This is a genomic window from Cobetia sp. UIB-001 (genome assembly GCF_044789135.1).
Lineage (GTDB): Bacteria > Pseudomonadota > Gammaproteobacteria > Pseudomonadales > Halomonadaceae > Cobetia > Cobetia amphilecti.
Genome location: NZ_CP058244.1, coordinates 3,395,157 through 3,452,827 on the forward strand (window position 1 = coordinate 3,395,157; position 57,671 = coordinate 3,452,827).

The 57,671-nt window shown below is 64.5% G+C and carries 45 protein-coding genes and 1 pseudogene (2 of these 46 cut by a window edge); 20 read left to right on the forward strand and 26 right to left on the reverse strand.

The features are described 5' to 3' along the window. Together HA399_RS14105 and HA399_RS14110 are read right to left on the reverse strand one after the other, a co-directional pair. A protein-coding gene (locus HA399_RS14105) for an ATP-binding protein (protein ID WP_404325324.1) crosses the window boundary here: on the reverse strand, positions 1-2,250 show its 5' portion. It extends 477 nt beyond the left edge of the window; the window shows 2,250 of its 2,727 coding nt (coding positions 1-2,250); its start codon is at positions 2,248-2,250; its stop codon lies off the left edge, out of view. 51 nt (positions 2,251-2,301) lie between these two features. Further along, positions 2,302-2,982 carry an oxidoreductase gene (locus HA399_RS14110; protein ID WP_240548627.1) on the reverse strand — a complete coding sequence of 227 codons (681 nt, stop codon included), beginning with the start codon at positions 2,980-2,982 and terminating at the stop codon, positions 2,302-2,304. 260 nt (positions 2,983-3,242) lie between these two features. Here HA399_RS14110 and HA399_RS14115 point away from each other — a divergent pair, with 260 nt between their 5' ends. Both HA399_RS14115 and HA399_RS14120 read left to right on the forward strand, forming a co-directional pair. Further along, a complete protein-coding gene (locus HA399_RS14115; RefSeq protein WP_404325325.1) occupies positions 3,243-5,408 on the forward strand; it encodes an alkaline phosphatase D family protein in 2,166 nt (721 codons plus the stop codon). After that, positions 5,392-6,366 (forward strand): histone deacetylase, encoded by a 975-nt coding sequence (locus tag HA399_RS14120; RefSeq protein WP_404325326.1) that lies wholly within the window; start codon positions 5,392-5,394, stop codon positions 6,364-6,366. The genes HA399_RS14115 and HA399_RS14120 overlap by 17 nt, the downstream gene beginning before the upstream one ends. A gap of 146 nt (positions 6,367-6,512) precedes the next feature. On the opposite strand, the gene HA399_RS14125 is transcribed toward HA399_RS14120, so the two are convergent. From HA399_RS14125 to modA, 4 genes are all read right to left on the reverse strand, one after another. After that, positions 6,513-7,328: an MOSC domain-containing protein gene (locus HA399_RS14125; RefSeq protein WP_404325327.1), complete on the reverse strand. Its 816-nt coding sequence runs from the start codon at positions 7,326-7,328 to the stop codon at positions 6,513-6,515. A 63-nt stretch (positions 7,329-7,391) separates the two neighbouring features. After that, entirely contained in the window at positions 7,392-8,630 is a 1,239-nt protein-coding gene (modC, locus tag HA399_RS14130; protein WP_404325328.1) for a molybdenum ABC transporter ATP-binding protein, read from the reverse strand. Beyond that, positions 8,623-9,315 carry a molybdate ABC transporter permease subunit gene (gene modB, locus HA399_RS14135; RefSeq protein WP_043334370.1) on the reverse strand — a complete coding sequence of 231 codons (693 nt, stop codon included), beginning with the start codon at positions 9,313-9,315 and terminating at the stop codon, positions 8,623-8,625. Before modB ends, modC begins: the two co-directional genes overlap by 8 nt. 172 nt (positions 9,316-9,487) lie before the next feature. After that, complete coding sequence (gene modA / locus HA399_RS14140; RefSeq protein ID WP_404325329.1) at positions 9,488-10,429, reverse strand: molybdate ABC transporter substrate-binding protein; 942 nt, start codon at positions 10,427-10,429, stop codon at positions 9,488-9,490. A gap of 446 nt (positions 10,430-10,875) precedes the next feature. On the opposite strand from modA, the gene HA399_RS14145 reads away from it, so the two are divergent. Then, the gene (locus tag HA399_RS14145; protein WP_248380913.1) at positions 10,876-11,790 is read left to right on the forward strand and encodes a LysR family transcriptional regulator; all 915 of its coding nucleotides are present in this window, start codon (positions 10,876-10,878) and stop codon (positions 11,788-11,790) included. Between the two features lie 106 nt (positions 11,791-11,896). On the opposite strand, the gene HA399_RS14150 is transcribed toward HA399_RS14145, so the two are convergent. Both HA399_RS14150 and HA399_RS14155 read right to left on the reverse strand, forming a co-directional pair. After that, the gene (locus HA399_RS14150; RefSeq protein WP_404325330.1) at positions 11,897-12,586 is read right to left on the reverse strand and encodes a glutathione S-transferase C-terminal domain-containing protein; all 690 of its coding nucleotides are present in this window, start codon (positions 12,584-12,586) and stop codon (positions 11,897-11,899) included. Between the two features lie 166 nt (positions 12,587-12,752). Continuing rightward, positions 12,753-13,472, reverse strand: a complete 720-nt coding sequence (locus HA399_RS14155; RefSeq protein ID WP_404325331.1) for a glutathione S-transferase N-terminal domain-containing protein — start codon at positions 13,470-13,472, stop codon at positions 12,753-12,755. A 388-nt stretch (positions 13,473-13,860) separates the two neighbouring features. Between HA399_RS14155 and HA399_RS14160 the strand changes: the two genes are divergently transcribed. Further along, complete coding sequence (locus tag HA399_RS14160) at positions 13,861-15,420, forward strand: carbon-nitrogen hydrolase family protein (protein WP_043334381.1); 1,560 nt, start codon at positions 13,861-13,863, stop codon at positions 15,418-15,420. Between the two features lie 4 nt (positions 15,421-15,424). Then, positions 15,425-16,270, forward strand: coding sequence for a zinc-dependent peptidase (locus HA399_RS14165; RefSeq protein WP_404325332.1), 846 nt, complete (start codon positions 15,425-15,427; stop codon positions 16,268-16,270). 248 nt (positions 16,271-16,518) lie between these two features. Here the strand turns inward: HA399_RS14165 and HA399_RS14170 are convergent, their stop codons facing one another. After that, positions 16,519-17,442, reverse strand: coding sequence for a LysR family transcriptional regulator (locus HA399_RS14170; RefSeq protein WP_054555681.1), 924 nt, complete (start codon positions 17,440-17,442; stop codon positions 16,519-16,521). Between the two features lie 225 nt (positions 17,443-17,667). Between HA399_RS14170 and HA399_RS14175 the strand changes: the two genes are divergently transcribed. The 13 genes from HA399_RS14175 (at position 17,668) to HA399_RS14235 (ending at position 33,414) form a co-directional block, all read left to right on the forward strand. Next, positions 17,668-18,900 carry a TauD/TfdA family dioxygenase gene (locus HA399_RS14175; protein ID WP_404325333.1) on the forward strand — a complete coding sequence of 411 codons (1,233 nt, stop codon included), beginning with the start codon at positions 17,668-17,670 and terminating at the stop codon, positions 18,898-18,900. A 131-nt stretch (positions 18,901-19,031) separates the two neighbouring features. After that, positions 19,032-20,234, forward strand: a complete 1,203-nt coding sequence (locus HA399_RS14180; RefSeq protein WP_404325334.1) for a diguanylate cyclase — start codon at positions 19,032-19,034, stop codon at positions 20,232-20,234. Positions 20,235-20,419: 185 nt separating this feature from the next. Next, positions 20,420-20,977 (forward strand): lipocalin family protein, encoded by a 558-nt coding sequence (locus tag HA399_RS14185; protein WP_404325335.1) that lies wholly within the window; start codon positions 20,420-20,422, stop codon positions 20,975-20,977. Between the two features lie 274 nt (positions 20,978-21,251). After that, positions 21,252-22,070 carry a DUF1338 domain-containing protein gene (locus HA399_RS14190; protein ID WP_404325337.1) on the forward strand — a complete coding sequence of 273 codons (819 nt, stop codon included), beginning with the start codon at positions 21,252-21,254 and terminating at the stop codon, positions 22,068-22,070. Continuing rightward, positions 22,067-23,089 (forward strand): succinylglutamate desuccinylase, encoded by a 1,023-nt coding sequence (locus HA399_RS14195; protein WP_192837393.1) that lies wholly within the window; start codon positions 22,067-22,069, stop codon positions 23,087-23,089. The genes HA399_RS14190 and HA399_RS14195 overlap by 4 nt, the downstream gene beginning before the upstream one ends. A 588-nt stretch (positions 23,090-23,677) precedes the next feature. Then, the gene (locus HA399_RS14200; protein ID WP_172978744.1) at positions 23,678-24,472 is read left to right on the forward strand and encodes an ABC transporter ATP-binding protein; all 795 of its coding nucleotides are present in this window, start codon (positions 23,678-23,680) and stop codon (positions 24,470-24,472) included. 188 nt (positions 24,473-24,660) lie between these two features. Next, positions 24,661-25,485: a transporter substrate-binding domain-containing protein gene (locus HA399_RS14205; protein WP_404325338.1), complete on the forward strand. Its 825-nt coding sequence runs from the start codon at positions 24,661-24,663 to the stop codon at positions 25,483-25,485. Between the two features lie 41 nt (positions 25,486-25,526). Next, positions 25,527-26,243: an ABC transporter permease gene (locus tag HA399_RS14210; RefSeq protein WP_043334396.1), complete on the forward strand. Its 717-nt coding sequence runs from the start codon at positions 25,527-25,529 to the stop codon at positions 26,241-26,243. 41 nt (positions 26,244-26,284) lie between these two features. Beyond that, complete coding sequence (locus HA399_RS14215; RefSeq protein ID WP_404326989.1) at positions 26,285-27,037, forward strand: ABC transporter permease; 753 nt, start codon at positions 26,285-26,287, stop codon at positions 27,035-27,037. Between the two features lie 249 nt (positions 27,038-27,286). Beyond that, positions 27,287-28,051 (forward strand): transporter substrate-binding domain-containing protein, encoded by a 765-nt coding sequence (locus HA399_RS14220; protein ID WP_404325339.1) that lies wholly within the window; start codon positions 27,287-27,289, stop codon positions 28,049-28,051. 284 nt (positions 28,052-28,335) lie between these two features. Further along, on the forward strand, positions 28,336-29,622 hold the full coding sequence (locus HA399_RS14225; RefSeq protein WP_404325340.1) for an efflux RND transporter periplasmic adaptor subunit: 1,287 nt from the start codon (positions 28,336-28,338) through the stop codon (positions 29,620-29,622). Then, entirely contained in the window at positions 29,619-32,813 is a 3,195-nt protein-coding gene (locus tag HA399_RS14230) for an efflux RND transporter permease subunit (RefSeq protein ID WP_404325341.1), read from the forward strand. The genes HA399_RS14225 and HA399_RS14230 overlap by 4 nt, the downstream gene beginning before the upstream one ends. A 190-nt stretch (positions 32,814-33,003) precedes the next feature. Continuing rightward, complete coding sequence (locus HA399_RS14235; RefSeq protein ID WP_054555691.1) at positions 33,004-33,414, forward strand: hypothetical protein; 411 nt, start codon at positions 33,004-33,006, stop codon at positions 33,412-33,414. Between the two features lie 111 nt (positions 33,415-33,525). On the opposite strand, the gene HA399_RS14240 is transcribed toward HA399_RS14235, so the two are convergent. From HA399_RS14240 to HA399_RS14260, 5 genes and pseudogenes are all read right to left on the reverse strand, one after another. Then, positions 33,526-34,140 carry an NTP transferase domain-containing protein gene (locus HA399_RS14240; protein WP_404325343.1) on the reverse strand — a complete coding sequence of 205 codons (615 nt, stop codon included), beginning with the start codon at positions 34,138-34,140 and terminating at the stop codon, positions 33,526-33,528. A 32-nt stretch (positions 34,141-34,172) separates the two neighbouring features. Continuing rightward, on the reverse strand, positions 34,173-35,198 hold the full coding sequence (locus HA399_RS14245; RefSeq protein WP_404325344.1) for an XdhC family protein: 1,026 nt from the start codon (positions 35,196-35,198) through the stop codon (positions 34,173-34,175). A 103-nt stretch (positions 35,199-35,301) separates the two neighbouring features. Next, positions 35,302-37,686 carry a molybdopterin cofactor-binding domain-containing protein gene (locus HA399_RS14250; RefSeq protein ID WP_404325345.1) on the reverse strand — a complete coding sequence of 795 codons (2,385 nt, stop codon included), beginning with the start codon at positions 37,684-37,686 and terminating at the stop codon, positions 35,302-35,304. Positions 37,687-37,819: 133 nt separating this feature from the next. After that, positions 37,820-38,266, reverse strand: a pseudogene (locus tag HA399_RS14255) ((2Fe-2S)-binding protein); the annotation flags it as partial. 460 nt (positions 38,267-38,726) lie between these two features. Then, positions 38,727-39,431, reverse strand: a complete 705-nt coding sequence (locus HA399_RS14260) for a GMP synthase (protein ID WP_404325346.1) — start codon at positions 39,429-39,431, stop codon at positions 38,727-38,729. Between the two features lie 229 nt (positions 39,432-39,660). Here HA399_RS14260 and HA399_RS14265 point away from each other — a divergent pair, with 229 nt between their 5' ends. Further along, positions 39,661-40,851: an MFS transporter gene (locus tag HA399_RS14265; protein WP_404325347.1), complete on the forward strand. Its 1,191-nt coding sequence runs from the start codon at positions 39,661-39,663 to the stop codon at positions 40,849-40,851. A gap of 132 nt (positions 40,852-40,983) precedes the next feature. Here the strand turns inward: HA399_RS14265 and astB are convergent, their stop codons facing one another. The 7 genes from astB to fabV form a co-directional block, all read right to left on the reverse strand. After that, the gene (gene astB, locus HA399_RS14270) at positions 40,984-42,330 is read right to left on the reverse strand and encodes an N-succinylarginine dihydrolase (RefSeq protein ID WP_404325348.1); all 1,347 of its coding nucleotides are present in this window, start codon (positions 42,328-42,330) and stop codon (positions 40,984-40,986) included. Between the two features lie 100 nt (positions 42,331-42,430). Then, complete coding sequence (gene astD / locus HA399_RS14275; RefSeq protein ID WP_404325349.1) at positions 42,431-43,930, reverse strand: succinylglutamate-semialdehyde dehydrogenase; 1,500 nt, start codon at positions 43,928-43,930, stop codon at positions 42,431-42,433. A 150-nt stretch (positions 43,931-44,080) separates the two neighbouring features. Further along, on the reverse strand, positions 44,081-45,112 hold the full coding sequence (astA, locus tag HA399_RS14280) for an arginine N-succinyltransferase (RefSeq protein WP_043334418.1): 1,032 nt from the start codon (positions 45,110-45,112) through the stop codon (positions 44,081-44,083). Continuing rightward, on the reverse strand, positions 45,112-46,173 hold the full coding sequence (locus HA399_RS14285; RefSeq protein ID WP_404326990.1) for an arginine N-succinyltransferase: 1,062 nt from the start codon (positions 46,171-46,173) through the stop codon (positions 45,112-45,114). Before HA399_RS14285 ends, astA begins: the two co-directional genes overlap by 1 nt. A gap of 23 nt (positions 46,174-46,196) precedes the next feature. Next, a complete protein-coding gene (locus tag HA399_RS14290; RefSeq protein WP_404325350.1) occupies positions 46,197-47,417 on the reverse strand; it encodes an aspartate aminotransferase family protein in 1,221 nt (406 codons plus the stop codon). Between the two features lie 156 nt (positions 47,418-47,573). After that, positions 47,574-48,575 (reverse strand): GlxA family transcriptional regulator, encoded by a 1,002-nt coding sequence (locus tag HA399_RS14295; protein ID WP_404325351.1) that lies wholly within the window; start codon positions 48,573-48,575, stop codon positions 47,574-47,576. Between the two features lie 238 nt (positions 48,576-48,813). Beyond that, positions 48,814-50,016, reverse strand: coding sequence for an enoyl-ACP reductase FabV (gene fabV, locus HA399_RS14300; RefSeq protein ID WP_043334421.1), 1,203 nt, complete (start codon positions 50,014-50,016; stop codon positions 48,814-48,816). A 350-nt stretch (positions 50,017-50,366) separates the two neighbouring features. Here fabV and HA399_RS14305 point away from each other — a divergent pair, with 350 nt between their 5' ends. Continuing rightward, positions 50,367-50,780, forward strand: coding sequence for a hypothetical protein (locus HA399_RS14305; protein ID WP_107336043.1), 414 nt, complete (start codon positions 50,367-50,369; stop codon positions 50,778-50,780). 173 nt (positions 50,781-50,953) lie between these two features. Here HA399_RS14305 and HA399_RS14310 read toward each other — a convergent pair whose 3' ends face one another. The 5 genes from HA399_RS14310 to HA399_RS14330 form a co-directional block, all read right to left on the reverse strand. After that, the gene (locus tag HA399_RS14310) at positions 50,954-51,622 is read right to left on the reverse strand and encodes a transglutaminase-like cysteine peptidase (RefSeq protein WP_131432691.1); all 669 of its coding nucleotides are present in this window, start codon (positions 51,620-51,622) and stop codon (positions 50,954-50,956) included. 22 nt (positions 51,623-51,644) lie between these two features. After that, a complete protein-coding gene (locus HA399_RS14315) occupies positions 51,645-53,594 on the reverse strand; it encodes an EAL domain-containing protein (RefSeq protein WP_404325352.1) in 1,950 nt (649 codons plus the stop codon). A gap of 66 nt (positions 53,595-53,660) precedes the next feature. Beyond that, entirely contained in the window at positions 53,661-54,968 is a 1,308-nt protein-coding gene (locus tag HA399_RS14320) for a TolC family outer membrane protein (RefSeq protein ID WP_082388386.1), read from the reverse strand. A gap of 33 nt (positions 54,969-55,001) precedes the next feature. Continuing rightward, positions 55,002-56,384: an HlyD family type I secretion periplasmic adaptor subunit gene (locus tag HA399_RS14325; protein ID WP_153636505.1), complete on the reverse strand. Its 1,383-nt coding sequence runs from the start codon at positions 56,382-56,384 to the stop codon at positions 55,002-55,004. After that, positions 56,377-57,671: the 3' portion of a type I secretion system permease/ATPase gene (locus HA399_RS14330; protein ID WP_348472091.1), read on the reverse strand. 880 nt of this gene lie beyond the right edge of the window; 1,295 of the gene's 2,175 nt are visible here — the last part of the coding sequence; the start codon falls outside the window, past its right edge; the stop codon is at positions 56,377-56,379. Before HA399_RS14330 ends, HA399_RS14325 begins: the two co-directional genes overlap by 8 nt.

Below are 57,671 nucleotides of genomic sequence, written 5' to 3' on the forward strand. Positions count from 1 at the left end.
CTCACTGACCTTGTCTGCTTCAGCTTCAGCCTCGGCCTCAGTGGCACGCGCCTGAGCCTCATGGATCATGCGACGCCGCGCAGCGGGGGAATCGAGTGATGCCACCAGTGACGCCGCACGCGCGAGTGCCTCACCGGTTTCCGGCGGTGCCTCGAAGCGGGGCGGTCGCTCGGTGGTAGGGGAATAGTTGATCGGGTCGAAGGGCTGGGTGCTAGCGAGGGCATTGACGCGCCATTCGCCGAGGTCCTGGCTGCCCGACTGCCAGCGCGCCAGCATGCTGGCGAGCTGCTGACGCCGGATCGGCTTGGACAGGAAGTCGTTCATGCCCGCCGAGAGACAGCGCGCACGCTCCCCCGCCGCCACATTGGCCGTCATCGCGACGATAAGGCTCGGCGCACGCCTGTCACTGTGCTCCATGGCGCGCCAACGCCGCGCCACCGCAAAGCCATCCAGTCCCGGCATGCGCAGGTCGAGCAGCACCAGCACCGTATCGCGCTGGCGCGCATACCACGCCAGCGCCGCCTCGCCACTGTCGACCGTCGTCACCGTGTAGCCCAGGCCACTGAGCATGGAGTGGGCGACTTCGCGATTGATGTGATTGTCGTCGACCACCAGGACATGCTCACCACGGCTGAGCGGCAGAGGCGCGGAGGTGAAGGCTGGTCGCTTGAGCGCCGCGGCGCGTGGCAGCGGCAGCTCGAACCAGAAGCAGGCACCCTTGCCCGGGCGTTGCTTGAGGCCCAGTCGCCCGCCCATCAATTCGACCAGCCGCCGCGAGATCGAAAGCCCGAGTCCGGTACCGCCGAAGCGACGCGCAGTGGAGGCATCACCCTGGGTAAAGGGCTCGAACAGCTGGGCGGCCTGTTCTTCACTGACCCCGATGCCGGTGTCATCGACCTCGAAGCGCACGCGCCCCGCCGGCAATGCCTCGACCAGCAGACAGACACGCCCCTGCTCGGTGAACTTGAAGGCATTGGAGAGCAGATTGAGCAGCACCTGACGCAGACGCACCGAATCGCCCATGACCTGCTCGGGCAGCTGGGCGGAACGGCGGTCATCGAAGACGATGCGCGTGCTGTCCATCTGCGGCAGCAGCAGGTCGATCACGCCATCGATGGCCGTGTGCAGTTCGAAGGGACGTCGCTCGACGCTGAGCTTGCCGGCCTCGATCTTGGAGAAGTCGAGGACATCATCCACCAGCCCCATCAGCACTTCGCCGCTGTCGCGCAGACTGCTGGCATAGCGATGCGCACTGCTCTGCAGCGGTTCGGCCAGCAACAGCTCGCTCATGCCGATCACGCCATTGAGCGGAGTACGAATCTCGTGGCTCATGGTGGCCAGAAACTCGGACTTGGCGCGACTGGCCTGTTCGGCCCGCGCCGCCTCGTGCTTGAGGGCCGACGACATCGCCAGCATCTGCAGGCGGGCCTGTTCACGTCCGCGGGCCTGCAGCCAGACCTGACGGCAGACCATCAAGGTGGCCAGCAGCATCAGCGCCAGCAACAGCAACATCAGCTGCACCAGGCTGTCGCGGCTCTGACGCTCGTGGGCCAGCTCCTCGGCCAGACGTGCACGTACCCGCAACAACAGCGTCTGGGTGGTATCGGCCAGCGCATCGCTCAGCTGCTGAAACTCCGCAGCCTCGCGACCCTCGGGCCCCAGTACCTGGGAGCGCTGTGCAGCGTCAATGTCTGCGGAAGCGTCGTCAGCCTGGGCGCCCTGCACCGGGCCCGTGCCCTCGAACACCGGGCCATGCCGCCACTTTTCCAGCCGCAGATCGAGATACTCGATCTGGCTCATCAACTCATCGGCCAGCAGCGGCACGGCCGGCAGGGTCATCAGATGGCGCTGGAAATCCCCCCGCCGGAAGATATAAGTGCGGCTGTAGAGCAGCTCGTAATTCTGCAGCACCTCATTCCAGATGCTGGCACGATCGGCTGGCCCGGCGACGCGATAGCGCGCTATCGATGAGGAAAGGCTGACCGCCTCGCGATCCAGCTTGTAGATCGACCAGACGGCGTCGTCGCGGGTGCGGTCTTCCAGGCTGACCTGGTTGTGCAGGATGGTGCCACCGATGCCGATGGAGGCCAGCAGACACAGGATGCTGATCGCCATGCCCAGCCACAGCGGCCAGCGCGCGGGGGAATTGCCGCTTCCGGTCACACCCGACGCGGCAATGCCCTGATCAGCAAGGGACTGATCAGCAGCGGTGCCTGAAAGCGGGGATCTTTCATCCGGCGACTGATTCACTGCATGATTCCATGTCATCTTGCGCCTGAGGGGTCAGGCGCCAGCCCTCGCTCACTCCAGCGTCAGCCCGGTGACCTGCCAGACACTGCGAAAGCGTACCTGCTCATTGAGCAATTCCGGATGAGCATCGAAGGGATACAGCACGAACAAGGGCCCGAGGTCACGAACCGGCATGCGCTCGCCGTCACGTCGCGTGGCCAGCAGGACATCGAAGTCCTCGATGTCGCTGAGGGGAATCTCGGCCACGAAGTCATTCAGGGCCCGCACCTTGAGCCCCCTGGCATCTTCAGACACCCGCGCCACCAGCTCGCGCAGCAGCGGGCCGGAGAAACTGACACGTCCCTGGGTCCAGGGGGTGTGGGTGGCCACCACGCGCGACGGCATGGCTTCGAGCATCGCCAGATCGAAACGCGCCCGCGGTGCCTGCAGGGAACCGGCATTGCCACAGCTGACAGCGCCCTCGACCGTCAACACCACCGGCCCGCTGGGTGCAGGCAGGCAGTCATTGGCCGCCAGCACGTGGCGCTCGCCTGTCGCCAGCGGCGCCTCGGCGGCCAGGGCCGCAGGGCTGAAGAGGCTCGCTGACAGGCTTGTTGCCAAGGTCGCGGCCAGGCTCGCTGTCACACTTGCGGCCAGCGCGATCTTGCGCCAGATGGAGCTGCGCGAGCCGTGCCCGCGGTTGACTGGCCTGGACAGCGGACTCACGAGGCGCTTCGCCGATGGATCATTCATGCCGGTTTCCCATGCTATTGTGCGAACGCCATGTGCATTCAAGGGCCCAACTTTACGCTAGCTCGCGCATGCTTTGCGAGCCTGCGAACCTCGCGCCACGACGAGTTGTCACACTCAACGCACGGAGCCACTCACACGCCCAGGCCCACGCCTGCGCCCATGGCTGGCGTTCGTCGCCTGTTCCGCTATCGCCTGTTAAGCGTCAGCTGATGATAGTCAGCTGACCGCTATCCGTCTCCACCTGCCATCGAGCCTGCTTCATGTCTGCCACTTCGTCCGCTTCGCTGCCTGCCAACGGCTCTCCCACACCGACTGCTGCCCTGCCCCGCGTGCTGGCAGGCCCGATATTGCGCCGTGTCACCGCCGCGGGCGTGATGCTGTGGCTGGTGACCTCTCGCCCACAGCAGGCACGAGTGTGGCTGCTGCCGGAGCAGGACGCGACGCCTCCCACGCGAGGTGAGGATGGCCTGCCGACGACATCAAGCTGTCGGCTGACGGAGCATCTGGCGATGCCGCTGGGGGAGCACGCCTGGCTGCTGTTGATCGAAGCGCATCCCGACACGCCCTTGCCTGCCGACTGCGCCATCGCCTACGAGCTGGGCCTGGCGGAGCCGTCTGCGACAACGGCAGCGTCATCGGCAACGGAAGCGTCAGCAGCATCGACAGACACGCCCGCATGGCAGGGCATCGCCGACTGGGCGCCACAGATCTGCTACCCCGGTGAAAGCCTGCCGCGCTTTCGACTGCCGTCGCGCCTGACGCGTGTCGCGCATGGCAGTTGCCGCAAGCCGCATCACGGCTTGAGTGACGACGAGCAGCAGGCGCAGCAGAGTGCAGAAGACGCTGCGTCGACCGATCGCCTTGAGACGCCGCCGCCCAAGGGCCCGGGCGGCGATGGACTGGTGGCGCTGGATCGCTGGTTGAGCGAGCGACGTGAGAGCGTCGCCGAGTGGCCGGAGGTGATGCTGTTCACCGGCGATCAGATCTACGCCGACGATGTCGCGGGGCCGATGCTGGGCGCGATCGATCAGCTGATCGCGGGGCTGGGGTTGCCGGAGGAGACGCTGATGGAGGCCGAGGTCTCCGACACTCGCGAGCTGCGCCAGCACCCCTCGCACCTCTACCACCGCCCGCAGCTGCTGCCGGACATGCCGGCCAACGAAGGCGTGGCCGCCAGCTTCTTCGGTGCCAAGCGCAAGCCCATCTTCACCTCCACCGGTGCCGACAACCACCTGATCGGCCTGTCGGAAGTCATCGCCATGTACCTGCTGGTGTGGTCTGACGTGCCGTGGGAGGCGCTGGGCATCACGCTGGAAGATCCCTCGGCGCTCGAGGGCCATGACGACGCCACCCGCGAGCGCCATGCCACCGAAGCCCGCCATCTGCGGCGCTTCTGTGGCGGACTCGGTCAGGTACGTCGCCTGCTGGCCAATGTGCCCAGCCTGATGATCTTCGATGACCACGATGTCACCGATGACTGGAACCTCAGCGCCGCCTGGGAGGAAGCCGCCTATGGCCACCCCTTCTCGCGCCGCATCATCGGCAATGCGCTGACCGGCTATCTGCTGTGTCAGGCCGCCGGCAACGGGCCGGAGCCACTGGCGGAGCTGCTGGAGGAGACACGGGCGCTGTTCACTCATGCCCTGACTGGCACTGACACGGCCGCAGACGGCCATTTCGATGTCGAGCGTCAGGAGGCGTTGATCGCCCACCTGCATCGCTGCGAGAGCTGGGATTATCAGCTCGACACCACGCCGCCGCTGATCGTGGCCGATACGCGCACCCGCCGCTGGCGCAGCGAGCGCAAGCTCTCGCATCCCTCGGGGCTGATGGACTGGGAGGCGCTGAGCGAGCTTCAGCAACGCCTGGTCGGCCATCCGGCCGTGGTGCTGGTGTCCCCGGCGCCGATGTTCGGCGTCAAGCTGATCGAGAGCATCCAGAAGCTGTTCACGCTGGCGGGCAAGCCGTTGATGGTCGATGCCGAGAACTGGATGGCGCATCGCGGCGCGGCCAGCGTGATGCTCAACATCTTCCGCCACTCGCGCACGCCACAGAACTTCGTGATCCTGTCCGGCGATGTGCACTACTCCTTCGCCTACGATGTGCGCCTCAAGCATCGCCGCTCGAGCCCGAGCATCTGGCAGATCACCAGCAGCGGCATCCGCAATCGCTTCCCGGTCGGCCTGCTGGATGTGCTCGACCGTCTCAATCGCTGGCTGTACGCCCCGCGCTCGCCGCTCAATCTGCTGACACGCCGGCGCAACATGCGTGTCACGCCGCGCCGTCACGACGCGGCCAGTCAGGGCGAACGCCTGCTGAACGCCTGCGGCATCGGGCTGGTCGACCTGGACAGCGATGGCCGCCCCACCGCCATCCGCCAGCTGACCACCGACGGGCAGGAGGTGCACTTTGTGCCCCGTCGCTGATGCCCACTGCCCGCCGCTGGCGCTGATTCACCATCCCGGCTATCGGATCGCGCTGCCCGAGAAGCATCCCTTCCCGATGGACAAGTTCAGCGTGCTCAAGCGTCTGCTCGACCGCCAGCTGGCCGACTGCGCCTCGGCCGTCGACTGGGTGACGCCCGAACCCGCCGAGGAGGATGACCTGCTCAGCGTGCATACCCGCCGCTATGTGCATGAATTTCTCACTGGCAGCCTGAGCGCGCAGGCCCAGCGGCGCAGCGGTTTCGTGTGGAGCGAGGCACTGCGCGAGCGCAGCGTGCTGGCCGTGGGCGGCACCATGACCACCGTACGCGAAGCGCTCAAACGCGGGCTGGCCTGCAATACCGCGGGCGGCACCCATCACGCCCACCCGGAGGCCGCCAGCGGCTATTGTCTGCTCAACGACATCGGCGTGGCGGCGCATCAGGCGCTGGAGGACGGCGTGAAGCGCGCGCTGATCGTCGATCTCGATGTGCATCAGGGCGATGGCACGGCGTTGATCTTCGCCGACGAGCCGCGGGTCTTCACGCTGTCACTGCATGCCGAGAGCAACTTCCCGGCGCGCAAGCAGCAAAGTGATCTGGACGTGCCCTTGCCCAGGGGCATGGGCGACGCGGACTATCTGGCGGTGCTGGAGCGTACGCTTGAGGAGGTGCTGGCGCGGGTACGCCCGGAGCTGGTGATCTTCGATGCCGGTGTCGACCCGCATGCCGCGGACAGGCTCGGCCATCTCGAGTTGAGCGACAGCGGCCTCTACCACCGCGAGCGGCATGTCATCCAGCGCTGTCGCGCGGCGGGCGCCGCCGTGGCCTGCGTGATCGGTGGCGGCTATGACCGCGATATCGAGGCGCTGGCATGGCGTCACAGCCAGCTGCACCGTGCGGCGCTGGATGTCTGGCGCGAGGCGCATGGCCAGCCGGCCCTGTTCGGGCCACCGGGCTGAGCTTGCCTACCGTCTTGCCAAGCGCCTCGCTTACTGTCTTGCCAAGCGCCTTGCCTACTGTCTGGTCATGCGCCCTCAACGAAAACGCCCGCCATCGAGGATGGCGGGCGTTTGGGTTCAGGCCTGTAGGCAAGCTTCCAGCGACATCACTTGAAGGCGGTGACTTCCACCTCGTCGCCGACACGCAAGGTAGGCTTGCGCGAGGGATCGAGCGCGACGAGGTTGTAGCCGAAGTGCACCTGGCCATCCGCGAAGCGGCGCACCCGTGCCAGCGTCTTGAGCGGCTCCTTATCAGCCCGCTTCGCGCCCGTCGCCGGGTCGACATTGACCATCGCACAGCGGGTGCAGGAGGACACCAGCGTGAAGCGTGCCTCGCCGATGCGCACTTCCTGCCAGCCATCCTCGGCCCATGCCTCGGCGCCGCTGATCACCAGATTGGGGCGGAACTGATCCATGCCATGGTCCGCACTCGGGGTCTGGGCGTTGAGCGCCGCCAACGAAGCCTGATTGGCCAGCAACAACGGGAAGCCGTCGGCGGCGCTGACGCGCTGCGCGATGATCTCGCGATAGCGCTCCGAGCGCTCGCCCAACCAGCTGAGCCTGACCGGCATGCCGACCTGCTCACTCAGCCAGGCATCAGCCTCAAAGCTGACGCTCAAGGCAGTGAACCGATCGGCCCACACCTGGATGTCGAGACGCTCGGCCTGGTCATCAGTGGCAAAGCTGACGCTACCGCATTCGGGCCGGTCCAGATGCCACAGTCGCCACTGGCCGCTGGCGTCTTCGCGCAAGGCCAGTCGCTGCATCTGAGGATGCGTGCGCGCGGTGACGAACTTGCCACGCGCCGCGACCACCACGAAGCGGCGATCCTGGGTGAGACCTTCCTCGCCAAGCGTCGCTGTCTGAAGCGCTTCAGCGGCGCCGGACTTGAGGGGATAGCGCCACAGGTGGGTCAACTGCATGAGAGGTTTCCTTTCCAGAGTCCATCAATTCGAGAAATCAGCTTACGGTGCGTCCGAGCGGTATCAGCTCGCAGGCGAGACAGAGCCTGCGTCATCTGGCGCCTTGGCCTGTGCTGTATCTGTCTGTGTCGCATTCGGCTGGGCCGCACTCGGCTGGGCCGCATTCACCACAGGGATGTCGTCATCCATGGCGTCCAGGCTGATCACGTCGGGGCCCGAGAGCGCCACGCTGGAGATCAGCGCCTTGACGCCCAGCCCGACCTTGAGGCCCAGCTCCTGACACACCAGACGATCGACTCGCGCCCTCACCCGCTGGCCGGCGATGCCCAGCACCAGCTCGGCGCTGGCGTGGCCGCGCTCGCTCTCGATCTCGTGGATCACGGCCGGCAAGGCATTGCGCAGGCTGGTGTGGGTCGGCGTCTCCAGCGCGATGCTGATGTCACGTGCCCGCAGTCGCAGTCGCACACGACGCCCCACCGGCATCGCCAGCCGCGCCAGCTTGAGGCTCAGCCCGGCGCCCAGCCCCAGACGCGTCAGCTGCCAGTCATCATCGTGCGACAGCACCTCGGCGGTCAGCAGCGATCCCGCTTCGAAACGGCCGGTCTGCGGCGCCAGGTCCAGCCGTGACAGCATGTCACCGATCTCGCCGCTGGCAGTGATGCGACCGTTGTCCACCAGCGCCAGGCGGTCGGCGACCGCGAACAGCTCGCGGGTGTCATGACTGACGAACAGGATCGGGATCTCGATCTCGCGCGCCAGCCGCGCAATGTAGTGCAGCAGCTCCTGCTTGCGCGCGCCGTCGAGGCCGGTCAGCGGCTCATCCAGCAACAGCATGCGCGGGCGTGACAGCAGGGCGCGGCCGATCGCGACACGCCGCGCCTCGCCACCGGACAGCTGGCCGGGCATGCGCGACAGCAGGTCCTCGATGCCCAGCAGCGTGACCATCTCATGCAGGCGTGACTGGTTCTGTTGGCGCTGGGCGGGTGTCAGGGCGCGCGGCATGCCGTAGCGGAGATTGCCGCGCACGCTGTAGTGCGGAAACAGGCGCGGCTCCTGGAAGACGACGCCGAGCCTGCGACGATGCGCCGGCACGAAGATATCGTTCTCGCCGCCCGTCAGGCACTCGCCGTCCAGGCGCAGATGGCCATGGTCGGGACGTTCGAGACCTGCGATCAGGCGCAGGATGGTGGTCTTGCCGCTGCCGGAGCGCCCGAAGAGCGCCGTGACGCCGCGCGCCGGCACCTTGAGCGTGGCATCCAGCGTGAAGGCGCCCTGCTGACGATGGAGGTGGAAATCAAGCATCACGCCCCTCCATGCGCAGTCGCGCGCGACGTGCCAGCCATTCGGAGGCCAGCAGCGACAGCATCGCGATGACGACGGCGATGGCGCACAGCCTGGCCGCCGCGCCTTCCTGGCCCGGGGTCTGGATCAGGGTATAGAGCGCCAACGGCAGCGTGCGGGTCTCGCCGGGGATATTGGCGGCGAAGGTGATGGTGGCACCGAACTCCGACAGGGCACGCGCGAAGGCCAGCATGCCACCGGTGAGAATGCCCGGCAGCGCCAGCGGCATGGTCACCGTGAACAGCACGCGCAGCGGATTGGCGCCCAGGGTGCGGGCCGCGGCCTCCAGACCCGGGTCGATGGCCTCCAGCGACAGGCGCATCGCGCGCACCATCAGCGGAAAGGCCATCACCGCCGCCGCCAGCGCCGCGCCCTGCCAGGTGAAAGGCAGCACGATATCGACCTTGGCCAACCACTGGCCGATGGCGCCATTGCGCCCGAAGGTGACCAGCAACAGATAACCGACCACCACGGGCGGCAACACCAGCGGCAGATGCAGCAGACCATCGACCAGCGCCTTGCCACGAAACTCACGTCGCGCCAGCCACCAGGCCGCCGCAAAACCGGGAATCAGGCTCAGGCCGACCGCGACGCAAGCCACCTTGAGGCTCAGGCTCAGGGCTTCCCATTCCAGCGCACTCAGCATGGATCTTCCTCAGACGAAGACAGGTTCTCGCACATGACGTGACGCGAAGCGCCGGCAGACAGCCCTGCCCGCCTTGATCACGCCGATGTGACAGCAGGCTCCCAGTGTAGCGGCCTCATCTTGTCGATGACATGCCAGCGTGTGCCACGAGGCCTCGATGCTGATCCAGCGGCTAGTCGGCCTCAGGCTGCGCAGCAGGAACCTGATGGGCGAGCGTGCTGAAGCCGAAGCGATGGAAGATGGCGCCGGCCTCGTTGCTGGAAAGCCAGGCCGAGAAGGCCTCGGCCTGTGACGACGGCGCATCACCGCCACGACTGATCAAGGCGGCAGGATAGTGGATGGGGTCATGGCTGCTGTCCGGCAGCAGGCCGACCTGGTGCACCCGATGGCTGATGGCGGCGTCGGTGGCATAGACGATCCCCAGCGGGGCCTCGCCATGCTCGACCAGCGCCAGCGCGGCGCGCACGTCTTCAGCGCTGGCCAGGCGCGAGCGCAGCGTCTGCCACTGCCCCAGCGCTTCCAGCGACTGACGCGCATAGATGCCCGCGGGCACGTGGTCGGGGTCGCCGACGGCCAGGCGCGTATTGCTGCCGGTGGCGGCGAGGCGCTCGGCCACATCGGTGACATCCTCGGCGTTGCTGACACTGGCGTCCAGCTGGCTGGGGCCGGGCGCGACCAGCGCGAGACGGTTGCCCAGCAGGTCGTGACGGCCGGTGACGACGATGCCGGCCTGCTGCTCCAGCCAGTCCATCCAGCGCTCATTGGCCGACAGATACAGCTGCGCCGGAGCCCCATTGGCCAGCTGACGCGCCAGGGTCGAGGACGAGGCGTAGACCGGCATGATGTCCACGTCGGCGAGACGCTCATAGCGCGCCTCGATGGCATCCAGCGCGTCATGCAGCGAGGCGGCGGCCATGACACGGATCTGGGGGCGCTCGTCTGCCTGAACCGGCGCGGCCAGCAGTGCCAGCATCAACGGGGCCGCCAGGCTGGCGCCCCTCAACAGCGCTGATGAAGAAGATAGCGCTGATGAAGGAGTTGGCGCTGATGACGCAAGCCGTAGCGGAGAGGCAAGCAAGGCGGCCCGGGCGCGCAAGCGGGTAGCGAATGACATCTACAGGGTCCTTGAACAGTGAGACGCAGCGACGAGGCCTGCTGCGCATTGATCTCGCCATGATGCCGCGCTCGCTCGCCATGTGCATCTCATGTGGGCGCAATTGCCGCGCGGGGCGCGGAAACCGCCAACCCTGATTGTCGAACGCCAGCGGCATGAGGCTCACTTGAGGCACGCTGGCTGCCTGTCAGCGCCCGTCTCCCACCAGCCACGGGCTGGTCAGCGGAAGCCGCCGGCTGGCGGATGTTTCACCGCATCCGGCTACAGGCAAACGCGAATCACTCACATGTATGCCATTCGCTCGACCAGATCGGCTACAATGCTGGCCAAAATGGCAGGGAGACGCTGGCCCACACCTCAGCAACGACGCGATTCCTGCTTTCATGCTTTCTTTCACGCTATTTGCCGCTTCAACGGCAGACAACAGCGGCGGGTGCCACCAAGTCATGCCTCCAGTACTTGACGAATTTCAGGGCCTCAGTGCCTTCGATGCCATCATGCGCTACGGCAATCTGGGCGCAGGAGCCGAGCATCTCGGTATCTCCAAGTCCACGCTCAGCCGCCGGATCAGCCATCTCGAACACCAGCTCGGCCAGCCACTGCTGCATCGTCAGGCCAACCGTCTGATTCCCACCGAGGCCGGCACGCTGTTCTATCAGTACTGTCAGCAGATGCTGTCGCTGGGCGAGCGCTCGCAGATCGCGCTGGATGAACTGCGCGAGGAGATCAGCGGTGATATCACCGTCAGCGCGCACCCGCACTTCCTGCGTGGCTGGTTCAATCATGTGCTGACCGACTTCATCGAAGAGTATCCGGGCATTCGCCTGACCCTGACCGCCAACCACCTGCCGCCGTCACGCGATGACGACCAGGTGATGCTGTGGCTGTGGGAAGGGCCGGCCAGGGACACCGGGCTGCGCGAGGAGATTCTGGGTCAGCAGCAGCAGCATCTCTATGCCCACCCCAGCTATCTGCGCCAGCACGGCCATCCGCAGCACCCCAGCGAGCTGACCTCCCATGACTGGGTCAATCTGATCGACCGCCATCACCCCAATCTGGTGCTCAACCACCCCGAGGAAGGCGAGTACCGCCTGAGCCTGCCACCGTCACGCTTCACGGTCGACAACGTGGTGGTGCATGCCGACCATATCGCGCACGGTGCCGGTATCGGCCTGCTGCCGGACTACCACGTGCGTACCCGGGCGACGGCGCACCCGGGACAGTTCGAGGCCTGCCTGCCCGAGTGGAAGGGGCCGTCGATTCCGGTCAGCCTGCACTACCCCTTCGGCCATCCGCCGCGCAAGCTCGGCGCGCTGCTCGACCATATCCGCCGTCGTGTGCCGACGGACTGGACCCGCTGATCTGTCGGCCTGACAGCGCTGCAGGCCGACAGATCAACGGTTGCTTCAAACTTCTCAGCTCTACAATTTCACAGCTTCACGACTTCACAGCGGCACTGACTGCCCGTCACGATTGCTGGCCGAACAGATGACGGCGCGCTTCCTCATCCATCGCCACATTGGCAGCCGGATTGATGTCGTCGATGCGCGCCATTGCCCGCTTGACGCCATCACGCTCGGCGATGCGGGCACGATAGGCGGCGACCGCCGGGAAGCGCGTCAGATCGATCTCCTGCTTCTCGGCCTTCAGCCACGGCCAGATGGCCATGTCGGCGATGCTCAACTCATCCCCCACCACGAAGTCACGCCCCGCAAGCTGGCGCTCCAGCACGCCGTACAGGCGCTCGCCTTCCTTGTGATAGCGCTCGATGGCGTACTCCACCGGCTCTGGCGCGTAGTGCTTGAAGTGATGCACCTGTCCCAGCATCGGCCCCAGGCCACCCATCTGCCAGTGCAGCCACTGCAGCACGTCATTGCGGGCGCGTGTTTCCTGCGCCAGGAACTTGCCGCACTTGTCGGCCAGATACTCCAGAATCGCACCGGACTCGAACACCGAGATCGGCTCACCGCCATCGGCTGGCGCATGATCGACGATCGCCGGCATGCGATTGTTGGGCGAGATGGCCAGAAACTCCGGCGCGAACTGCTCCCCCTTGCTGATATTCACCGGAATGAGGCGATACTCGAGACCGGCTTCCTCCAGAAAGATCGTGATCTTGTGGCCGTTGGGTGTGGTCCAGTAATACAGATCAATCATCTGTGGGCTCCTGTGCAAGGACATACCAAAATGGCTCGAACGCCCATGAGCGTTCGAGCCATCGAGGAGATCATGCTCATCGCCAGGCCCCTCGTGCAGCTTTTCACCAGGGGCATTGCGAGCATGTTCTTTACTGCAGCCGTTACTGCAGGTGTTACTGCGGACGTTATTGCGGAATCTCGCTGGCACGCGGCGCCTTGCGCGCCATGCCGTCGTGCAGGTCCATCATGCGCTCGCGCCACTGCACCAGCGGGTCGCCCGCGTCTTCCGTCTCGCCGAAGGGCGAGGTATCGGAGACGATGTGTGCCCAGATGAAGAAGCCGAAGACCAGGTAATCCGCCGCCGCCGGGGCATCGCCATCCATGAAGGGCTGATTGGCGAGCAGGCCACGCAGCGGCTTGAAGGCGCTGTCCAGGATGCCGCGAGCGGCCTCGACGTTGTTGAATTCCTCGAAGGACATGCCGAAGCGGGCTTCGCGGCTGGTGCGGAAGTACTCGCGGTCATCCGGGTGGATGGCCGCCAGCAGGTCCAGCGCCACCAGGCGGAAGAAGCCGACCGCCATGACCTGCTCGGTATATACCTTGACGAAGTTCAGGCGTGCCTCGGCGTGTGCATCACCGATCAGCAGGCCATCACCGCTGTCTGGATAATGCGCGTCCAGATGCTTGAAGATGTCATAGCTGTCCATTGCCACGCCGTGCGCATCCTTGAGCACCGGCACCGTGGTGGAATCGCAGAAGTCGATCGGGCTCTTGTCGGTGAACAGCATCGGCACGAGTTCGGCCGCAAGGCCCTTGTGGGCGAGTGCCAGACGCGCACGCCAGCAGAACGGCGAGAAACGCAGGCGATCATCACGGCCACGCAATTCATGAAGGACTGGGGTCATGCGGGTCTCCTTGGGTGTCATTGAGGTCTGGTGTCACTAAGGCCTGGGGTCATTGGGGCCTGGTGTCTTTCAAGCTTGATATGAACGGCATGACTTCGCTGCGCGCGCCCTGCCCTTGGCATTGTTTTGGACGTTGTGCCGCGCAAATGCAAGCAAAATGAGCATTCGTTCAACATCGCACTGAGCGCCACTCAAGGCGCGAAGGCTCGCTCACCCTTGCAGTGACGCGAGGTTGGACCCATTGATGAGGGTTGCATGACCAGGGCCGGACATTGACCAAAGGATATTGATGACACCCGGCCTCGACAGCGCGAATAATGGGGCCCATCGCTTTCGCGCCAGCCACTTCCTGCCCTGATCCCCTCTCTTCATTTTCCAAGGAGTCTCGATGTCCGTCGAAGACCTGCACCTGAACCTGCGCAACCTGCAGGAATCAGACTACCCCCAGCTCAAGCGCCTGATGGACGGCATCTACGACGACATCGGTGGCGCCTGGCCTGAGCACACCATCAACCGCCTGATCGCCGAATTCCCCGATGGCCAGATCGTGATCGAGGATGGCGAGAGGCTGGTCGGTGTCGCCCTGACGGCGCTGGTGGATTACGACGCCTTCTCCAACCCGCACAAGTACGACGACCTGATCGGCCAGCGCGAGATCATCCTCAACAAGGAGGATGGCGATGCGCTTTACGGTCTGGATGTGCTGATCGACGTCGACTACCGCGGCTATCGTCTCGGTCGCCGCCTGTACGAGGCGCGCAAGGACCTGTGCCGCTCGATGAATCTGCGCTCGATTCTGGCCGGTGGACGCATTCCCCAGTACCACGAATATGCCGCCGAGCTCTCGCCCTCCGAGTACATCGACAAGGTGGAGCGTCGCGAGATCCATGACCCCATCCTGTCGTTCCAGCTGGCCAACGGCTTCCTGGTCAAGCGCCTGCTGCGCCAGTACCTGCCGGAAGACGAGGATTCCCAGGGCTACGCCACGCTGCTGGAGTGGAGCAACATCCTGTTCGAGCCCGCCGAGCGCGTGCTGGAAAGCCGCAAGACGATGATTCGCGTCGGCGCCGTGCAGTGGCAGATGCGCAAGTTCGACAGTGTCGAATCCGTGCTGCAACAGGTCGAGTACTACGTCGACGCCCTGTCGGATTACCAGAGTGACTTCGCCGTCTTCCCGGAGCTGTTCAACACGCCGTTGATCGGCCTGCTGGAAGACCAGAGTGACCCGGTGCGCTGCATCCGCTACCTCGCCGGCTTCACCGAGCGCTTCAAGCAGGAAATCTCGCGCATGGCGGTGGCCTACAACATCAACATCGTGGCCGGCTCCATGGTCGAGATCGGTGACGACAACGAGCTCTACAACGTCACCTACCTGTGTCACCGCGATGGCGAGATCGACCGTCAGGCCAAGCTGCACATCACGCCGCAGGAGCGCCGCGACTGGATCATCAAGGGCGGTGACGAGCTCGCCGTGTTCGAGACCGACGCCGGACGCATCGGCATGCTGATCTGCTACGACGTGGAGTTCCCGGAACTGTCGCGCCTGCTGGCCGATCAGGACATGGACATCCTGATGGTGCCGTTCTGGACCGACACCAAGAACAGCTACCTGCGCGTGCGCAACTGCGCCCAGGCGCGTGCCATCGAGAACGAATGCTACGTGGTGGTCTGCGGCAGCGTCGGCAACCTGCCGTCCATCGAAAGCCTCGATATCCAGTACGCCCAGTCAGCGGTGTTCTCGCCGTCGGACTTCTCCTTCCCGCATGACGCGGTGATGGCCGAGACCACGCCGAACACCGAGATGATCATGTTCTCGGATCTCGATCTGGAGCGTCTCAAGGTGGTGCGCAGCGAAGGCTCGGTGACCAACCTCAAGGACCGCCGCAAGGACCTCTTCGAGCTGCGTCTACGTGACTGGTCGTGGAAGTCCGGCAGCCGTCAGGACTGAGCCGATGACGCACTGGTGGCAACGGCTGTGGCAGCACTCCGCTCGCCACGGCCGTGATACTTCAGCCCCCGACGCCTGCGCTGTCTCGACCGCATCCCCCGCTGGCGAGACAGCGCCGGATGATGCGTGGCAGGCAGTTTGCGAGCGCCTGCCGATTCTCGAGGGACTCGACGCCGAGGCACTGGCGCGTCTTGAGCGGCGCGCCCGCCATCAGCTGAGTGACTGGAAGCTGACCAGCGCCGAACCGCTCGCACAGGTCGAGGCGCTGGCACTGGCCGCTCAGGCGATGCTGCTGCTCAATGGCTGGGCGCATGCCGAGCGCTGGCAGGACGCCGGTGCTCGCGTGCACGAGATCATGCTGCCGCTGCAGGCCATCCGCCGTGAGGTGGAAGAGATGGATGACGCCGGTGTGGTGCATGTCTTCGAGGACACCCGCGCCGGCGAGACCTGGTATCAGGGACCGGTGGTGGTCACCCAACAGGACCTGGCCGCCAGCGGTGACTGGAGCGGCTTCAACGTGGTGATCCATGAATTCGCCCACAAGCTCGACATGGCCAACGCCACCGATGCCGATGGCTTTCCGCCCCTGCCGCGCCATATCAGCGCGGCGGAGTGGCACGCCACCTTCACTGCCGTGTGGGATGATCTGAGCGCGCGCCTGTCACGCGGTGAGCCGACGCCCATCGATGACTACGCCGCCAGCCACCCCGCCGAATGCTTCGCCGTCTGCTGCGAGTATTTCTTCAGCGCACCGGATGAGCTCAATGCCGCCTACCCGGCGCTGTATGCCCTGCTGGAACGCTTCTTCCAGCAGTCGCCATTGGCGCGCTGCCCGCCGCCTTCCGACTGACCACGCCTTCCGACTGACCACGCCTGACCACGCCTGACCACGACTGACCATGACTGACCATGACTGGCAGATCTGACCACACGCTTGGCAGACAAGGCGCCAGCAAGGCGAGGAAATCACGAGAGAGAAGAGATAGCGGTCGCATACCGCGCCGGGCACCGCCACAAGCTAACGGTATATCGCTCAAAGCGCATCAGCAGGCACGGAACACCGATCAGCAGGGAACGCAAAAGCCACCTCTGCATCGCTCACTGTGGCTCCGCCAACAGATAATCCCAGACACGCTGCGCGGTGGGCCGCATCGGGCGCTGATTGGAGCGCACCAGCCAGAAGTTCTGCTCGGCGGGGATCGTCAGCGCGAAGACCTGCTCCAGCCCGCCATTGCCGGACGCCAGCCATTGCCGGAAATGGCCTTCATGCACCAGCGCCACCCCCATGCCGAGACGCGCCATTTCCAGCGTCATCACCTGGGTGTCACAGCTGATGGTGGAGGTCGTCTTCTCCAGCCCCAGTTGATCTGCCGCCACCAGCCAGCGCCGCCAGCCCACCGCGAAGCCTGCGGCATGCAGCAGCGTCATGCCGGCCAGGTCCGCCGCCGTGGTCAGCTGCGCGCTCAGCGCCGGACTCGCCACGACAGCCATTCTCTCCTGCCCTGCCCCGACCTGGATCGCCTCCACCTGCGGCCAGTCGCCCTGACCGTAGCGCAGCTCGATATCCACCTGCTCGCCATCGAAGTCGCTCTGCCAGAAGGCACTGACCAGACGCAGCGCGATCTCGGGTTGATCACGATGGAAGTTCGCCAGCCGCGGCAACAGCCAGGCCTGCTGGCTCATCGGGGTCGCCCGCAGGCTGACCGGCGCGGCGCGCGAGGGGCCGAAGACTTCCAGTGTGCCTTCCTGCAGGCGCTGGAAGCCATCCTGCAACGCTGGCAACCAGGCCTGACCGGCCGGCGTCAGATTGAGGCTGCGGGCATGACGCACGAACAATGGCTGGCCAAGGCGGTCCTCCAGCTGGCGAATCCGCTGGCTAATGGCCGACTGGGTGACACTCAGCTCCTCGGCGGCACGCGTGAAGCTCATCAGGCGCGCAGCGGCTTCGAAGGCCTGTAACCAGGCCAGCGGCGGCAGGGGGCGCGGCAAGGCATTCGGCGTCGTGGGGGAAGGTTCGTGCATGGCTATCTCGCATCAGAGCATGAAGGTCAATCGGCACACATTAGCTCAGCTAAGTCATGGCCGTCATATTTCGCGTTGGCCAGCCGTGATGACGAGGGGGACAATGGTCTCATTCTCGGGTCACGGCTCAGCGACACGAACCAACCAAACGAACCAGCCATACGACCCAGCACGCGACACGCGTTGGCTCACCTGCTACTGCACACACGACATAGGACGGCGCCCATGGAGACTCTCATCGCATCTGCCCCTGACACCCAAGACACTGAAGTGTCACAGGCACGCCATCAGTGGGACATGAAGGAATACCTGCCCCATCACGAGGGCGCGCCGCTGGTGAAGGCAGACCACGACGAGACCCTGGCGTCACTGGCATGGGCCAGCGGTGAGCAGACCCGACTGCCGCTGATCTGGCTGCGCGACCACTGCGCCTGCGATCTCTGCCGTCATCCGCAGACCTTCGAGCGAACCTTCATGCTGATGGACGATGCGGCCCTGACGGTGCATCAGATGCGTGTCGAGCAAGGCAATCTCGTCGTCGTCTGGCAGGACGGCCACACTAGCCGCTTCGATGCCGGCTGGTTGCTGCAACGTCGCCCGAGTGATGCGCCGCCGGCCACGCCGGTCCCCGCAAGCCAGGCCTGGCAGCAGGGCCATGAACCTCATGTCACCGCCTTTGCCGATTACATGGCCGGTGGACAGGCGCGCCTGGGCTGGCTGGAAGCGCTGTGCCGCGACGGCTTCGCGATTCTGGATGCCGGCCCGACGGCAGGCGGCGAGATCGACCAGGTGGCCGCGACCATCGGCCCGATCCGCGCGACCAACTTCGGTGGCCGTTTCGAGGTCTTCTCCAAGCAGGCGCCCAACAATGCCGCCTACACACCGATCGCGCTGGAACTGCACACCGACCTGCCCAACTGGCGTCAGCCGCCAGACATCCAGATGCTCTACTGCCTGGCCAATGAGGCCGAAGGCGGTGACTCCATCTTCGGAGACGGCATGGCGGTCGCCGAAGCCCTGCGCGAGCGGGACCCGCAGGCCTTCAGGCTGCTGGCCGAGACCCCGGTGGACTTCCGCTTTGCCGACGAGACCACCGACCTAGTGGTGCGCGAGCCGGTGATCCATCTGGATGCCAACGACAAGGTCATCGAGGTGCGCTTCAACAACTGGATCCGCGACAGCCTGCGCCTGCCGCTGGAACAGATGCAGGCCTGGTACAGCGCCTATCGCCAGTACTGGAGCATCCTGCGGGAACCGGCCTTCCGCCTGCATCTCAAGCTGGAAGCCGGCCAGATGGTGGCCTTCGACAACCGCCGCGTGATGCACGGCCGCAAGTCCTTCGACCCGACGACCGGTCGCCGCCACCTGCAGGGCTGCTATGTGGATTACGACATGGTGGAATCCGCGCTGCGCGTCACGGCGCGCCAGCTGGCCGGCGCCAACCTCACTCAGTCGTGAGCACGAAAGCCCTCATGCCGCGGAGTACTTGAAATAGCGTTGAACCGCAGGCAAAGGTTGCGGCGGTTCCTCCAGGGCATACCACGCAAGGCAGTGGCATCCTGAGAGTCTGGCAACTCAGGTATCGCCCCATGAATCCCATGACACTCTGCTTTGCGGATGACACCCTGGAACGACGCTATCGGCGTCGACAGATCGAGACCTCACACAAGCTCAGCCGGATCACCATCCCGCTGAGCTGTCTGCTGTTCGCGTCCTATGGGCTGATCGAGATCAGTCTGCTGGAGCACTACGAGCCCTATCTGCTGCTGCGCACCAGCGTTCTGATCGGCGTGCTGGGCCTGTTTCTACTGTCACGTCTCCCGCGTTTCCGACATCACGTCAACGGCATCTTGTGCCTGGCCTCGCTGGTGGCAGCGCTGGGGACGCTGGCGATGTTCCATGTGGGGGACGGTCTCGCCGGAGAGCACCTGGTGGAGAGCCACGCCGCCGGACAGCATGAGGACGAGCATGGTGACTTCCCGGTCTACTTCGTCACCCTGATCACCGTGGTCTTCTGGACCTACACCCTGCTGGGGCTGCAGTTCATCTATGCCATGGCCTGCGGACTGCTGATATGGATGGGCTGCACCGCCAGCTGCGCGCTGATGCATCTTGGCTCCGATCTCCTGGTGGAAGCCAACGAGGCTTACTTCATGATGGCCGTCAACCTGCTGGCGGGCATGAGCGCCTACTCGCGCGAGCGCCAGAGCCGACAACTCTTCCTGCATGAATGCCATATCACCGGCGAGCGGGACGATCTGCGCGACCACGCGATGTGCGACTCGCTCACCGGGCTGCTCAACCGGCGCGCCCTGCTGACACGCCTCGACCAGATACTCGACATCCAGACTCCCGGCACGGTGCAGGCCGCGTTGTTCATCGACCTCGATGGCTTCAAGCCGGTCAATGACCGCCACGGCCATGCCATCGGCGATGAAGTGCTGCGCATCACCGGCGAGCGCCTGGGCAACACCCTGCGCGGCAACGATATCGTCGGTCGCCTGGGGGGCGATGAATTTCTGGTACTGATCAGCCGTGAGGGCAACGGCCGCAAGGGCCCGGAGCAGCTGGCGGAGCGTCTTATCGACGCCATCAGCCATCCCATCACGCTGGAGGTCGATGGCGAGCCGCTGATCATCGCCGTCAGCGCCAGTATCGGCATCAGCCTGTTCCCCTTCTCGGGCGCCACGCCGGAAACGGTCATCGCGCGCGCCGACAGCGCCATGTACGAGGCCAAGCAACGCGGTCGGGGCGTCGTCGTCACCGGCAATCCGCTCCGCCTGGTACTGTGACGATCGACGTTCGACGCTCGACGCTCGACGCCTCGAGCATGTCACCGCGCCACCCTCCCTCTTGAGACAGCGGCAGACGCCCCAATGAGACAAGGATGCCGTTTCGTCCTTTTCCTCATGACCCGCATCACGCCAGAACGCCCCACGACTCATCAATGGGGCGTTCTGGCGCATGGAGCCTGCCAATGACACGCCTGCCGCATCTTGCCTTCTCTCTAATCGGTCTCGGTCTCCTCGGCGGCTGCGCCGGAGTCCCGTCCGGTACCCAGCCCGTCGAGGATTTCGAGCTCGAACGTTACTACGGCGAATGGCACGAGATCGCCCGTCTGCCCAACAGCTTCGAGGAGGGCCTGAGCTGCGTCAGCGCCGATTACTCGCCCCGCGAGGACGGCGGCGTGCGCGTCATCAATCGCGGCTACAACGCCGAGCAAGGGCAATGGAGCCAGGCCGAAGGTCGCGCCTACTTCACCCGGGGCAGCAAGACGGCGGCCCTCAAGGTCAGCTTCTTCGGCCCCTTCTATGGCGGCTACAACGTGCTGGCGCTGGATGACGACTATCAGTGGTCGCTGGTGGCCGGCGCCGATCGCGACTACCTGTGGATACTGGCGCGTGAGCCGCAGCTGGATGACGCCACCTACCAGGCGCTGGTCGAGCAGGCCGCCGAGCTCGGCTTCGCGACCGACGCGCTGATCAAGGTCGAACAGGGCAACGCCTGCCCCTCTCCTGATGACACTGAACGCTGACACCGATAGCTGACACCGAACCCGGCCCCAGGACCCAAGGCCTGACACCAAGGTCTAAACCGGCGCGTGACGTTTATATGGTGCGGACAGCCGCTTTCATCCAACCGACCTCGCATCTTGTCACGCGCGCGTGGCTCGCCAATGGTGAGCTGACAATCTTCCGGGGTAGCGCCTCGCCGAGTGCGCTGCCCTGATGCCAATCGTTTGATGCTGTCGCCCAGTGCCAGTGACGCCTCGCTGCACTGGGCAACTCAGTTCAGAGGGAGCCCGTGCCATGGATATCCAGCAGTTCTTCAGCGCCCTGTGGGATGACTACGTCGCCATGACGCCCCAGGCCCAAAAGATCCAGGATGCCTTCATCGCTGACGGCGAGACCATCGTCAACGACCACGTCGCCTTCCGCACCTTCGATCGCGGGCCGATCACCCTGAGCGCGCTGGAACCTCACCTGCTGGCGCTGGGCTATACCCGCTTCGCGCCCTATGATTTCCGCGAGAAGAAACTGCGCGCCTTCGGCTATCTGCCGCCGTCATCCGACATGCCGCGCGTCTTCCTCTCCGAGCTGAAATGCCATGAGCTGTCCGAGCGCGCCCAGGCGATCATCGATGGCCTGGTCAGCCAGATCTCGCCGGATGCCGCCACCCAGCCCTCCGTGCTGTGGTCGGGCCGCCTGTGGAAAGCGCCCAGTTACGAGCAGTATCAGCGCCTGATGGAAGAGAGCGAGTATGCGGCCTGGCTGTCGATCATCGGTCTGCGCGCCAACCACTTCACCATCAGCGTCAACGCGCTCAGCCATCACGACACCCTCGACAAGGTGCTGACGCGCGTCGAGTCGCTTGGCCTTGGCATCAACCCGGCCGGAGGGCGCATCAAGGGCTCGCCCGAGGTGCTGCTGGAGCAGGCCTCCACCCTCGCCGACCGCCAGACCTTCACCTTCGCCGGTGGCGAGGAGCACGAAATCTCCACCTGCTACTACGAATTCGCGCGCCGCTACCCCGATGCCGATGGCGAGCTGTATCAGGGCTTCGTGGCGGCCAGCGCCGACAAGATCTTCGAATCCACCAATGTTCGCCAGGAGCCGACTGCCTCGTGATTGCCGACTGGCTAGACCTGACACTCGAAGGCCACGCCAGCGCCCGTGGCATGGGCCGTATTCCCGGTGGTCGCTATGAGATCGTCGCGCCCGGCGTGCTGGAGATCACCCCCGACGTCACGGGGCCCAAGGCGCGCCCGTGCGTGATCTCCGCCGGTATCCACGGCAACGAGACCGCCCCCATCGAGCTGCTCGGTGAGCTGATCGCGGGCCTGGAGAGCGGCCATCTGATCGTCGGAGCGCCGCTGTTGCTGATTCTGGGCAACCTGCCCGCCATCCGCAGTGGCGAGCGCTTCATCACCACCAATCTCAATCGGCTGTTCAAGCGCGCCGAGGCCAGCGTCACGGGCAACGACTGTCCGTCCGATGATGAGCCGGCACGCGCGCGTCAGCTGATGGCGGCCGTGGACACCTTCTATGCTCGCTTCCCGCTGGCCGAGGGCACGCGCCGCCTGCACTACGACATGCACACCGCCATCCGCGACAGCCTCTATCCGCGCTTCGCGGTGGTGCCCTTCAGTGATGGCGACGCCATCAGCGCATCGCAGTGGCCGATATTGAGCGCCGCCGGCATCCAGGCCGTGCTGCACCAGCATCAGCACAGCTGGACCTTCTCGCACTATTCGCGCCACTACCATGATGCCGACGCCTTCACGCTGGAGCTGGGCCAGGTACGCCCGTTCGGCGCCAACGACATGGCGGCGCTCGCGCCGATGAAAGCCCTGCTCGCGGCACTGGCGACCGGCACGGCGCCCGCCGAAGCAGACCCCGAGGCCATCGACTACTTCACGGTGGAAGTGGAATTGATGCGTCAGTCAGCCGACTTCACGCTGTGCTTCAGCGAGGATGTCGCCAACTTCACCGCCTTCGCCCCCGGCAGCGTGGTGGCCGAAGACGCCGCTGCTGGCCCCTGCATCATCGGCGATACGCCACTGCGGGTGGTGTTCCCCAACGCGAAGGTGGAGATAGGCGCCCGCGCCGCCCTGTTGCTGGCCGAGAGCTCGACACCGACAGACTGAGTCACCAGACACTGAGCAAACCGGCACTGAGCCACAAGCGCCGGCGTTCTGCCCGCCCATCCCCCTCAGGGCGCAGCACGATGCCGGCGCGATTGCACTGACGAAAGCCTTACTACAACGACAACAGGCGACCTTGATCATGAAGACTCCTCCCCCTCGGCCGGACGGCATCCGCGTGCGTCCTTGCAGGCTCCACCAAAGTCGTAACATTCCTCCACGCCAGATAGCGGTGAACCCTGCGTTGAGCTGGTAGAATCGGCCCCCTTTCCCGTCCACGACATGCAAGCACAGGCATTTTTCGCCTGTTGTAGACGGTCACTGGCAGCGAGAACGACGATCAATCGGACTGATCGTGAGGAACTGGCCATGCCCCTGACGGCATTCTCCGCCACTCCTCCCGTGCCACGCCTTGCCGCCTCATCACATCTGCGTCGCACAAGTCAGCGAGCGAGAGTGAAAGGCAGTGCCAGGCAGCCGTGCCATGTCGGCAACGAACCTGTATCCCGAGCCCGACCGCCCCGCGGCGGACTCGTGGCGTGTCATTGCCCCCAGGGCTGGCAACGTCCGGATTGGAGTAACTGCATGACCATGAGATCTTCCGTGGCCGAGAGCCCGAGCAGCGACGCGCTGCCTCTCGAGGTCCGCAACATCACCAAGTCCTTCGGCACCAATCAGGTGCTCAAGGGCTTGTCACTGCAAGCACGCAAGGGCGATGTCATCACCCTGATCGGCGCGTCCGGTTCCGGCAAGAGCACCTTTCTGCGCTGCATGAACCTGCTGGAGCAGCCGGACGGCGGCGACATCTTCGTGCATGGCGAGCAGATCGGCTTCAAGGAAAGCCGCCGTGGCCGCGAACCGATGGACTGGCGTCAGGTCGAGCGCATGCGCGCGCGCCTGTCGATGGTCTTCCAGGGCTTCAATCTGTGGTCGCACATGACGCTGCTGGAAAATGTCATCGAGGCGCCGATCCACGTGCTCGGCAAGCCGAAGAAGGAAGCCATCGCCCACGCACGCAGTCTGCTGGACCGCGTCGGCCTGCTCGAGCGCGCCGACTACTATCCGGCGCAGATGTCCGGTGGCCAGCAGCAGCGCGGTGCCATCGCACGTGCACTGGCGATGGAGCCGGAGGTGATGCTGTTCGACGAGCCGACCTCGGCCCTCGACCCGGAACTGGTCGGTGACGTGCTCAAGGTCATGCGTGACCTGGCCGAGGAAGGCCGCACCATGGTGGTGGTGACCCACGAGATGAGTTTCGCGCGTGATGTCTCGAGCCAGGTGGTCTACCTGCATCAGGGACTGGTCGAGGAAGCCGGCAAGCCGGAAGACGTGCTGGGCAATCCCCAGTCGGAGCGCCTCAAGCAGTTCCTGGCGCCCAAGTACTGACAAAGCGCCCTGATCACCAGCCCTGTTCAACAGTACTGATGAATGGCCCTTGGCCCATCGCTGAGCCGACCGCTCGGCCTGTGGCACATCCCGGCACGGTGATCCCGTGACCGGCACATGATTCAGCACCGCGAGCGCCACGCCAACGGCAGGCCTCGAGGTGTCCAAGACTTCAGGAATGACAAGTAATGAAACAGTTCGCGACACGTGCCCTGCTGGGTCTCACCCTCGGCCTCTCCACCTTCGCCATCGCCACCAGCGCCGCCCAGGCGGCCGATGTGCCGGACCCGCTGCGCCTGGGCATCGACGTGCCCTACGCGCCCTTCGGCTACAAGCTGCCCAGCGGTGAGCTGACCGGTTTCGAGATCGAACTGGGCAACGCCATCTGCGCCCAGCTCGCCACTCACTGCGAATGGACCGAGCAGGACTTCGACGGCATCATCCCGGGCCTGATGGCGCGCAAGTACGACGTCATCATGTCGGCGCTGACCATCAATCCGGAGCGTGAGCGTCAGGTGCTGTTCTCCGAGCCCTACTTCACGCCGCCGTCCGGCTGGTTCGTCAAGGCGGACAGCCCGCTGGCGGGCGCGGATACCCTCGATGCCGAGGCGCTCGCGGGCAAGGTGATCGGGGTGCAGCGCGGCAACCTGCAGGATCACTACGTCACCGACCTCTACGGCCGCACGGCAGAAGTGCGCCGCTACACCAAGCTCGATGACCTGGTGCTGGACATGGACAGCGGCCGCGTCGATGTCGCCTTCCTGGACCTGCCGGTCGGTCAGGACACCCTGGTCAACGCCAATGACGGCAACTTCGTCAACACCGGCAGCGCCATCAGCGAGCCGAAGAAGTACTTTGGCGACGGCTTCGGCATCGCCATGAAGAAGCGCGACCGCGACCTCAAGAAGGCCATCGATGGTGCCCTGGAAGCGCTCAAGGCCGATGGCACGCTCAAGCGTCTCAACGACAAGTACTTCGCCAGCGCCGCCACTGCGTCCGACAACCACCAGTAAGCCGCTGAACGGGTTATTCGGCGCTTCACGGGAGACTTCCCATGATTGACCTACAAGGCTACGGGCCCAGCCTGCTGGAAGGTGCCTGGGTCACGGTGCAGCTGGCCGTGCTGGCCCAGCTGCTGGCCATCGCGCTGGGGCTATTGACGGCGACGGCCAAGATGTCGCGTTCCACGCCTCTGCGCTGGCTCGCGACGCTCTACACCACCATCATCCGCGGCGTTCCCGACATCGTGCTGATGCTGCTGCTGTTCTTCGGCGGCCAGATCGGCATCAACATGGTCACCGACTGGTTGTACGACAGCTACGACATCGACGTCTTCGTCAATGTCGATGAGTTCACTGCCGGCGTCGTCACCATCGGCTTCATCTTCGGTGCCTACATGGGCGAGACCTTCCGTGGCGCCTTCATGGCGGTGGATGCCGGGCAGATCGAGGCCGGGCGCGCCTATGGCATGAACGACTGGAAGGTCTTCAAGCGCATTCGCTTCCCGCTGATGATGCGCCACGCCCTGCCGGGGCTGGGCAACAACTGGATGGTGCTGCTCAAGACCACCGCCCTGGTGTCGGTGATCGGACTGGTCGACATGGTGCGTGTCGCCAGTGAGGCCGCCAAGGCGACCCACGAGCCCTTCACCTTCCTGTTGCCGGTCGCGGCGGGCTATCTGCTGATCGCCACCGTGTCCGAATGGGGGCTGGCACGTCTCAAGAAGCGCTATAACGCCGGATTCGGGGAGGCCAGCGCATGGAACAACTGAATGATGCAGGCTCCTCAGGCGTCATCGCCCAGCTGGGCCAGATGCTCGAGGATGCGCTGAGCGACAACTACATCTTCACCGCGACCACCCTGTGGCACTACTGGGAAGGGCTGGTCACCACCGTGCAGCTGGTGTGCCTGGCGCTGCTCATCGGGCTGATACTGGCCGTGCCGCTGGCGATCCTGCGCGGCTCGCGTCGTCGCTGGGTGAAGATGCCGGTCTACCTGTACACCTATGTCTTCCGGGGCACACCGCTGCTGATCCAGCTCTATCTGATCTACTACGGCGTGGTGTTCTTCGACGGCTTCAACATCTCGCTGGGCGTGACCAATGTGCATGTGCCCAGCATCCAGGAGACCTGGCTGTGGGATTACTTCCGTGATCCCTTCGTGCCGGCGCTGCTGGCCTTCGTGCTCAATACCGCGGCCTACACCACCGAGATCTTCCACGGTGCCATCCAGTCGACCCCCAAGGGCGAGATGGAGGCAGCGCGTGCCTACGGCATGTCACGCGCCAGGATGATGCGTCGCATCATTCTGCCCAGTGCCTTCCGCCGGGCGCTGCCGGCCTACGGCAATGAAGTCATCTTCATGCTGCATGCCAGTGCCATCTGCAGCGTGGTGACGCTTCTGGACCTCACCGGCGCCGCGCGTGACATCTACGCACGCTTCTACGCGCCCTTCGAGGCATTCCTGTTCGTCGCCGCCATCTACCTGTGTCTGACCTTCACCATCATTGCCATATTCCGGCAACTGGAGAAACGCCTGCTGGCACACTTGAAACCGTTAAGCTGAACGTCAAAAGCGCCCTTTGGAGGGCGCTTTTTTCATATCAGGAGATAACGGCAGGAATTCATCTCGTTTAACGACCGTTTGAATTTGTCCATTGACCCTCTTCACCACAGCCTCGGTCTGGGCTAGTGTGGAGCCACTGGCATGACACGCCCTCTTATGTCCGCGGCTCAGACGGCTGGTGTTCAGGAGGGAGTGTCTGATGCCACTGATCAGCCAGTATGACCAACAACAATGATGGATGGGACTGACATGAAGAAGCTTCTGGGAATCTCCCTACTGGGTGCAGCATTGATGGCCGGTGGCGCTCAGGCGGCCGAATCGCTGCGCATCGGCGTCGACGTGCCCTACGAGCCGATGGAATACAAGACGCCCGACGGTGAGCTGACCGGTTTCGACATCGAACTGGGCAATGCCATCTGCGCGAAGATCAACCGCGACTGCGAGTGGGTCATCCAGGCGTGGGACGGCATCATTCCCGGCCTGATGGCGCGCAAGTACGACGCCATCATGTCCTCGATGACCATCAATGAGGAACGCCGCGAGAAGGTGCTGTTTTCCGACACCTACATCACCCCGCCGTCCGCCTGGTTCGCCCCGTCCGACAGCGAGCTGAGCGCCACCTCCCAGCAAGCCCTGGCTGACAAGGCCATCGGCGTGCAGCGCGGTACCCTGCAGGACAACTACGTCACCGATCTCTATGGCAAGAATGCCGAGGTCAAGCGCTACACCACCGCCGATGACCTGGTGCTGGACATGGAAGCGGGTCGCCTCGACATCGCCTTCCTCGACTTCCCGGTCGGCAAGTCCACCCTGATCGACAGCGGCAACGGCAACTACAAGGCTGTCGGTGAAGTGGTCACCGAGCCCAAGAAGTACTTCGGCGACGGCTTCGGTATCGCCATGCGCAAGCGTGACAAGGACCTGGCCGAGCAGATCAACGGCGCCCTGGCCGAGCTGAAGGCCGATGGCACCTACGACACCATCCACACCAAGTACTTCGGCGAGAAGCAGTAAGGCCTCCTCAAGCGGCATGCCAGCCATGCCGTGATGCCTGCGCCGAGATGCCTGCACCGTGAGTTGAGCGGCAGCAGCGCAAGTGACATGCACGACAAAAGCCCCGCTGGCATTCGCCGCGGGGCTTTTGCGTTGCCCCCTTGCTCAAACGCAGCAGGCAGCCAGCGCGCCATCTGCACAATTGGTGCATATTCAGAATCAAAGCGGTGTGCTCCAAGGGGCTTATCCGTCGCAGGCCGGCTCTCTAGGATGCCGAGCCAACTATCCTGCTACGGAAAATTCCCATGTCGAGACTGAACTCACGTCCGGCGCGCCTTCCTCGTATCGCTTCTTCCCTGCTGCTGACCCTTGGTGGCCTTCTGGCGCTCAGTGCCTGCAGCGAGGGCAACAGTGAAGAAAACGGCAACGCGCAACAGACTCCCCCGACGATGGAAGTCGTCGCCGCCCAGTCGCAGCCGGTCGCGGCCTGGCACACCTATACCACACGTCTGGAATCTCCCCAGCGCGTGCAACTGCGCCCACGCGTGAGCGGCGAAGTCGAAGAAGTGCTGTTCACCGAAGGCAGTCAGGTAAGCGCCGGCACGCCGCTGGTGCGTCTTGATCAACGCCCCTTCAAGGCTGAGGTTCAGCGTCTGGAAGCGGAAGTCGCACGCATCAAGGCTGAGCTGGCCAATGCCCGCAGCGAGTCCGGTCGCGCCGCCAGTCTGGTCAAGCGCAACCTGATCTCCCGCGAGGAAGCCGATTCGCGCAGCACTACCGCCACCGGCCTCAATGCACAGCTCAAGGGCGCCATCGCCCAGCTCGAGCGTGCCCGTCTGGATCTGGACTACGCCACCATCCGCGCCCCGATCGATGGTCGCCTGTCCAATGCGCGCATCACGCGTGGCAACACCGTGCAGGCTGGCCAGAGCGTGCTGACCACGCTGGTCGAGACCCGCCAGCTGGACGCCTATATCGACATCAGCGAACTGACCTGGAACCAGGACTTCGCGAACGTCAGCGCCGATGACCACCTGCCGGTCGAACTGCAGCTGGCCGGTCAGCAGGATTTTCCCTTCCACGGTGAGCTCGACTTCATCGACAACAGCGTCGATATCGATACCGGCACCCTGCGGATCGGCACCACCTTCAGCGCCGATGATGCCGCCCTGCGTCCGGGCGCCTTTGCACGCCTGCGTCTCGCCTCGCCCGAGATCCGTGATGCCGTGCTGATTCCGGAACGCGCCATCGGTACCGATCTGGACCGTCAGTTCGTGCTGGTGGTCGCCGAGGACAATACCCTCGCCTACCGCGGCATCACCACCGGCCCGCGCTTCGGCACGCTGCGCGCCGTGACCGATGGCCTGGCCGCCGGTGACCGCGTGCTGGCAGCTGGCCCCGCCAAGGCAGGTCCGGGCATGCCGATCACCCCCAAGCTGGTCGAGATGCCCGATGACGGTGCCCTCAAGGCACTCGCCGCGCGTATCTCGCGCCTGCAGCAGCAGACCGCCCAGCCGCTGGATCAGGACAACGACCAGGACGCCGCGACACTGGCCGAGGCTGACCGTCAGGCAGCCGGAGGCCGTTCGTGAATATCTCCAGCTTCTTCATCAAGCGCCCGGTCTTCGCCGCGGTGCTGTCGATCCTGATCGTCATCTCGGGGATGCTGTCGCTGTTCCAGCTGCCCATCTCCGAGTATCCGGAAGTCGTGCCGCCCACCGTGGTGGTGCGCGCCAACTACCCGGGTGCCAACCCCGAAGTCATCGGTGCCACCGTCGCCACGCCGCTGGAGCAGGAAATCACCGGCGTCGAAAGCATGCTGTACATGGACTCCCAGGCGACCTCCGACGGCAACCTGACCCTGACGGTGACCTTCGCGCTGGGCACTGACCTGGACAAGGCCCAGGTGCAGGTGCAGAACCGTGTGGCCCGCGCCACGCCGCGCCTGCCACAGGAGGTGCAGCAGCTCGGCATCACCACCGAGAAGGCCTCGCCCAACCTGACGATGGTGGTCCACCTGACCTCCCCGGATGGCCGCTATGATCAGCTGTGGCTGTCCAACTACGCGCGCCTGAACCTGAAGGACAATCTCGCCCGTCTCGAGGGGGTCGGTGACGTGCAGCTGTTCGGTGCCGGCGAGTACTCGATGCGCGTGTGGCTCGACCCGGACGCCGTGGCGGCGCGGGGCCTGTCTGCCGGTGACATCATCAGTGCCCTGCGTGCCCAGAATCAGCAGGTCGCCGCCGGCTCCGTCGGTGCCCAGCCCTCGCCTGACGACAACCAGTTCCAGCGCCTGCTCAACGTGCGGGGCCGCCTGGAGAGCGCCGAGGAATTCGAGAACATCATCATCCGTGTCGATGAAGATGGCCGCCTGACACGCCTGAAGGATGTGGCGCGCGTCGAACTGGGCGCCGACAGCTATTCACTGCGCGCGCAGCTGGATGGCAAGGACGCCGTAGCGATGCCGATCTTCCAGCGTCCCGGCTCGAACGCCATCGCGCTGTCGGATTCCGTGCGCGATAGCATGAGCGAGATGTCCGAGGCCTTCCCGGATGGCGTCAGCTACGACATCGTCTACGACCCGACGGTCTTCGTGCGCGGCTCCATCGAGGCAGTCATCGACACCCTGTTCGAGGCCATCCTGCTGGTCGTGATCGTGGTGATCCTGTTCCTGCAGACCTGGCGGGCCTCGATCATTCCGTTGATCGCGGTGCCGGTCTCGCTGATCGGGACGTTTGCGGTCATGCAGCTGATGGGCGTGTCGATCAATACGCTGTCACTGTTCGGGCTGGTGCTCGCCATCGGTATCGTGGTCGATGACGCCATCGTGGTGGTGGAGAATGTCGAGCGCAACATCGAGCTGGGTCACTCGCCCATCGAGGCCACCCAGATCGCCATGCGTGAGGTGACCGGCCCGATCATCGCCATCGCGCTGGTGCTGACGGCGGTATTCGTGCCGACGGCCTTCATCAGCGGCCTGAGCGGTCAGTTCTACAAGCAGTTCGCGCTGACCATCACCATCTCGACGCTGATCTCGGCCTTCAACTCGCTGACGCTGTCACCGGCGCTGTCGGCCTTGCTGCTCAAGCCCCACGGTGCCAAGCCTGACTGGCTGACCCGCGTCATCGATGGCCTGTTCGGTCGCTGGCTGTTCGCGCCGTTCAACCGCGCCTTCAGTGCGATGGCCAACGGCTATACCGGCCTGATCAAGAAGCTGCTGCGCTTCGGTATCATCGTCGGCCTGCTGTATGTCGTACTGCTCGGCGCCACCGGCAAGCTGTTCGACAGCGTGCCCGGCGGCTTCATCCCGGGGCAGGACAAGCAGTACCTGGTCGCGATGGCCCAGCTGCCGGACGCCGCCAGCCTCGACCGCACCTCCGAGGTCATCGACGAGATGCAGGCACTGGCGCTGGACACACCGGGCGTGGCGCACACCGTGGCCTTCCCGGGGCTCTCCGTGAACGGCTTCGTCAATGCCTCCAATTCCGGCATCGTGTTCGCGACCCTGGCGGACTTCGATGAGCGACAGTCGCCCGAGCTTTCCGGTCAGGCGATCGCCGCTCAGCTGAACCAGAAATTCGCGGGGATCGACGAGGCCTTCGTCGCCGTCTTCCCGCCGCCACCGATTCTGGGCCTGGGCACTACGGGGGGCTTCAAGTTGCAGCTGCAGGACCGTGGCAACAAGGGCTTCGATGAGCTGTTCTCCGCCGTGCAGACCATCACCGCCAAGGGCAACGCTGACCCGCGTCTGAGCAGTGTCTACTCCAGCTTCCGCATCCAGGTGCCGCAGTACGACATCGATCTGGATCGCGAGCAGGCGATGATCATGGGCGTGCCGGTGGAACGTGCCTTCGAGACCCTGCAGGTGTACATGGGCTCGCTGTACGTCAATGACTTCAACCGCTTCGGGCGTACCTATCAGGTGCGCGCCCAGGCCGAGCAGTCGGCGCGTCTCGACCCGGATGACATCCGCAACCTCAAGGTGCGCAGCGACAACGGCCGCATGATTCCGCTGGGCAGCTTCGTCAAGGTGACACCGACCACCGGCCCGGACCGCGTGATGCACTACAACACCTTCGTCAGCGCCGATATCAACGGCTCGCCGGCGCCGGGCGTCTCCAGTGATCAGGCCAAGGCCGCCATCGAGGAAGTGCTGGCCGGCAACCTGCCACAGGGCATCGGCTACGAGTGGACGGAGGTGACCTACCAGCAGGTGCTGGCCGGCAACACCATGATCTACATCTTCCCGCTGGTGGTATTGCTGGTGTTCCTGGTGCTGGCCGCCCAGTACGAGAGCTGGTCGCTGCCGCTGGCGATCATCCTGATCGTGCCGATGACACTGCTGTCGGCGCTGGCCGGTGTCTGGCTGACGGGAGGCGACAACAACATCTTCACGCGCATCGGCTTGATCGTGCTGGTGGCGCTGGCGTGCAAGAACGCGATCCTGCTGGTCGAGTTCGCTCGTGAGCAGCAGCATGCTGGCCAGAGTCGTCTGGACGCCGTGCTGACGGCCTGTCGCCTGCGCCTGCGCCCCATCCTGATGACGTCGGTGGCCTTCACCGCGGGCGTGGTGCCGCTGGTACTGGCCACCGGTGCCGGCAGCGAGATGCGTCAGGCGATGGGCGTGGCGGTGTTCTCCGGCATGATCGGTGTCACCGTGTTCGGCCTGCTGCTGACACCGCTGTTCTATGTCGGTATCCGCCGCCTGGTCGAGAAACGTGAAGCGCATCAGGACACTGACACGCCGGACAGCAATGGCGAGTCAGGCCGCCACAGTCATTGATACGGCCACTGATACGACCACTCTCCCGAGAGATCGAGAACAGGCAAACGCCACGGGGCGTCGCGGCTTCAGCAACCGCTGAAGCATTGACTCCCCGTTGGCAACACTGCCATTCCGTTCGTGGCATGTTTACTGCTCACGACTCTCGGCATAATGCCCATCAATATTTACCCACTCGGGAGCAGGTGCCATGTACGCCGATACCTTCAATGATCTGGCCCTCGAGGCCGAACTCGAAAACTTCGCGCACCGCTGGTTCTCCATGCTCAACCGCATGGCGCCTGCTATCGAACTGGCGGAGCTGCTGGGCGAGGAGGCTTCCATCCAGCTGCTGGATGAAACCCTGACCGGCAGCGAGTACCTGGCCAACTGGGAGCAGCGTCGCAGCGAGCTGCTGGTCAATGGCCATGCACTCGGCTGGGTGCGTGCCCAGCGCAACAGCCTCGACAGCGCCACCCTGCGCATGGGCGGTGAGCACCGTGCCGCCATGCGCGATGGCAGCGTATTGCACACGCATTTCGACGCCGAGTGGGTGCTCGACCTGAGCTGGGGCGAGCCGCGCATCCAGAGCATCAAGCTGCTGGATATGCGCACGCTGTAACGCGAAAGGAAGACAGCAAAAGGCCCCGTCACTTCAAGGTGACGGGGCCTTTTGCTGTCTGGAGGGGCCTGTTTCCAGCGCACGTGATTTCTTGCAGTTTCAGTTTCTGTCTCAGCCTCTGAGCTTCAGCATCGCTGGCGTGTCGATGTCGTGATGGATACCGGCATCGCCGACTGCCACCTCACGCAGCGCCTCACGATGTCGCGTGATCACCTCACGCGCGCCCTCGCCGCCCTCAAGTGCCGCAAGCTCTGCCCACAGCGTCCGCCCGAACAGTACCGGATGCCCGGGACCGCCCTCGCCTCCAAGCCTCGGTCGCACGATATGCACGCCATCTGCCTGGGCCTCAGCCTGAAGGACATGAAAGGTCTGCGCCGTGATCTGCGCCATGTCCGCCAGCCATACCGCCGCCACCTGCACATGCGCCAATCCGGCCTCATCACTGAGCAGACGGAAGGCATCGCCGAGACTGGCACCGAGGCCGTTGCCCGCCTGCGGCGCACGCCAGATTCGCCCAGCATGCTCACGTGCGAACGCCTCTCCCAGCAATGCGGCGGGGTCATCGTCCTCACGCAGCAGCAGACGCCAGTCCACCTCACAGCACATGACCCGCGACAGCGTCGCCATCAGCAGTGTCTGGCCATCCGCCAGACGCGCCTGACGCTTGTCACTGCCGAAGCGGCGACTCTGCCCCGCGGCCATGACCAGAATGATCGATTCATTCATGGGCGACCTCCCTGCCTGCCCTCTGAGCGACTTCACAGGCTCTCGCGAGCGCGGCCACGGCGGATGCGCACGATATCGGCCATCACCGCCAGCGCGATCTCGGCTGGTGTCTTGCTGCCCAGATTCAGCCCGATCGGCATCACGATGCGCGCGATCTCCTCGGCGCTGAGCCCACCGCTGCGCGCCAGCCGCTCGGCGCGTGCCGTTGAGGTACGCAGCGAGCCCATCACGCCGATATAGAACGCGGGCTGGCGTACCGCCTCGATCATCGCCAGATCATCGATACGCGGGTCGTGGGTCAGCGCGACCACGGCGGTGGCGGCATGACAGCCGCCGGCGGCGATGAAGCGTGACGGCAGCTCGCGGCGCAGGCTGACGCCCTCGAGCGGCGCCTTGCGGGAATCCCAGTCGGCCAGCACTTCCTCGCGCGGCTCGCAGATGATCACCTCGAAGCCGAGGCTGACGGCGAAGGCCGCGCAGGCTTCCGCCACCGGCGAGAGGCCCGCCAGCAGCAGACGCGCCACCGGCCCGACCCGCAGCTGATAGCCGCACGCCTCACCCGCGTGGCCCTCGAGCGGCTCGACCCGCCCCCCCAGCCCGCTGTCGTACTGAAGCGTACGCGCGCCATCTCCCTCCAGCATCACCTGCCGCAGACGCGGCGTCTGGCCCTCGAGTGCTGCGCGCAGCGCCTCGAGATGCGCGATGTCCGTGTCACAGGCCGTGAAGCGCTCGACCAGTACGTCCAGAATGCCGCCACAGGGCAAGGCGATTCCCGCGCCCTGGTGGCCGCCCTCGCCATAGCGGATCACCTGGGCGGGCGCGGTGAATTCCCCGTCAGCCAGGCGCGCCAGAAAGTCCTCCTCGACACAGCCGCCGGACAGCGAACCACGATGTTGCCCATCGGCGCGCGCCACCAGCCAGGTACCCGGCTCACGCGGTGAGGAGCCGAAGGTGGCCAGCACCGTGCACAGCCAGATCGGGCGCGCGGATGGCTCGCCATCTGCGGGTGCCAGCCAGTCGATCGCCTGATGGATCACTTCAAGATCAAGGTGTTGCATCAAAAGTCTCTCATATCAGAAGCCTGCGCATGCTCTGAAGACACGAAACCCGCCACCCGGGCATGCCGGAATGGCGGGTATCAGAGACATTCACTGGAGAAGGTCAGGCCTCGCTGAGCGCGGCCTTGAGCGCCGCCGGACGCATCGGCAGGTCACGCAGGCGCACGCCGACCGCATGCTGAATGGCGTTGGCGATCGCCGGTGCGACCACCGTGGTGCCCGGCTCGCCGAGACCGACCGGCATCTCGGTGCTGTCGACGAATTCGAGATCCATCTGCGGCACCTGATGCATGCGCAGCGGCTGGTAGGCGCCCAGATTCTGCGCCACCGGGCCGCCCTCGCGATATTCGGTGCCTTCGTGCATCGCCATCGAGACGCCCCACAGGAGCGAGCCTTCCAGCTGTGCCATGGCGCCATCTGGATGCGCCAGCGTACCGGCATCGACCACGCTGGTCAGCTTCTCGAGCTTGACCTCGCCCGTGGCGCGATCGACCTTGACCCGTGCCACGCAGGCCACCCAGGTCGGCATGCTGCGTTCCTGGCCGAAGCTCAGAGCCACGCCCATGCCGGTGTCTGCCGGCAGGCTGTCGCGCTCGCTCCAGCCAGACTTCTCCATCACGCGCTTGAGCACGTTGCGCAGACGCTCGGCGCCGCCGGTACTGACCGGCGCCTTGCCGGCGTTGCGGCCTTCGGCGTCCAGCAGCGCGAGACGGAATTCGGCCGGGTCCTGCTCGGCCGCCAGCGCCAGCTCATCGATATGCTGTTCGACCGCCCACAGCGTCCAGCCCGGTGCGACGGAGCGCAGGTAGCCGGGCACGAAGGCCTCGTGAGCGACCTTGTTCTGCTGCGCCCAGACACGCTGGGTGCCGACGTTGTACCAGTGGTCCGCGCCGCTGATGGAGAAGGAATCCAGCTTGCCACCACCTTCGATGGCTTCTGCCATGAAGGCCGGCATCAGGGCTGCCGTCGGCCAGCCGGCGGCGGCGGCGTGCTCGGAGGCCACGACACGTCCCTCGGCATCGAGACCGGAACGCAGGCGCTGCACCGAGGGCGAGCGCACGCAATCGAAGCGGCTGTCATCCGGGCGCGTGAAGATCATCTTCACCGGACGCCCCACGGCCTTGGAGGCCAGCGCTGCCGGCACCGCGTAGTCACCGTGCAGACGACGGCCGAAACCACCGCCCAGATACAGCTGGTGATGGGTGACCTTGCCTTCCTCGAGCTCCAGCGCCTTGGTGACCAGTGAGGTCAGCAGGGACTGCTGCTGGTTGCCGCAGTGGATGTGCCAATGGCCATCTTCTTCGTAGGCCAGCGCATTGGCCGGCTCCAGCGTGAAGTGCAACACGCTTGAGGTGGTGAAGGTGGATTCCACCGTGGTGGCGGCATTCTCGAGCAGCGGCGCAGGGTCGCCCTGATCGACCAGCAGCGAGCCATTGTCGCGGCTCGGCGAGCTGACCAGACGCTGGCCCTCGGCCTGGATCGCCGTCTCGTCGACCTGATAGCTGTCGCCCTTGCTCCACTCGACCTTGAGCAGGTCGGTGGCGCGCATGGCCGCCGAGAAGTTGTCGGCGATGACCGCAAGCCAGCCCTGACAGATGCCGGACGGGTCCTTGAGTTCGATGGTCTGGCGATAACCGATGACCTTGCGGGCCTCGCTGTCATCGACGGCGGTGACCTTGCAGCCGAAGCGGCTCGGCGGCATCACCGGACGCGCATGCAATGTCTTGCCGACACGCGCCTCGATATCTGCCGGCAGGGTGTAGTCGATGCCGTAGACGGCCTGACCGTTGGTCTTGGGCGGCACGTCCAGCGCGTTGCCCCTGGTACCCAGCACGCGACGCTCGGAGGCCGGCTTGAGCTCGATGGCCGCAAGTTCCTCCTCGGAGAAGCTGCGCTCCAGCCCCGCCGCGACGATCTCGCCATAGCTCAGCGACTGATCGCCACTGATGACGCGACCCTTGCGCGCCTTGCAGCTCTCAACCGCCACGCCCATCTGCTGAGCGCCCGCCTCGATCAGCGCGATACGCCCCGCCGCGCCGGCCTGTGACAGCGGCTGGTAGCTCTGGTGAACCGACCAGCTGCCGCCGGTGATCATGTAGCCCCACTTGGGGGCGCTGTCGACGTAATCGACCTTGACGCTGTCCCAGTCGGCCTCAAGCTCCTCGGCCACCAGACGCGCGAGGCTGGTGGCGACGTGCTGGCCCATTTCGGACTTGGTGATATGCACGGTGACGGTGCCATCAGTGGCGATGGCGTACCACATGGTCGGCTCGAAGGCGCCGGCGGACAGCGTCTCGCTGGCCGAACCCTTGCCGTCTGTCCCGGCGGCCAGCGCCGCGCCTGACACGCCGAAGGCCAGCATGGTGGAACCCGCCACACTGCCGATCAGGAAGCCACGCCGCGTGATACCGCCGCGGCTTGAGGAAGTCTTGTGCGCGGCAGCAAGCTCGCGCTGATGCGCGGCCAGCTTGTCATCAAACCTTGCCATGAGACGTCTCCTCGACAGCAGAATGGGATACGGTGCCTGCCGTGGCACGCGGATCGAAGGTGCCGACGCCGGCAGTCGCGGCCGTGGCGTCGGTCTGCTGACCGCTCACCTGGCTGGTGGCACGCTCATTGGCGATGGTGGCGGCACGCTTCACTGCGCGATGGATGCGCACGTAGGCCATGCAGCGACACAGGTTGCCGGCCATGGCGGCGGTGACCTGCTCATCGGTGGGGTCTGGCGTATTCTTGAGGAAGTCGGCGGCCTGCATGATCTGGCCGGACTGGCAGTAACCGCACTGCGGCACCTGCTCCTCGACCCAGGCCTGCTGCAGCGGGTGGTCATCGTTCTCGGCCAGCCCCTCGATGGTGACGATGTCACCACCTTCGGCGGCCAGAACCGGCAGGACACAGGTACGCGCCGCTGTGCCGTTCAGGTGCACGGTACAGGCGCCGCACTGGGCGATGCCGCAACCGAACTTGGTGCCGGTCAGACCCAGGTGCTCACGCAGCACCCATAACAGCGGGGTTTGCGGATCGACCTCGAGACTGACGGCCTTACCGTTCAGAGTGAAGTTGGCCAAGGGGCTTCTCCTCAGGAGCATGAAGCAGGGACAGGATTGGGATACAGAGCTGGAATACAGAGCGGCGCGACGGCACGACTCGACATGGCGTCAGTTGACTGACGCTGCGTGTGTCCGGTGTCAGGGGGCGAACGGCACGTTGCATGTCGGGCAGGCTGCGCGATTGGCATACCCCGAATGGCGAAATTCTACAGGTCACGACCCAGCACCATGGTGCCAAACGGGAAACAGTGTAGTGTCGCGAGACCGAGGCATGACACCAGGCCGGGATATGGCACCCGCCATGGTAAACAGCGCATGTGACATGCATGACAGTATAGCGTTTCGCGGGGTGCGATCGGCAGTGGATTCCACGCAAGCCGGGCACGAGTCGTCACCGATGCCTGGCGGCGCTTGATAGCTGACAGCCCCTGCCAGTTCCTGACGGCTCGTGAAAAAAGCGCCCTGCGCTGGTCAGGCCTCAACGCCAGTGGCGAATGAAGGCCAGCATCCATTGCGTCATCACGGCGCTGTCTGGCGCGACACTCAGGGAGGCTTCGCCCTCGCGCACGCGATGTTCGCCGATCTGTTCGCTACGCAACCTCATCAGGTCACGTGAGTAGGCGGAACTGAACTCGGGATGCCCCTGCACGCCGAGGCAGCTGCCCACCTCGATCAGATAGAAAGCGCAGAAGGCGCTGTCCGCCAGCACCCGGGCATCGACAGGCAGGACACTGACCTGATCCTGATGGCTGACGATGAGATCCAGCCCTGCTTGCGGCGGTTGCATCCAGGGGCGTTGCGCACGGACACGATTGAACGACAGGCCGACACCCCAGCCGCGCGCATGTTTCTCCACCTCGCCCCCCAAGGCCCTGGCGATCACCTGATGGCCGAAGCAGACACCGACCAGCGGCAGCTTTGCCGCATGCACGCGCCGGACGAACTCACACAGTGTCGTGATCCAGGCGAGCCCATCATTGACGCCATGCCTTGACCCGGTGATCAGCCAGCCATCGCAGGCATCCAGCTGCTCGGGAAATTCGCCATCCAGGCAGCGCCAGACGCTGAGCCGGATATCCGGGTCGCTGCGCGTGAGCAGGGCCTGGAACATGGCGGGATAGTTGCCGTGTCGCTCGATGAGGGCCGGATTGACGTCATCACATTGCAGCAGACCGATATGCATCACTACCTCCTGAGATGGGGGGATCGACGACGTCCGCGCCACGACCGCGGCACGACCGTACGTGACAAGCAACGACTGCGCTGTCGCTTCTGCTACCGTCGTTGACGTATTCGGGATGCGCCCATCCATGAGAATAAAGTGGAATATAGAGACCAAAGTCTCAAGGTGATCTTCCGCCCACAGGCAGTGGAGTCCGCAGCACAATGATAACGACAGGGGTGGGCAAGACATGCAACTGAACTGGAAGGCAGCGATCGCGCTGGCAGCGCTGATTCTCGCCATCAATACCGGCGCGCGGCAGGCCATGGGCTTCATGCTGCCACCGATGGCCAGCGAACTCACCTGGGGCATGGGGAGTCTGTCATTCGCGCTCGCCATCCAGAATCTGGTCTTCGGACTGGCCGCGCCCATCGCCAGCAAGCTGTCGGACCGCTTCGGCACGCTCAGCGTCTTCCTCGTCGGTAGCCTGTGCTACGCGGTCGGCATGGGCGTCACCGCCCTCTGGCCGACCCCGACGGTGTGGATGCTGGGCGCCGGCGTGCTGGCCGGCATCGGCATCGGCGCGACCACCTTCCCGCTGGTGCTGGCTGCCGTCACGCGCGTTGTCCCCATTCAGCATCGTGGCATCGGGCTGGGCATCGCCTCGGCCGGCGGCTCCTTCGGGCAGCTGATCTACTCGGTCGCGACCCCGATGCTGGTGCTGATCGACTGGAAGATCGCCATGCTGGCTCTCGGCGCCAGCTGTCTGCTGCTGATTCCCATGGCTCTGCCCTTGCTGCGTCGCCCGCCGGCCGGCAGTGAGGCACCAGCGGAGGATATCCCGAGCCAGGGCCCGCTGCTGCAGGACCGACGCTTTCTGGCGCTCGCCGGCGGCTTCTTCGTCTGCGGCGTGCACGTCGCCTTCATCGCCACCCACCTGCCCAATTTCGTAGTCGCCTGCGGCCTGCCCCTGAACGTGGCCGGCAACACGCTGGCGATCATCGGCGCGCTCAATATCGCCGGCACCATCCTGTTCGGCGCCTGGGGCGGCCGCCGTCATCCGCCGCAGCTGTTGATGCTGATCTATCTGTGCCGCGCCGCGCTGGTGATGGCGATGGTGGTCATCCCGCCCAGCAGCATGCTGCTCTACGCCTTCGGCGCGATCATGGGCATTCTGTGGCTGTCGACGGTGCCGCTGACTAGCCAGGCCGTCGCGCTCTACTTCGGTCAGAAGCGTCAGGCCTTCGTGTTCGGCATGGTGCTGGCCGCTCATCAGGTCGGTGCCTTCCTGGGGGCCTGGGGCGGTGGCGTGGTCTATCAGCTGACCGGCAGCTACGACCTGCTGTGGATCTCCAGCGGTATTTTCGGTCTGCTGGCCGCCATCGTGCACTGGCCGGTGCGCCGCGAGCCCACGCGCATGATCCAGCCACAGCTGGCCTGAATCGCGCCACGGCATCCGCCGCTCACATCTCAGGCTTCAGAGCACACATCTCGGATCACATATCCACAACGACACAGCCCCCACCGGCGAGACCGATGGGGGCTGTGTCGTTGTGGACTTCAGCGGGGACGATCAGCGCTGGAAGGCGTAGACATTGCCGACCTTCAACAGCCGCGTCAGCTCATCCAGTGCCGACAGTGTCTCCTCGGCCAGCTGCGGATCGGCGAGGTCTGCCGGCGTCAGGCTGTCACGGTAGTGACGCTTGACCCAGTCACCCAGCTCGGCATGCAGCGTATCGCTCATCATCACGCGCCCGGACAGCGCGTGGTGCTCGGCGTCGCTGAGCACCACGCGCAGACGCAGACAGGCCGGGCCACCGCCATTGCGCATGCTCTGCTTCACGTCCTTGACCAGCACTTCGCCGATCGGATTCGGGCCGGCCAGAATCGCATTCTGCAGCGCGTTCCACACCGCCTCGTTCTCCTGACACTCGCCCGGCACCACCAGCGTCATGCTGCCATCGTCGTTGGAGAGCAGCTGCGAGTTGAACAGGTAGGAGGAGACGGCATCCTCGAGGCTGACGGCTTCCAGCGGCACGCGGATCGGGACCAGCGGCGTGGACAGCTTGGCGCGAATCTCATCAAGCACCGCCTCTTCATCGCGGAAGGCCAGCTCGTGATAGAACAGCACCGGGCCATTGCCCACCGCGATGACGTCGTTGTGGAAGACGCCGGCATCGATGGCATCCGGGTGCTGCTGGGCGAACACCACCTGCTCTTCGCTCAAGCCATGCTGACGCGCGACGGCCTGACTGGCTTCCAGCGTCTGGCGCGCCGGATAGCGACGCGGTTCGACACCATCACCGCCGAAGGCCTGACGGCCATAGACGTAGAGATGCACGCCCGGCCCGCCGTGGCCATCGCACAGCCGCGTATGGTTGGCGGCGCCCTCATCGGAGAAGGCCGGCGTCGCGGGCAGCGCGGGGTGATGCGCGAAGTGGCCATCGTCGGCGAAGATGGCACCCAGGATGCGCCCGGTGGTCGCCGGCTCCAGGTAGCGGTGGAAGCTGGATTGCAGGTTGGCCGGCGTGAAATGCACGCGGCCATCACCACTGTCGCGCGACGGCGTGACGGTGGCGGCGTTGGCTGTCCACATGCTGGAGGCGGAACACACCGCACGCAGAAGCTGCGGTGCCTGCTCGCTGGCCGCCTTCAACACCTGGGCGTTGCTGCCGGTGAAGCCGAGGTCGCGCAGTGCGCCAAGGTCCGGGCGCTGCTGCGGTAGCAGAATCCCCTGTGCATAACCCAGATCCGCCAGCGACTTCATCTTGTCGAGGCCCTGCAGCGCGGCTTCGCGCGGGTTGGAGGCCAGCCCGCCGTGGCGCATCGAGGCCACGTTGCCATGCGCCAGACCGGCGTAGTTGTGGGTCGGGCCGACCAGGCCATCGAAATTGATCTCTTGATACAGGGTGTCGGACATGAAGGTCTCCTGCCACGACGCCTTGCCAGCTCAGCAAACAGGCACGGCGGGCGTCGTGGTCAACAATGGGTAAGCGGCAGCGGTGCCCGAACGGACGGCCTTACAGACGGATACCGGCCGGCAGGCTCGCGGGCAGCGCCAGCTCCTCGGCTTCCATCGAGGCGACCGGATAGCTGACATAGTCGGCGGCGTAATAGGCGCTGGGGCGATGGTTGCCGCTGTCACCGATGCCGCCGAAGGGCGCATCGCCGGAGGCGCCGGTGGTCTGGCGGTTCCAGTTGACGATGCCCGCGCGAATGCGCAGCAGGAAGTCGTCCCAGTCAGCGCGATCGCCCCCGATCAGCCCGGCCGAGAGGCCGTAGCGGGTGTCATTGGCCAGCGCGAGGGCGTCGTCCCAATCGGTGTAGCGATGGATCTTGAGCAGCGGACCGAAGAATTCCTCGTCCTCGAGCGCAAGGCCGGTAACATCGATCAGCGCCGGGCTGAGCAGACTGGTGCCCTCTTCCACCTGCTGCATGCGCACGATGACGTTGCCGCCCAGCGCTTCGAGATCGTCCTGCACCTTGAGCAGCCCCTCGGCCGCGGCGACGCTTGCCAGGCCGCCATAAAAGGGGGCGTCCTGCGCGAACTGCCCCGCCACCCGCAGCTCGCGCAACACCGTGGCCAGTGTCTCGATCAGGCGATCACCGACCTCGCCCTGCGGCACGATCAGGCGCCGCGCACAGGTACAGCGCTGACCGCCCGAGGCGAAGGCCGACTGGATGATCGCCAGCACCGCGGCGGCTTCATCCTGCACATCGCGCACCACCAGCGGGTTGTTGCCGCCCAGCTCCAGCGCCAGCAGCTTGCCGACCTGACCGGCGAACTGGCGGTGCAGCAGCTTGCCGACCTTGGCACTGCCGGTGAACAGCAGCCCATCGATGCCTTCGGACTGGGACAGGGCCTGGCCGACTTCCGCCGCGCCCTGCACCAGATTGATCACGCCGGCGGGCAGGCCCGCGGCCTCCCAGCACTGCAGGGTGAGATCGGCGGTGGCCGGGGTCAGCTCGGAGGGCTTGAACACGCAGGCATTGCCCGCCAGCAGCGCCGGCACCATGTGGCCGTTGGGCAGATGGCCCGGGAAGTTGTAGGGGCCGAAGACCGCCATCACACCGTGCGGACGGTGGCGCAGGACTGCCTGGGTGCCCGCGACATCCCTGGCGCGCTCGCCGGTACGCTCGTGATAGGCCTTCACCGAGATCGCGATCTTGCCGATCATCGCGCCGACCTCGGTGCGCGCTTCCCACAGCGGCTTGCCGGTTTCGCTGGCGATGCTGATCGCCAGCGCTTCGCGGTGCTGCTCCAGCTGATCGCGGAAGCGCTCCACCACCGCCAGACGCGCCTCGAAGCCCAGGCGCGCCCAGGTCGGGAATGCCTGACGCGCTGCCGCGACGGCCTGCTCGACCTGCTCGGCAGTGGCAGCGGCGCCCTGCCACAGACGTGCGTGGGAGACGGGGTCGGTCTTGGTGAAGGATGCAGCCTCGCCCGCTTGCCACGCGCCGTCGATGAAGAGCTGTTGACGCACGTTGAGTGTGGCGGGAGTCGAATTCGTAGTGGTCATGGCATGCCTCATCGAAAGGGCGCGCCGCGCGAGCGACGCTGAACAAGGAGTAACGGGGCAGTTGGCGATCTGCCCCGCTGATGGCAAAAGGACGCAAGGCGGTATGCGCCTCGAGATGGCGCGAAGAAGCGGATGCCCGTGGCGGACGCTTCAGCCGGCCAGCACGCGCAGCGTGTCGCCGCCGGTGACGCCGAGGCGTTCGGCCTCATCACGGTGGAGACGCACATGGCAGGCGCCGGAGTCGTCCCGGGTGACGTCGTGGCTGATCCAGCTGGCACGGAAGTCGGCCATGCCGGTAGTGGCAGCCATCACGGCGGGACGCTCGCAGGCCGGGGCATCAGACGCGATGACCTCGACACTCGCCAGCTGACTGTCACGCACGGCGCGCACATCATCGATATAGGCCTCGACCGTCGGGCCGCCATCGAAGATGTCGACGTAGCCTTCCCAGCGCAGGCCTTCCTTCTTGAGCATCGCCACCGCCGGACGGGTGTGCTCATGCACCTGCCCGATGGCGGCCCGCGCGGGCTCGGAGAGAAACGGCGTATAGATCGGGAACTTGGGCATCAGCTCGCCGATGAAGCTCTTCTGGCCCATGCCGGTGAGGCGGTCGGCCTCATTGAAGTCCATCGGGAAGAAGTGGCTGCCCAGACACTCCCAGAACGGGCTGCGCCCTTCGGGCGTGAAGACACCGCGCATCTCGGCCAGCACCTTGTCGGGGAAGGCCGCGCGGAACTGGGCCATGAACAGCCAGCGCACCTTGGAGAGCAGCGCGCCGTTGCGGTCCTTGCGCCAGCCCTCACGCAGGAACAGCGAGCAGACCTCGGCATCGCCGGTGTGATCGGAGCACAGCGTCAGCGTATCCAGGGTGCGATGCAGATCGAGCTGCACCGAGGAATGCGCCAGCGAACCGAGACGGTAGTGATAGAACGGCGCATCGGTGCCCACGCAGGCCTCGATGGCACAGCAGCCCGCGATGCTGCCATCGCGATCATCCTCGAGCACGAAGAAGTACAGGCGATCATCGCTGGGTTCGCGGCCCTCGAAGGCGGCCAGGGTGCGCTCTATCTTGGCGCTGAGAAACTCATGATTGTCCGGCAGCGAGGTGAAGCCGACACCGGTTTCCCGCGCCAGTACCTTGAGGCCTTCGATATCGTGTCGAGCGATAGGACGAATGCGCATTACAACTCTCCCTCATCCATCGTCGGCAATGGCATCGGCACGGCAAGCACCGCACGCCCCTCTTCCACGCCCAGCACCTCGGCCTGCTGCGGCGTCAGCATCAACTGGCCGGTCGGCGTCAGGGCGTAGCGCGCCAGCACGCAGCGGAAATCGCCGAGACGCTGGTTGGCCACCATCGCCGGCACCGCATCCGGCAGGCTTTCCTGCGGGCGGATACGCACCGGATGCCAACCGCACTGCTTGAAGGTGTGCAGACGCTCGCACTCCGCCAGCAGCAAGGGGCCGGCATCGAAGATGTCGACATGACGCGAGCGCGAGAAGCCCTCGGCGAGCATCTCCTGCATGGCGTACTCATGGCGCGGATTCTCACGCCCGATGGCGGCACGCGCCTGGGGGGTGAGCAGCGGCAGATAGAGCGGGAACGGCGGCATGACCTCGGCGATGAAGCTCTTGGAGCGCACCCCCGCCATCTGATTGATTTCATTGAAATCACGATCAAAGAAGTGCTGGCCGACGCTGTCCCAGAACGGGCTGACCTGACGCTCGTCGTGCGTTTCCAGATAGCCCGGGAAGGCCACCGCCAGTTCCGTGGCGAAGCGCTCCGGGTACTGAGCGATGAACATCAGGCGTGCGCGGCGCAGCAGGCTGTCCGCATCCGTCTCGCGGTAGCGGGCATCCAGCGACAGCGCGCACAGCAGCGTGGCATCCGACACCTCATGCGACAGCGACAGCGTCTGCACTTCGTGGCGCACGTTGAGCTGCTGCGAGGCGTGGATCAGCGTCTCCTGACGATAGGTGTAGTAGGCCTCCCGCGCGCCAGCCTCGGCGCGCAGAGAGGCGGTACCGACCACTTCGCCAGTGTCGAGATCTTCCAGCACGAAGCAGTAGATCTCATCGCCCGGGAAATCGATCTCGGCACGCAGGCTGCGCTGGGAGCGCAGAATGCGCTCCTCGAGGCGGTCACGATGTGCCGGCAGATTGGTCAGGCGAGGCGTGGCCGTGGCCGCGAGCCGCTCGAGGGCGAGCAGATCGCGGCTTTCGGCAGGCCGCACCACCAGCATCGGGGCACTGCTCATGGCGCTGCTCATGCAGATGCAGAGGCGGCGACGAAGTTCGCCACGGCGCGGTCGAGCTTGTCGAGACCGCTCTGGATCTCTTCTTCGCTGATCACCAGCGACGGCGCCAGACGCAGTACGTCAGGGCCGGCGATCAGCACCATCAGGCCTTCTTCCATCGCCAGGTTGAGAATGTCCTTGGCACGCCCCGCGTAATCCGGCGCCATCTGGGCACCGATCAGCAGGCCCATGCCACGCACTTCCTTGAAGACACCGTGACGCTGGGCGATGCCTTCCAGGCCGTTGCGCAGCAGCTGGTGGCGGTGCGCGACACCGTCGAGGGTTTCCGGGGTATCGATGGTCTCGAGCGCCGCCAGACCCACGGCACACGCCAGCGGGTTGCCGCCATAGGTGGAACCGTGAGTGCCGATGGCCATGGCCGGTGCGATGCGATCGGTGGTCAGCATGGCGCCCAGCGGGAAGCCGCCGCCGATGCCCTTGGCGGTGGTCAGGATGTCCGGCACCACACCGAAGTGCTGGTAGGCGTACAGGTGGCCGGTACGCCCGGCACCGCTCTGGACTTCATCGAAGATCAGCAGCGCATCGTGCTGGTCACACAGCTCACGCAGTCCTTCGAGGAATGCCTGCTCGCCCGGGATGATGCCGCCCTCGCCCTGCAGCGGCTCGACGATGATCGCGCAGGTGTCATCGCCCATCAGCTCGCGCACGGAGTCGAGATTGTTGAATTCGGCGTGCTGAATACCGCCCGGAATCGGCCCGAAGCCCTGGGAATACTTGGGCTGGCCACCGACGCTGACGGTGAAGAAGGTGCGGCCATGGAAGGACTGACGGAAGGAGATGATCTTGTCCTTCTTCTCGCCATGGGTGTCGTGGGCGAAACGACGCGCCAGCTTGAGCGCGGCCTCGTTGGCCTCACCACCGGAGGAGCAGAAATAGACCTTGTCGGCGAAGGTGCGCTCGGTCAGCGCCTTGGCCAGCGCCAGTGCCGGCTCGTTGGTGTAGACGTTGGACAGGTGCCAGACCTTGTCGGCCTGGTCCTTGAGCGCCTTGACGAGCGCCGGGTGGCAGTGGCCCAGCGAGGTGACGGCGATGCCACCGGCGAAGTCGATGTACTCGCGACCTTCCTGATCCCACAGACGGCTACCCTCGCCGCGTACCGGAATGGCAGCCTGGGGTGCGTAGTTGGGCACCATGGCATGGTCGAAATCGGCACGGGTCAGCTGGGTCATCGTCTCTTCCTCATCGCGGGGTCTTGGCGTGGCCGGCCGATGATCGGCAAGCCACGGGTCATGACACTCGAGTATAGGGAGGCGAGATGACAAAGACTTTCAGCGAAAGGACGACGACTTATGTCATGAGGCGACTTTTGTCATCCAGGGCAGGTGTCAGGCCTGCAACATGAGACGTTCGTCGCGGGGGCTGCGCCCGAAATGGTTGCGAAACGCCGTGGAGAAGTGAGCGGCGCTGGAAAAGCCGGTGGCCAGCGCGATCTCACCGATCGGCTGATCGCTCTCGCGCAGCAGCTGGCGCGAACGCGCCAGGCGGAGATCCAGATAGTAGCGGCTGGGCACCGCCTGCAGATGCTTCTTGAACAGCCGCTCCAGCTGACGCCGCGAGATGCCGAGGTGCTCGCCGATCTCGTGGGTGGACAGCGGCTCCTCGATATTGGCCTCCATCAGCGTCACGGCCTCCACCAGCGGCTGGGGCACATGGGCGAAACGGTTCTTGAGCGGCACGTGCTGCGGCTCGTCCGCCAGTCGGATGCGTTCACAGACGAAGTGCTCGGAGACCTTCTCGGCCAGCGCGCGGCCATGCTGCTGGGCGATCAGCGTCATCATCATGTCCATTGCCGCGGTACCGCCGCCGCAGGTGACACGATCGCGGTCCAGCTCATAAAGCTGATGGGAGACGTTGACCTGCGGGAAGTCGCGGCGGAAGGATTCGGCGCGCTGCCAGTGAATCGTCGCACGATAGCCATCGAGCAACCCGGCGCGAGCCAGCTCACGAGTGCCGGTGGAGATGCCGCCCAGCATCACGCCACGCTCGGCCAGACGCTTGAGCCAGGCCAGCAGCGCGGGATTCGAGGCTACCTCCTGCAGGCTCGCCTCGCCCGCAGGCTGAGCACCGCACACGAACAGGGCATCCAGATGGCGCGAATCACTGGCGACCAGACTGTCCGGCGAGAGACTCAAGCCCGCCGCGGATGCCACGCCGCGCCCGTCAAGCGCGAAGGTGACGGCCCGATAGAGTGTCTGCCCCGCGAGCTGGTTGGCCACCTGCAGCGGCTCCAGCGCACAGGCCTGGGACAACAACGAGAAGCCGGGCAGCAGCACGAAGCCTATCTGGCGTTGCTGGGCCTGGGGGGAAACCAGTGAATCCACGGGCATGAGTGTGAGTCGAGGTCCGTCGCGTGAGGGTGGCGCCATATTGTGCCATGCCTCTGGGACTTGTGCCTGGCCCTCACTGGCATGACGCTCGAGATGAGACCGCCAAACGCGACGACGCCACCCCGAAGGATGGCGTCATCAGTGCTCAACGTGCAGTGCTCAGCGATCAGCGCTCAGGTCTCAGCGAGCTGCCAAGACCTCTGCGCTTATGCCGAGGCGCGCTTATGTTGAGGCGCTCTTACATCTGAACGACATCGAACTCGACATCGGTGGCGACATCGGCATCGTAGTCGACGTCATCACGGGTGAAGCCGAACAGCTTCAAGAATTCCTGCTTGTAGCTGGCGTAATCAGTGATGTCGAACAGGTTGTCGCTGGTGACCTGCGGCCACAGTTCCTGACAAGCCTGCTGGACGTCGTCCTTCAGCTCCCAGTCGTCGAGACGCAGACGGCCGGACTCGTCGGTGGCGATCTCGCCTTCGCCGTAGAAGCGCTCGGCGTAGAAGCGGTTGAGCTGCTCGATGGTGCCTTCGTGCAGGCCCTTCTCCTTCATGATCTTGTAGACCATGGAGATGTAGAGCGGCATGACCGGGATCGCGGCGCTGGCCTGGGTGACCACGGACTTGAGCACGGCCACGTGGGCACGACCACCCTTGGCGGACAGCTTCTCGTGGATGCTGCCGGCGGCGCGGTCCAGATCTTCCTTGGCGCGACCCAGCGCACCGTGCCAGTAGATCGGCCAGGTGATCTCAGTGCCGATGTAGCTGAAGGCGACGGAGCGGGCGCCCTCAGCCAGCACGCCGGCGTCGTCCAGCGCCTGCATCCACAGCTCCCAATCCTGACCACCCATCACGGTGACGGTATCTTCGATTTCCTGTTCGGTGGCCGGCTCGACCTCCGCTTCGATGATGGTGTCCTTGTTGGTGTCGATGGCAGTCGCGCGGTAGGTCTCGCCGATCGGCTTGAGCACGGAGCGCTTCACTTCACCGCTGTCCGGCAGCTTGCGCACCGGCGAGGCCAGCGAGTAGACGACGAGGTCGACTTCGCCCATGTTGGCCTTGATCAGTTCGATGGCCTTGGCGCGTGTCTCATGCGAGAAGGCATCGCCGTTGATGGCCTGGCTGTAGAGGCCTTCCTGCTTGGCGAACTTGTCGAAGGCGGCAGAGTTGTACCAGCCTGCGGTGCCGGCCTTCTTCTCGGTGCCCGGCTTCTCGAAGAACACGCCCAGGGTATCGGCGCCATAGCCGAAGGCTGCCGTGATGCGTGCCGCGAGGCCATAGCCGCTGGAAGAACCGATCACCAGCACCTTCTTCGGACCACCGTCACGCTTGTCACCGACTGTCTTGCGGGTGATGGCGATCTGCTCGGCGACATTCTGCTCGCAGCCCTTGGGATGTGTGGTGGTGCAGATGAAGCCACGAACCTTGGGTTTGATGATCACGTAAAGAACCTCGTTTGCTGTTGGCCCGGCGTGTACCCGCCGATGCGATACTCGCTTCACCCTGACAGCAGGCAATGGCCGTCCTTGGATGGTGAAGCGTATCGTGAAATAGGGCGTTCGAATCCCGTAAAGCAGGCTCAGTGCCAGCTCATGGGCGCTATTCTAGCGGCTGTCGGCGACGCTGTCCGCCCTGCCGTCATGATCCGCCATCTGCCTGCATATCACTGGAGCCAGCCGCGGCGGCTGCCGTATCATGTAGGCCTTTTCACGTACTGCCATTCCACTGCCGTCCTGCATTCGCCGCTGATTGCCAGCCGCACTGTCCGACAGGCTCTGCCCAGGATGTTTTCATGAACGATCAGAACGCTCACCTCGCCCCCGATGTGGCCGCCCTGCTCGAGCGCCGACAGGACATCTGGCTGGCGCTGTCTCCACTGTGGCTGGAACGCGAACCGCGTGAAGCCGAGTATCAGCACATGGCAGAAGTCGTCGAGGCCCAGGGGTTGAGCTTCCAGGAACTGGAAAAGCTCTATCGGCTGGAGATGGCGCCGGTACTGGTGCGAGAACAGGTCAGCATGACGCCCAACTTCAAGGGCTTCGATGACAGCCAACTGCTGTCACGCCTGCTGCAGCATACGCATCGTCTGACACGTGGCCGGCGCATGTTCTGGCTGCTGTTTTCGGGGCTGGCCACGATGCCGAGTCGTCATCGCTACGGCAATCTGCTCGAGATCCTGCACCTGCGCGGCAATACGCCCCGCTAATGCGACACCCGCAATCTGCACGGGGCAGCTCGCAAGGGCTCTGGCCTGCAACGCCCGAATGGCAAGACACCCCGTGACCGGAAGGTCACGGGGTGTCTTGTCGTGCTGTAGTGCTTAGTAGTGCTTAGAGCAGAGCTCAACCGTCATTCCTCGAGGGGCTGGCGACGCCAGGCTCATGGCCGTTTATGACGCGGCACTCTCAGCACCCCTTGTGCGCGGCGCTTCTGCCAATCAGACAGACTTGAAAGGCCTCGGCTGTCGCTGATGCGCTTGCCCCCTTCCAGACGTTTGCTCATCCACAGCGCACTGCCATTGAAGCTGTAGATAGGCAGCAGGTCCGTGCGCTCACTGGCCGGCAGGATGGAACTGTTCAGGTTGTCCAGTACATCAGGATTGCGCGTATTGGCACCCTGATAGGTCACGACCATGTGGAACTGGTTGAGGCTGAGCGCCTTGACGTAGTGCAGGCGCAGGCGGTCTTCCGGTACGCCAAGCTCGCGCAGGGTCAGGTACTTGGCCATGGCGAAGTCATCGCAATCACCGGCCCCTGCCCCCAGAAACTCCTGCGGCGTCGCCCAGTAATCGGTCGCTCCCCAGACGCTGAGGTCATCGGTGAAGTTGAGACGATTGAAGAAATCGTTCACTTCGCTCAACTGACGCCTGACCGGCGCGTCCTCCAGGCGCTGCAACAGTTGCTGCCATTGCTGCACACGATTCCAGCCACCTGTCCCGTAGATCTGGATGAACTGGCGGGAATCCACCGCCTGTGCCAGACCCGCACCGAGCGACAACGCCAGCAGCACCCCGACCGCAAGACCCTCCCACCAGCGGCGATGATTCATGTCGAGGCACCCTGAATGTCACTTAGCGAGGCATATCTTCTGCTGGATTGGCGAGCCTTGCCATGACATCGACTGCCGGTGACACGAAGCCCTGATAGCCATCTGCGCCCAGCGACATCGCCCGCTCCTGATCCGCCTCGGACTCGACGCGGGTCACGATGACCTGCGACTCGACCTGATGCGCGGTCATGCACAGACTCTGCAACAGCTCGGTGTCGACATCTTCGCGCTTGAAGAACGCCTGGTCGATCTTGACGTAATCAGGCCGCAGTGCCGACAGATAGCTGAGCTCCTTCAGCTCTCGGGCGAAGCGGTCGATGCCGCCCCGCGCCCCCAGACGACGAGCATGTCGGAACAGCATCTTGATACGCTCCTGATGCCTGAGGGCGATGCTTTCGGACACCTCGATATCCAGACGCTTGCACAGGCGCGGATGCGCCGCCAACCAATTGAGCAGACCAATATAACGGGCTTCATCGTCGAAGGTTTCTTCGGTCAGGTTGAGCGCCAGCCTGGGCACTTCAATCCGGTCGATATAGGACGCCAGCCACTCCAGAGCGCGCAGATCGAACTGCGCCCCCATGCGGAAATGGCGAATCACGGGCAGGAAATCACCCGCACGATGCAGTTCATCACCATCGCGCAGACGGGCAAACAACTCGCGATGGAGCTCACCACCATCGTTGAGCAACACCGGCTGGGCAACGAAGTCGAGTCCCTTGGGGGAATCCAGGGCCTTTTCGATGATCTCGCGCCACTCGCCTCGCGGACGCGCACGCCCACCCGCAGGGGCCAGTTCCACGCCCGACCCTTGCTCGATGGCATGACGAAGCGTGGCATCTGCAACGGCATACATCTGGGTGCGCTGCATGCCCGGCTCACGCCGAACGGCGCCAAGAGCACAGTTCTCCGGCGGAGTATCCACCAGCGGATTGGCATCCAGCAGATTGTCGATGTCCTCCGCCAATAGCGTGAGAAACTCCTGAAGCCGAGTCTCGTCGGTTTCAGGCAGCAACAGGCCGAAATCACTATTGGCCAGACGCGCGGCAATGATCGCCTCACCCGCCAGTTCGCGATCTTCCAGCTTGCGCGCGATGGCTTTCACCAGGGCGTCGCGCCCCTTGTAGCCCTGCTCGCGATACACCACCTCGATATGCGACACGCGCAGCAACGCGAAGCTGCCACCCATCGGCTCACTCAGCCACTCATCGACCGCTCGATTCAAATAGCCACGATTGCCAAGCCCCGATACCGAGTCTTCTTCCGCCTGGCGCTGCAGACGCGCCAACTGCGCGGCCTGAGCCTCGAACTGGGTCTGCAGGCGCTGCCCAAGACGATTGACCGCCGAGGTGATGCCCTTGAGCTCCGCCACGCTGGTCTCTTCCAGCGGCGCGTCGAAGCGCTGCGTCTCCATCTCATTGAGTCGAGACGATAGACGCTCCAGCGGGCGCAGCAGACGACGCATGACCAATGAGGCAATAAGCAGCGTGATCAGACCGCCCAGCAACAGCCACAGCGCCAGACGCTTGGCCAGCTGCCAGAGCTGGTCATAGCCCTGGGCAGATTCGCCGGTCAGGCTGATCGTGCCCAGCGACGCCCAGCCACCCGGCAGCTCGCGGCTCGCCGATTCCACCGGCATGGGAATCAGGTCACGAAACCACTGCGGGGCCAGACTCTCGCGCACGACATTGAAAGCGATGGGTGTCGCGATGGCCACGCTCTCCAGCCTGGCATCGCGCACATGACCACCATCCACCGTGGCACGTATCAGGGCTTCGGCACTGGCGGCATCGCCAAGCTCTACATGTGGCACCAGCGCGAGACTCAGGCTCTGGGCGAGATTCGAGAGTTCGACGCGTTGTCGTTCGGCCAATGCATCACGGGTGTTGTTGACCTGGATGAAGAAGATACCGAGGGAGAACCCCAACAATACCAGCAACATCAAGGTAAACAGGCGGCGCGAAAGACTCATCTGATTTCCTCATCAACCATCAGCATGGCAACGGCGCATCCAGGGTGCGGGAGCGCCGTGAGTGGCTTAGCCCTGTTGTTGGACGGGGACGGCAACATTCATGGAATCCAGCAGAGCGCCGGTCGCCGACAGCAGGCGATAGTTGGCGGTTTCCAGATCAAAACGGGCGCGAATCAGATTCTGTTGAGAGGTGAACAGCTCACTCTCGCTATCCAGAAGGTCCAGCAATGTGCGCCGCCCGATATCGAATTGCTTGCGATAACTCTCGCGGGTATCGGTCGCGGCTCGCACATAACTTTCCAGGTAATCGATCTGACGCTTGAGGTTCTCGCGGGCATTCCATGCCAGACGAATCTCGTCACGCACATCGCGCATCACGCGATCATTGTCGTGCTCGACCGCTTCCAGCGCTGCCTGACGACCACGGATCTCGGATTGATCACGGCCGCCACGATACAGGTTGTAGCGCATGACCAGTTCGACGCTCCAGTCGTCTGACTTGCTCTTGTCCTGGTCATAATCATTGTCCAGCGTGCGATTGCCCTCGAGACTGAACTCGGGGTAGTTATCGCCCTTCTCGGCGTTCACTTCATGGCGTGCAGCGTCAATGGAGACCCGCGCTGCCGCCAACAGCGGGTTGCGCTGATTGGCCTGCACGTAGGCGCTCTCGACATCCTCGCTGAGCAGGCTGGTGTCGATGCCCGGCATGCTGAGGTCCGACGGCATCTCGCCCACCAGACGCAGATAGGCAGAGCGGGAATCCTCGAGATTGTTGATCGATGACAGCACGCTGGCTTCGGCATTGGCCAGACGACCATCCACCTGACGCACGTCACTGCGCGCACCGAGGCCGGATTCCGCACGTCGCCCGATATCATTCGAGATGCGACGGTGAGCCTCGAGATTGGCTTGTGCATACTTGAGAATCAGCTCATCACGCATGACCTGCAGATAGGCACCGGCCGTATCCAGCGCGATGTCATTGGCCTCGGCCGCGACCTGCAGGCGCTGGTAGTCCGCCTCTGTCTCGGCCTGGCGAATGCGCTCGATTGTCGTGTTGCCGTCCCAGAGCAGCTGACGGATGGTCAGATCAAGGCGCGTGTAATCGTGCCAATCGTCATCGTCATTGACGCCGTCATCTTCCGAGTCGAACTTGCCATAGCCCAGACGACCGGTCAGATCCACCGTCGGGCGATACGCCCCGCGCTGGGTTTCCGCTTCTTCGAGTCGCTGGATGTGACGTGAAACCTGAACGCGCGTGCGCGGGTTTTCCATTACCGCTCGGGATACGGCCTCTTCAAGAGTCGCAGCCGAAGCCTGAACGCCAAACCCCATCCCTGCGGCGATGCTCAACGCCAAGAGTGTCTTTTTCATTATGAGTTACCCTCGAATCCATTAAATCCTTGATCAACGTTCACGCAAGGCACCTTGCCTGGCGCGCAGAATCGGCTTCATCAGATATTGCAGTACGGTCTGATTGCCAGTGATCACATCGACACTGGCCTGCATGCCCGGGATGATCGTGAGCGGATCCGAGTCACTGCCAAGGTGGTTCTGCTCCGTCAGCACCTTGATCTCGTAGAAACTGTTGCCTTCTTCATCCTGCACAGTATCCGCACTGATCTGATCGACCTTGCCTTCCAATCCACCGTAGATGGTGAAGTCGTAGGCAGATAACTTGACGACGGCCGGCTGTCCAATTCTCAGGAAGCCGATGTCCTTGGGAGCGACTCGCGCCTGAACCAGCAGCTGATCCTCGATGGGAACGATCTCCATCAGGTCTTCCCCGGGCTCGATGACGCCGCCTATGGTATTGATATTCAGCGTCTTGATGGCGCCCTGAACCGGAGAGGTCACCAAAGTACGATCGAGTCGGTCCTGAAGACTGGTGCGCCCCTCACGCAAGCGACCCAGATCCGCCTGGGTCTTGGCGAGCTCTTCCGCGGCACGTGAGCGGAATTCCTGCGCGACGCCGACCCGATTCGAGATGGCCTCATCCAGCTCCGATTGCTTGCCCGGCACGGCCAGACGTGCCGATTCAAGATCACCTCGCAGGTCGTTGACCTCACGCTGGATCTTGAGAAGGTCCACCTGAGAGACCACGCCTTCACGCACCAGCGGGGCCGTCATGCCGAGCTCGCGACGTGACAGTTGATAGCTGCGCTCGAGACTGTTGATGCGCGATCTCAACTCACGCAACTCCTGTTCTTTCTGCAGAATCTGTTCACGCGCGCCATTGAGGCCACTGTTGAGCTGATTCAGATGCGTGCGATATGCCGTCATCGCACGCGACACCAGAGCGGGACTGCGCGCCTTGAATTCTTCGTCGAACGGCAACTCGATATTCTTCACGCTCACCTGATCCTTCCAGGCATCCGCGGAGGCGTTGACCTCGATGGAATCAAGCTCGGTGTCGTACTGCATGATGGTGGCCTGCAGGCCATCGAGGGTCGAGACACGCTCGCGCAGATCGGAACCTGCACTGGTGTCATCGATGCGCAGCAGTGGCTCCCCCGCCGAGACGACCTGACCTTCCTTGATATAGATCTCGCGCACGATACCGCCTTCCAGGTTCTGGACGACCTGCAGGTGCGTCGAGGGCACGACCTTGCCGGACCCGCGCGTGACGACCTCCAGACTCGCCTGACTGGCCCAGATGATGAAGATGACCACGAATGCGAGCACCATCCAGATCAGGATGCGCGACTTCCAGGGAGTCGCCAGCAACACGGCCGAACTGACATCATCGAGATGGTGAAGGTCACGCTGCTCAATCGGTGCCTTAGCCACGATTCACCTCCTGCTTGCGCCCGGCGACACGGCCTTCATTCAGGGCGCTCAGCACCTGCTGCTTGGGCCCATCGGCGACGATGCGCCCTCCTTCCATGACGATGACGCGGTCTACCACGTCGAGCATGCTGCTCTTGTGGGTGACCAGCAGCAGCGTCTGGCTGCGTGGCAGGGACTTGAGCATTCTGCGCAGGCGCAGCTCGGCGCGGTTATCCATGTGCGACCCGGGCTCATCGAGCAGCAAGAGCGGAGGACGCATCAAGAGTGCGCGTGCCAGCAAGACCGTCTGACGCTGACCGCTGGAGAGCATGCGCCCACCCTCACCCACCTGACGGTCCAGTCCTTCAGGGTGATGACGAGTGAATTCGGTCACACCGGAGGCATCAGCCGCGAGGTCGATCTGTACGTCACTGGCGTGTGGTTGGCCGAGGGTGATGTTGTCGCGAATGGAGCCGAAGAACAGTGAACTGTCCTGGCCCGCATGACCGATATGCCGACGTACGTCGGCGGGATGCAGCTGATTGAGATCCAGTCCATCGATTCGAACGCTGCCCGCCGTGGCGCGATACAGGCCAGAGACAAGACGTTGCAAGGTACTCTTGCCAGCACCGATACGCCCGATGATCGCGATCCTCTCACCTGGGTTTATTTTCAATGAGATATCCGACACGGCAGGCGGCGTATTCGGCGCATAGGCAAAGCCGACGCGATCGAATTCAATGCGCATCTGCAGGTGCTCGCGGTGAACGTAACGACGATCTTCCGACTCTTCCGGCAATGCCATGATCTGCTCAAGCGCACTCATGGCACTGCGCGTCTGGCCGATGCGCGTGATCAGCAACGCCAACTGCCCCAGCGGCTGCAACGCACGCCCGGACAGCATGACCGCGGCGATCAAGCCACCGACAGACAGGCGTGCATCCGCGATCAGATAGACCCCGAACACGACCAGCGCCACCGTGGTGGCCTGTGTCAGCGACATGCTCAACGAGCTGACAGAGGTCGTCAGGTTGCGGCTTTTCACCCCCCAATGCGCGATCTGCCCGACGGCGCGTTCATATCGACGCTGGGTTTCGCCCTGAGCATTGGCCAGCTTGAGGCTCTCGAGGCCGGAGACTGCTTCGACGAGGCGCGCATTGCGCTCCGTCGCCAGGCGCGACCCCTGCTCGATGCTGCTGCGCAGCGGCTTCTGGATCGCCAGACTGTAGACAAGCAGGATCACAAGCGCGGCGAAGGGCACCAGAACCAATGGCCCCGCCACGATCCAGATCACCAGCAGGAACAGCA

What these genes read in the sequence shown, in the direction of transcription:
- HA399_RS14250 (WP_404325345.1), bottom strand. Translation starts at nt 37,686, where the DNA reads ATGGCAAGGTTTGATGACAAGCTGGCCGCGCATCAGCGCGAGCTTGCT.
- HA399_RS14265 (WP_404325347.1), top strand. Translation starts at nt 39,661, where the DNA reads ATGCAACTGAACTGGAAGGCAGCGATCGCGCTGGCAGCGCTGATTCTC.
- HA399_RS14205 (WP_404325338.1), top strand. Translation starts at nt 24,661, where the DNA reads ATGAAACAGTTCGCGACACGTGCCCTGCTGGGTCTCACCCTCGGCCTC.
- HA399_RS14200 (WP_172978744.1), top strand. Translation starts at nt 23,678, where the DNA reads ATGAGATCTTCCGTGGCCGAGAGCCCGAGCAGCGACGCGCTGCCTCTC.
- HA399_RS14165 (WP_404325332.1), top strand. Translation starts at nt 15,425, where the DNA reads ATGACGCACTGGTGGCAACGGCTGTGGCAGCACTCCGCTCGCCACGGC.
- astB (WP_404325348.1), bottom strand. Translation starts at nt 42,330, where the DNA reads ATGTCCGACACCCTGTATCAAGAGATCAATTTCGATGGCCTGGTCGGC.
- modC (WP_404325328.1), bottom strand. Translation starts at nt 8,630, where the DNA reads ATGCTTGATTTCCACCTCCATCGTCAGCAGGGCGCCTTCACGCTGGAT.
- HA399_RS14315 (WP_404325352.1), bottom strand. Translation starts at nt 53,594, where the DNA reads ATGAGTCTTTCGCGCCGCCTGTTTACCTTGATGTTGCTGGTATTGTTG.
- HA399_RS14150 (WP_404325330.1), bottom strand. Translation starts at nt 12,586, where the DNA reads ATGATTGATCTGTATTACTGGACCACACCCAACGGCCACAAGATCACG.
- HA399_RS14185 (WP_404325335.1), top strand. Translation starts at nt 20,420, where the DNA reads ATGACACGCCTGCCGCATCTTGCCTTCTCTCTAATCGGTCTCGGTCTC.
- HA399_RS14215 (WP_404326989.1), top strand. Translation starts at nt 26,285, where the DNA reads ATGCTCGAGGATGCGCTGAGCGACAACTACATCTTCACCGCGACCACC.
- astD (WP_404325349.1), bottom strand. Translation starts at nt 43,930, where the DNA reads ATGACCACTACGAATTCGACTCCCGCCACACTCAACGTGCGTCAACAG.
- HA399_RS14170 (WP_054555681.1), bottom strand. Translation starts at nt 17,442, where the DNA reads ATGCACGAACCTTCCCCCACGACGCCGAATGCCTTGCCGCGCCCCCTG.
- HA399_RS14210 (WP_043334396.1), top strand. Translation starts at nt 25,527, where the DNA reads ATGATTGACCTACAAGGCTACGGGCCCAGCCTGCTGGAAGGTGCCTGG.
- HA399_RS14110 (WP_240548627.1), bottom strand. Translation starts at nt 2,982, where the DNA reads ATGAATGATCCATCGGCGAAGCGCCTCGTGAGTCCGCTGTCCAGGCCA.
- HA399_RS14155 (WP_404325331.1), bottom strand. Translation starts at nt 13,472, where the DNA reads ATGACCCCAGTCCTTCATGAATTGCGTGGCCGTGATGATCGCCTGCGT.
- HA399_RS14240 (WP_404325343.1), bottom strand. Translation starts at nt 34,140, where the DNA reads ATGAATGAATCGATCATTCTGGTCATGGCCGCGGGGCAGAGTCGCCGC.
- HA399_RS14160 (WP_043334381.1), top strand. Translation starts at nt 13,861, where the DNA reads ATGTCCGTCGAAGACCTGCACCTGAACCTGCGCAACCTGCAGGAATCA.
- HA399_RS14220 (WP_404325339.1), top strand. Translation starts at nt 27,287, where the DNA reads ATGAAGAAGCTTCTGGGAATCTCCCTACTGGGTGCAGCATTGATGGCC.
- HA399_RS14245 (WP_404325344.1), bottom strand. Translation starts at nt 35,198, where the DNA reads ATGCAACACCTTGATCTTGAAGTGATCCATCAGGCGATCGACTGGCTG.
- HA399_RS14260 (WP_404325346.1), bottom strand. Translation starts at nt 39,431, where the DNA reads ATGCATATCGGTCTGCTGCAATGTGATGACGTCAATCCGGCCCTCATC.
- HA399_RS14225 (WP_404325340.1), top strand. Translation starts at nt 28,336, where the DNA reads ATGTCGAGACTGAACTCACGTCCGGCGCGCCTTCCTCGTATCGCTTCT.
- modA (WP_404325329.1), bottom strand. Translation starts at nt 10,429, where the DNA reads ATGTCATTCGCTACCCGCTTGCGCGCCCGGGCCGCCTTGCTTGCCTCT.
- HA399_RS14190 (WP_404325337.1), top strand. Translation starts at nt 21,252, where the DNA reads ATGGATATCCAGCAGTTCTTCAGCGCCCTGTGGGATGACTACGTCGCC.
- HA399_RS14235 (WP_054555691.1), top strand. Translation starts at nt 33,004, where the DNA reads ATGTACGCCGATACCTTCAATGATCTGGCCCTCGAGGCCGAACTCGAA.
- HA399_RS14290 (WP_404325350.1), bottom strand. Translation starts at nt 47,417, where the DNA reads ATGACCCAGCTGACCCGTGCCGATTTCGACCATGCCATGGTGCCCAAC.
- modB (WP_043334370.1), bottom strand. Translation starts at nt 9,315, where the DNA reads ATGCTGAGTGCGCTGGAATGGGAAGCCCTGAGCCTGAGCCTCAAGGTG.
- HA399_RS14175 (WP_404325333.1), top strand. Translation starts at nt 17,668, where the DNA reads ATGGAGACTCTCATCGCATCTGCCCCTGACACCCAAGACACTGAAGTG.
- HA399_RS14180 (WP_404325334.1), top strand. Translation starts at nt 19,032, where the DNA reads ATGAATCCCATGACACTCTGCTTTGCGGATGACACCCTGGAACGACGC.
- HA399_RS14125 (WP_404325327.1), bottom strand. Translation starts at nt 7,328, where the DNA reads ATGCAGTTGACCCACCTGTGGCGCTATCCCCTCAAGTCCGGCGCCGCT.
- HA399_RS14320 (WP_082388386.1), bottom strand. Translation starts at nt 54,968, where the DNA reads ATGAAAAAGACACTCTTGGCGTTGAGCATCGCCGCAGGGATGGGGTTT.
- HA399_RS14295 (WP_404325351.1), bottom strand. Translation starts at nt 48,575, where the DNA reads ATGCCCGTGGATTCACTGGTTTCCCCCCAGGCCCAGCAACGCCAGATA.
- HA399_RS14145 (WP_248380913.1), top strand. Translation starts at nt 10,876, where the DNA reads ATGCCTCCAGTACTTGACGAATTTCAGGGCCTCAGTGCCTTCGATGCC.
- HA399_RS14310 (WP_131432691.1), bottom strand. Translation starts at nt 51,622, where the DNA reads ATGAATCATCGCCGCTGGTGGGAGGGTCTTGCGGTCGGGGTGCTGCTG.
- astA (WP_043334418.1), bottom strand. Translation starts at nt 45,112, where the DNA reads ATGCGCATTCGTCCTATCGCTCGACACGATATCGAAGGCCTCAAGGTA.
- HA399_RS14305 (WP_107336043.1), top strand. Translation starts at nt 50,367, where the DNA reads ATGAACGATCAGAACGCTCACCTCGCCCCCGATGTGGCCGCCCTGCTC.
- HA399_RS14285 (WP_404326990.1), bottom strand. Translation starts at nt 46,173, where the DNA reads ATGCTGGTGGTGCGGCCTGCCGAAAGCCGCGATCTGCTCGCCCTCGAG.
- HA399_RS14115 (WP_404325325.1), top strand. Translation starts at nt 3,243, where the DNA reads ATGTCTGCCACTTCGTCCGCTTCGCTGCCTGCCAACGGCTCTCCCACA.